General features: G+C 60.2%; 47 protein-coding genes (2 of these 47 cut by a window edge). 10 read left to right on the forward strand and 37 right to left on the reverse strand.

Annotated features, from left to right (window positions below; genetic code table 11):
• Positions 1–1199: the 3' portion of an MmgE/PrpD family protein gene (locus V6R85_RS10730; protein ID WP_112958600.1), read on the forward strand. The gene continues 148 nt to the left of window position 1, outside the view; only the last 1199 of its 1347 coding nucleotides appear in the window; its start codon lies off the left edge, out of view; the stop codon is at positions 1197–1199.
• 18 nt (positions 1200–1217) lie between these two features.
• On the forward strand, positions 1218–2537 hold the full coding sequence (locus tag V6R85_RS10735; RefSeq protein WP_060726904.1) for an LLM class flavin-dependent oxidoreductase: 1320 nt from the start codon (positions 1218–1220) through the stop codon (positions 2535–2537).
• A 78-nt stretch (positions 2538–2615) separates the two neighbouring features.
• On the opposite strand, the gene V6R85_RS10740 is transcribed toward V6R85_RS10735, so the two are convergent.
• A complete protein-coding gene (locus V6R85_RS10740) occupies positions 2616–4349 on the reverse strand; it encodes a methyl-accepting chemotaxis protein (protein ID WP_112958599.1) in 1734 nt (577 codons plus the stop codon).
• Between the two features lie 319 nt (positions 4350–4668).
• Between V6R85_RS10740 and V6R85_RS10745 the strand changes: the two genes are divergently transcribed.
• The gene (locus V6R85_RS10745) at positions 4669–5922 is read left to right on the forward strand and encodes an NAD(P)/FAD-dependent oxidoreductase (protein WP_112958598.1); all 1254 of its coding nucleotides are present in this window, start codon (positions 4669–4671) and stop codon (positions 5920–5922) included.
• 15 nt (positions 5923–5937) lie between these two features.
• On the opposite strand, the gene V6R85_RS10750 is transcribed toward V6R85_RS10745, so the two are convergent.
• Together V6R85_RS10750 and V6R85_RS10755 are read right to left on the reverse strand one after the other, a co-directional pair.
• Positions 5938–6471: a hypothetical protein gene (locus V6R85_RS10750; RefSeq protein ID WP_174054792.1), complete on the reverse strand. Its 534-nt coding sequence runs from the start codon at positions 6469–6471 to the stop codon at positions 5938–5940.
• 69 nt (positions 6472–6540) lie between these two features.
• The gene (locus V6R85_RS10755) at positions 6541–6765 is read right to left on the reverse strand and encodes an aa3-type cytochrome c oxidase subunit IV (protein ID WP_003510326.1); all 225 of its coding nucleotides are present in this window, start codon (positions 6763–6765) and stop codon (positions 6541–6543) included.
• Between the two features lie 416 nt (positions 6766–7181).
• Between V6R85_RS10755 and V6R85_RS10760 the strand changes: the two genes are divergently transcribed.
• The gene (locus V6R85_RS10760) at positions 7182–7721 is read left to right on the forward strand and encodes a TRAP transporter small permease subunit (RefSeq protein ID WP_087745654.1); all 540 of its coding nucleotides are present in this window, start codon (positions 7182–7184) and stop codon (positions 7719–7721) included.
• A 32-nt stretch (positions 7722–7753) separates the two neighbouring features.
• The gene (locus V6R85_RS10765) at positions 7754–9223 is read left to right on the forward strand and encodes a TRAP transporter large permease (RefSeq protein WP_060724802.1); all 1470 of its coding nucleotides are present in this window, start codon (positions 7754–7756) and stop codon (positions 9221–9223) included.
• Between the two features lie 386 nt (positions 9224–9609).
• Here the strand turns inward: V6R85_RS10765 and V6R85_RS10770 are convergent, their stop codons facing one another.
• Positions 9610–10707 (reverse strand): TRAP transporter substrate-binding protein, encoded by a 1098-nt coding sequence (locus V6R85_RS10770; protein ID WP_003510333.1) that lies wholly within the window; start codon positions 10705–10707, stop codon positions 9610–9612.
• Between the two features lie 304 nt (positions 10708–11011).
• Here V6R85_RS10770 and V6R85_RS10775 point away from each other — a divergent pair, with 304 nt between their 5' ends.
• Complete coding sequence (locus V6R85_RS10775) at positions 11012–11767, forward strand: gamma-glutamyl-gamma-aminobutyrate hydrolase family protein (protein WP_060724803.1); 756 nt, start codon at positions 11012–11014, stop codon at positions 11765–11767.
• Positions 11768–11847: 80 nt separating this feature from the next.
• Here the strand turns inward: V6R85_RS10775 and V6R85_RS10780 are convergent, their stop codons facing one another.
• The 3 genes from V6R85_RS10780 to V6R85_RS10790 form a co-directional block, all read right to left on the reverse strand.
• Positions 11848–12879: an ABC transporter permease gene (locus V6R85_RS10780; RefSeq protein WP_003510336.1), complete on the reverse strand. Its 1032-nt coding sequence runs from the start codon at positions 12877–12879 to the stop codon at positions 11848–11850.
• 32 nt (positions 12880–12911) lie between these two features.
• Positions 12912–14453 carry a sugar ABC transporter ATP-binding protein gene (locus V6R85_RS10785; RefSeq protein ID WP_111817678.1) on the reverse strand — a complete coding sequence of 514 codons (1542 nt, stop codon included), beginning with the start codon at positions 14451–14453 and terminating at the stop codon, positions 12912–12914.
• Positions 14454–14692: 239 nt separating this feature from the next.
• The gene (locus V6R85_RS10790; RefSeq protein ID WP_060726909.1) at positions 14693–15622 is read right to left on the reverse strand and encodes a sugar ABC transporter substrate-binding protein; all 930 of its coding nucleotides are present in this window, start codon (positions 15620–15622) and stop codon (positions 14693–14695) included.
• Between V6R85_RS10790 and V6R85_RS10795 the strand changes: the two genes are divergently transcribed.
• Positions 15594–15905: a hypothetical protein gene (locus tag V6R85_RS10795; RefSeq protein WP_087745769.1), complete on the forward strand. Its 312-nt coding sequence runs from the start codon at positions 15594–15596 to the stop codon at positions 15903–15905. The genes V6R85_RS10790 and V6R85_RS10795 overlap by 29 nt on opposite strands.
• A gap of 223 nt (positions 15906–16128) precedes the next feature.
• Here the strand turns inward: V6R85_RS10795 and V6R85_RS10800 are convergent, their stop codons facing one another.
• The 16 genes from V6R85_RS10800 to V6R85_RS10875 all read right to left on the reverse strand — a co-directional run bounded on the left by V6R85_RS10800 (position 16129) and on the right by V6R85_RS10875 (position 36341).
• Positions 16129–17571, reverse strand: coding sequence for a M20 family metallopeptidase (locus V6R85_RS10800; protein WP_112958596.1), 1443 nt, complete (start codon positions 17569–17571; stop codon positions 16129–16131).
• A gap of 127 nt (positions 17572–17698) precedes the next feature.
• Positions 17699–19243, reverse strand: coding sequence for an ABC transporter substrate-binding protein (locus V6R85_RS10805; protein ID WP_112958595.1), 1545 nt, complete (start codon positions 19241–19243; stop codon positions 17699–17701).
• A gap of 36 nt (positions 19244–19279) precedes the next feature.
• Entirely contained in the window at positions 19280–20116 is an 837-nt protein-coding gene (locus V6R85_RS10810) for a serine hydrolase (protein ID WP_162724167.1), read from the reverse strand.
• Between the two features lie 13 nt (positions 20117–20129).
• A complete protein-coding gene (locus V6R85_RS10815; RefSeq protein ID WP_112958593.1) occupies positions 20130–21764 on the reverse strand; it encodes a dipeptide ABC transporter ATP-binding protein in 1635 nt (544 codons plus the stop codon).
• A complete protein-coding gene (locus tag V6R85_RS10820) occupies positions 21761–22579 on the reverse strand; it encodes an ABC transporter permease (protein WP_112958592.1) in 819 nt (272 codons plus the stop codon). The genes V6R85_RS10815 and V6R85_RS10820 overlap by 4 nt, the downstream gene beginning before the upstream one ends.
• Positions 22576–23520, reverse strand: coding sequence for an ABC transporter permease (locus tag V6R85_RS10825; protein WP_112958591.1), 945 nt, complete (start codon positions 23518–23520; stop codon positions 22576–22578). Before V6R85_RS10825 ends, V6R85_RS10820 begins: the two co-directional genes overlap by 4 nt.
• A gap of 180 nt (positions 23521–23700) precedes the next feature.
• On the reverse strand, positions 23701–24606 hold the full coding sequence (locus V6R85_RS10830; protein WP_112958590.1) for a LysR family transcriptional regulator: 906 nt from the start codon (positions 24604–24606) through the stop codon (positions 23701–23703).
• A 117-nt stretch (positions 24607–24723) separates the two neighbouring features.
• Positions 24724–25668: an isoaspartyl peptidase/L-asparaginase family protein gene (locus tag V6R85_RS10835; RefSeq protein ID WP_112958589.1), complete on the reverse strand. Its 945-nt coding sequence runs from the start codon at positions 25666–25668 to the stop codon at positions 24724–24726.
• A 45-nt stretch (positions 25669–25713) separates the two neighbouring features.
• Positions 25714–27252, reverse strand: a complete 1539-nt coding sequence (locus tag V6R85_RS10840; protein ID WP_112958588.1) for a hydantoinase/oxoprolinase N-terminal domain-containing protein — start codon at positions 27250–27252, stop codon at positions 25714–25716.
• Positions 27249–28325 (reverse strand): S-methyl thiohydantoin desulfurase domain-containing protein, encoded by a 1077-nt coding sequence (locus V6R85_RS10845; RefSeq protein WP_112958587.1) that lies wholly within the window; start codon positions 28323–28325, stop codon positions 27249–27251. Before V6R85_RS10845 ends, V6R85_RS10840 begins: the two co-directional genes overlap by 4 nt.
• A 115-nt stretch (positions 28326–28440) precedes the next feature.
• Entirely contained in the window at positions 28441–30036 is a 1596-nt protein-coding gene (locus tag V6R85_RS10850) for an ABC transporter substrate-binding protein (RefSeq protein ID WP_112958586.1), read from the reverse strand.
• Between the two features lie 44 nt (positions 30037–30080).
• Positions 30081–31214 (reverse strand): DUF917 domain-containing protein, encoded by a 1134-nt coding sequence (locus V6R85_RS10855; protein ID WP_112346558.1) that lies wholly within the window; start codon positions 31212–31214, stop codon positions 30081–30083.
• The gene (locus V6R85_RS10860; protein ID WP_112958585.1) at positions 31207–32763 is read right to left on the reverse strand and encodes a hydantoinase/oxoprolinase N-terminal domain-containing protein; all 1557 of its coding nucleotides are present in this window, start codon (positions 32761–32763) and stop codon (positions 31207–31209) included. Before V6R85_RS10860 ends, V6R85_RS10855 begins: the two co-directional genes overlap by 8 nt.
• A 17-nt stretch (positions 32764–32780) precedes the next feature.
• Positions 32781–34427: an ATP-binding cassette domain-containing protein gene (locus tag V6R85_RS10865; RefSeq protein WP_112958584.1), complete on the reverse strand. Its 1647-nt coding sequence runs from the start codon at positions 34425–34427 to the stop codon at positions 32781–32783.
• A 4-nt stretch (positions 34428–34431) separates the two neighbouring features.
• Entirely contained in the window at positions 34432–35313 is an 882-nt protein-coding gene (locus V6R85_RS10870) for an ABC transporter permease (RefSeq protein ID WP_019564714.1), read from the reverse strand.
• The gene (locus V6R85_RS10875) at positions 35313–36341 is read right to left on the reverse strand and encodes an ABC transporter permease (protein ID WP_111797146.1); all 1029 of its coding nucleotides are present in this window, start codon (positions 36339–36341) and stop codon (positions 35313–35315) included. The genes V6R85_RS10870 and V6R85_RS10875 overlap by 1 nt, the downstream gene beginning before the upstream one ends.
• A gap of 136 nt (positions 36342–36477) precedes the next feature.
• On the opposite strand from V6R85_RS10875, the gene V6R85_RS10880 reads away from it, so the two are divergent.
• A complete protein-coding gene (locus V6R85_RS10880; protein WP_162724166.1) occupies positions 36478–38829 on the forward strand; it encodes a helix-turn-helix transcriptional regulator in 2352 nt (783 codons plus the stop codon).
• A 3-nt stretch (positions 38830–38832) separates the two neighbouring features.
• Here V6R85_RS10880 and V6R85_RS10885 read toward each other — a convergent pair whose 3' ends face one another.
• From V6R85_RS10885 to V6R85_RS10930, 10 genes are read right to left on the reverse strand one after another with little or no spacing between them, the layout of a single operon-like run.
• Positions 38833–39543 (reverse strand): ribonuclease activity regulator RraA, encoded by a 711-nt coding sequence (locus V6R85_RS10885; RefSeq protein ID WP_003506768.1) that lies wholly within the window; start codon positions 39541–39543, stop codon positions 38833–38835.
• A gap of 34 nt (positions 39544–39577) precedes the next feature.
• A complete protein-coding gene (locus V6R85_RS10890; RefSeq protein WP_111780369.1) occupies positions 39578–40375 on the reverse strand; it encodes an NAD-dependent epimerase/dehydratase family protein in 798 nt (265 codons plus the stop codon).
• An 11-nt stretch (positions 40376–40386) separates the two neighbouring features.
• The gene (gene araD / locus V6R85_RS10895; RefSeq protein WP_060724821.1) at positions 40387–42111 is read right to left on the reverse strand and encodes an L-arabinonate dehydratase; all 1725 of its coding nucleotides are present in this window, start codon (positions 42109–42111) and stop codon (positions 40387–40389) included.
• A 37-nt stretch (positions 42112–42148) separates the two neighbouring features.
• On the reverse strand, positions 42149–43228 hold the full coding sequence (locus tag V6R85_RS10900; protein ID WP_112952805.1) for an ABC transporter ATP-binding protein: 1080 nt from the start codon (positions 43226–43228) through the stop codon (positions 42149–42151).
• Positions 43229–43250: 22 nt separating this feature from the next.
• Positions 43251–44294 carry a carbohydrate ABC transporter permease gene (locus V6R85_RS10905; RefSeq protein ID WP_060724823.1) on the reverse strand — a complete coding sequence of 348 codons (1044 nt, stop codon included), beginning with the start codon at positions 44292–44294 and terminating at the stop codon, positions 43251–43253.
• Positions 44287–45255 carry a carbohydrate ABC transporter permease gene (locus tag V6R85_RS10910; protein WP_003506778.1) on the reverse strand — a complete coding sequence of 323 codons (969 nt, stop codon included), beginning with the start codon at positions 45253–45255 and terminating at the stop codon, positions 44287–44289. The genes V6R85_RS10905 and V6R85_RS10910 overlap by 8 nt, the downstream gene beginning before the upstream one ends.
• 57 nt (positions 45256–45312) lie before the next feature.
• Complete coding sequence (locus V6R85_RS10915) at positions 45313–46584, reverse strand: ABC transporter substrate-binding protein (RefSeq protein ID WP_020808679.1); 1272 nt, start codon at positions 46582–46584, stop codon at positions 45313–45315.
• 22 nt (positions 46585–46606) lie between these two features.
• The gene (locus tag V6R85_RS10920) at positions 46607–47680 is read right to left on the reverse strand and encodes a Gfo/Idh/MocA family protein (protein WP_003506782.1); all 1074 of its coding nucleotides are present in this window, start codon (positions 47678–47680) and stop codon (positions 46607–46609) included.
• Positions 47677–48693 (reverse strand): Gfo/Idh/MocA family protein, encoded by a 1017-nt coding sequence (locus V6R85_RS10925; protein ID WP_020808678.1) that lies wholly within the window; start codon positions 48691–48693, stop codon positions 47677–47679. The genes V6R85_RS10920 and V6R85_RS10925 overlap by 4 nt, the downstream gene beginning before the upstream one ends.
• Positions 48686–49738, reverse strand: coding sequence for a Gfo/Idh/MocA family protein (locus V6R85_RS10930; RefSeq protein ID WP_111791754.1), 1053 nt, complete (start codon positions 49736–49738; stop codon positions 48686–48688). Before V6R85_RS10930 ends, V6R85_RS10925 begins: the two co-directional genes overlap by 8 nt.
• Before the next feature lie 103 nt (positions 49739–49841).
• On the opposite strand from V6R85_RS10930, the gene V6R85_RS10935 reads away from it, so the two are divergent.
• Both V6R85_RS10935 and V6R85_RS10940 read left to right on the forward strand, forming a co-directional pair.
• Positions 49842–50555, forward strand: a complete 714-nt coding sequence (locus tag V6R85_RS10935; protein ID WP_020808676.1) for a GntR family transcriptional regulator — start codon at positions 49842–49844, stop codon at positions 50553–50555.
• Positions 50556–50588: 33 nt separating this feature from the next.
• Positions 50589–51509, forward strand: coding sequence for an SMP-30/gluconolactonase/LRE family protein (locus tag V6R85_RS10940; protein ID WP_162691101.1), 921 nt, complete (start codon positions 50589–50591; stop codon positions 51507–51509).
• Between the two features lie 24 nt (positions 51510–51533).
• Here V6R85_RS10940 and V6R85_RS10945 read toward each other — a convergent pair whose 3' ends face one another.
• The 4 genes from V6R85_RS10945 to V6R85_RS10960 form a co-directional block, all read right to left on the reverse strand.
• Entirely contained in the window at positions 51534–52847 is a 1314-nt protein-coding gene (locus V6R85_RS10945) for an HlyD family type I secretion periplasmic adaptor subunit (RefSeq protein WP_003506792.1), read from the reverse strand.
• Positions 52834–54681 (reverse strand): type I secretion system permease/ATPase, encoded by a 1848-nt coding sequence (locus tag V6R85_RS10950; RefSeq protein WP_111797143.1) that lies wholly within the window; start codon positions 54679–54681, stop codon positions 52834–52836. The genes V6R85_RS10945 and V6R85_RS10950 overlap by 14 nt, the downstream gene beginning before the upstream one ends.
• Before the next feature lie 14 nt (positions 54682–54695).
• Positions 54696–55451: a hypothetical protein gene (locus tag V6R85_RS10955; protein WP_003506796.1), complete on the reverse strand. Its 756-nt coding sequence runs from the start codon at positions 55449–55451 to the stop codon at positions 54696–54698.
• A gap of 104 nt (positions 55452–55555) precedes the next feature.
• Positions 55556–57671 carry the 3' portion of a TonB-dependent receptor gene (locus tag V6R85_RS10960; RefSeq protein WP_112958583.1) on the reverse strand. It continues 677 nt past the right edge of the window, so the window shows 2116 of its 2793 coding nt (coding positions 678–2793); the start codon falls outside the window, past its right edge; its stop codon occupies positions 55556–55558.

The raw sequence follows: 57671 nt of genomic DNA on the forward strand, positions 1-57671 counted from the left end.
CGAAAATCCTGATCGACAGCTTTACACCGGGCGCGTCAGGCACGTCGGGCATTATCGGCCATGATCTGCGCACGGATGCCTTTACCGCAGCCCTCATCAACGGCCACGCCGGGCATGTGCTTGACTATGACGACGTCCATGGCAGCGTGCGCGGCCACCCGACCGTCGCCATCATTCCCGCTTTGCTGGCTATCGCGGTCGAGGAAGGATCAACGGCGGATGCCTTCATCGCGGCCTATATCGTCGGGCTGGAAACCATGGCGCGTCTCGGCCTGTCGCTCGGGACCAAACACTACGAAAACGGCTTCCACGCCACCGCCACACTCGGCCCCATCGGCGCTGCGGCAGCAATTGCGCATATCCTGAAATTCGATCCTCAGACCACGGCCGTGGCGCTCGGCCTTGCCGCCACGCAATCGGCCGGACTTCGCCTGCAATTCGGTTATGACGCCAAGCCGCTGCATGCCGGGCTTGCCACGCGCGCCGGCCTCACCGCCGCGCGGCTGGCGCGATCCGGTTTTCAGGGCGCGCCGGATTTTCTGGAAAATCCCATCGGCTTTTATTCCGCTTTCGCCTTCGGTGCAGAACAGCCGAAACGCGTTCTCTCCGGCTGGGGCGCACCCTGGCAGATCGTCTCGCCCGGCCTCACCCTCAAGGCCTTTCCCTGCTGCACCGCGAGCCATCCCGTTGCCGTCGGTGCGCTGGCGCTCCGCAACAGCAATGGTCTGACACCGGATGAGGTCGAGGCGGTCACCATCACCTTCCCGCCCGGCGGTGATGCCGCGCTCGTTGGACCGGCCACGCCCACCACCGGCATCGATGCGCGCTTCAGCGCCGAATATGTCTTTGCCGCAGCACTGACGGATGGAGCACTCGGGATCGGCCATTTCGACGAGCACCCGACACGCGCCGACCTGCTTGCCCTTTCCGCCAAGATCTCACGCCGGCATGATGAGACCGCCCGCCGCCTCTCGCCCGATCCCACCACCCGTTTCGTGGTCGTCGACGTAACGAAGAAGGACGGCACGGTGCTCTCGCGCCGTGTCGACGGCCTCCCCGGCATTGATGACCCGACCGAAAAATTTGCCGACGCGACCGGCGGCAATGAAAAATTCGCCAGCATTCCGGCACTGGTGCGGTCCATGAAAACCGCAGCCGACCTCAGAAAGCTTGAAACGCTTCTGGTATCGCAAATATAACTCGACTGACATGAAGGCATGATCCCCATGACCACCACGACACGCAAAAGACAGATGCATCTCGGCCTTTTCCTGCAGGGCGCCGGGCACCACGTTTCCGGCTGGCGTCACCCCGACGCGGAGGCCGGCAGCGAGAATTTCGATCTGCTCACCCGTGTTACGAAAATGGCCGAGGCGGCGAAATTCGACATGGTATTCCTCGCCGACGGCCTCACCAGCGGCGTCGACGCCCATCCGTCAATGATCGCGCGTTTCGAGCCGCTGACCCTGCTTGCCGCGCTTGCCATGGTCACCGACAAGATCGGGCTGGCCGCCACAGCCTCCACCACCTATGGCGAGCCGTACCACACCGCCCGCGCCTTCGCTTCCATCGACCATCTGAGCCACGGCCGCGCGGCGTGGAACATCGTCACCACCTCATACGCCCGCACGGCGGCGAATTTTTCCAAGGACCATCCTGAGCATGACGAGCGTTATGCCGTGGCGGAAGAATATGTGAATGTGGTGCGCGGCCTCTGGGACAGCTGGGATGACGATGCTTTCGTCAAGGACAAGCAGGCAGGCCGTTACGTCGATCCGGAAAAGGTCCATATCCTCAACCACGAAGGCAAATATTTCACGGTCAAAGGGCCGCTCAATATTCCGCGTTCGCCGCAAGGCCACCCGGTTCTCATTCAGGCCGGCTCCTCCGGCCCGGGACAGGACCTCGCCGCCCGCACCGCCGACATCGTCTTCACCGCCCAGCAGGCTATTTCCGAAGCGCAGGCCTTCTACACCAGCCTCAAGGCGCGCGTGGAAAAATTCGGCCGCGATCCGGCCAGCGTCGCCGTGATGCCCGGCTTCATGCCGATCATCGGCAGAAGCTTTGAAGAGGCCGGTGAAAAGCTGAAGGAACTGAACCGGTGGACGGATATCAAAAGCGCCATGCCGCTGCTTGAAGAACGCATCGGCCACAGCCTTGCCGATTACGATCTCGATGGCCCGCTGCCGGATCTTCCGATTTCCGACCAGCTGCGCAGCCGCGCCGAACTTCTGACGGAACTGGCGCGCCGCGAAAAGCTGACGATCCGGGAACTGGCGCTGCGTGTCGCCGCCGGCCGCGGCCACCACATCGTCATGGGCACGGCGAAAGACGTGGCCGACCGCATGCAGCAATGGTTCGAAAACGGCGCCGCCGACGGTTTCAACGTCATGCCGCCCTTCTTCCCCGGCGGGCTGGAGGAATTCAACCGCGAGGTCGTGCCGCTCCTGCAGGAACGCGGCCTGTTCCGCAAGGACTACGAAGGCTTGACCCTGCGCGACCATCTCGGTATCACACGACCGGTTCTGCGGGGATAACCTTTGCGGATGCCCGATCAAAGGCATCCGCATCCACCAAATCTGGTTAGTGCCCCTAAGAGGACCTGGGCCCGATCTTTATGCCGCCCGCGCCGACGTCCGATCCCGCCGGGCGGTATTCGGAGACTCCGACCGGACGGAAGATCCGTCTTCGCGCTGCGTCGTGCGGCGGTTCAACTTGAACAGGCTGACAAGCTGCGCCAGCGCATCGGCACCCTGCGCCAGCGTGGTGCTGATCACGGTGGTGCGGGCGCTCATCGCCGCATTCTCCTGCGTCATCCGATCCAGCCGATTGACCGCCTTGTTAATCTCACTGATGCCGACAGCCTGTTCGTCCGCCGCCTTGGCGATCATGTCGACGTTGCCGTCAATGTGCCTGACCAGCGCGTCGATCTGCTTCAGCGCCGTGCCAGTCTCGCCCACCAACCGGACGCCTTCAAGAACCTCGGTGCCGGAATTGTTGATCAGCGCCTTGATTTCCTTTGCGGCATTGGCGGAACGTTGCGCCAGTTCGCGCACTTCCTGCGCCACCACGGCAAAACCTTTGCCCGCGTCGCCCGCACGCGCAGCTTCCACGCCGGCATTCAGTGCCAGCAGGTTGGTCTGGAAGGCGATTTCGTCAATCACGCCGATGATCTGGCTGATTTCACGCGATGCCGTCTCGATACGCTGCATCGCATCGACTGTCCGCTCCACGACCTCGGTGGAGGCCACGGTGGATGCCCGCGCGCTCTGAACAAGCTTGCGCGTCTCTTTCATATTCTCAGTCGAAGATCGGACCGTCGCGGTGATTTCTTCGAGCGCTGCCGACGTTTCCTCAAGCGCCACCGCCTGCTCGCGCGAGCGTTCGGCAAGATTGACGGAGGCTTCACTGACCTCCTGGCTGCTGCGGGTCAGGTCTCCGGTCTGGCCGAGAACATTTTCCAGCGTCTTCTGGAATTCCGCAATGGATTTATTGAAATCGCAACGCAGCCTTTCGAACTCGCCGACAAAAGGTTTGTCCAGCGTAATGCGGATATTGCATTGAGAAAGCCGCTCAAGCGCAGCACCAAGTTCTTCGACTGCGCGCATCCGGTCCGTCACATCGAAAGCAAATTTCACCACCTTGAAGACGCGGCCCCGATCATCAATGATCGGATTATAGGAAGCCTGAATGAAAACGCGTTTGCCATCCTTGCCAAGGCGCATGAACTGCCCGGTCGAGAAGTGGCCCTTTCCGAGTTCCTTCCAGAAATCCCGATAGTCCTGAGACTGGGCATAGGCCGGCTCGCAGAACATCTGATGATGCTTACCGATCAACTCTTCCGCCGTGTAACCGAGCGTCGCGAGGAAATTCTCGTTGGCGCTGAGGATTTTCCCGTCGGGCGTAAATTCGATCATGGCCTGCGCGCGGGAAAGCGCTGCCAGCTTGCCGTCATCCTCGGCGCTCTTGCGCTTGATCGCGGTGATGTCCGTTGCAATCTTGACCACCTTGTAAGGCTTACCGAAACGAAACACCGGATTGTAAGAGGCCTCAATCCAGATTTCGTCGCCATTCTTGGCCTGACGCCGGTACTGGCCCTGATCGTATTCGCCGCGCGACAACTTTGCCCAGAAGGCCTTGTATTCAGGCGAGGCCGCATCCTCGGAAGAAAGGAACATGCTGTGGGAGCGCCCAACGATTTCAGACTGCTGATAACCCACAGCCTTGCAGAAATTATCGTTCGCTTTCAAAATCTTGCCGGTCAGATCGAACTCGATGATGGCCTGCGAGCGGCTGAGCGCATCAAGCACCGCATAAGCGTCCAGACCGAGTTTAGAAAGGTGAGACATCTTTTTTGAACCCCCAACAGTAATCCATGTGCAGACCTCCTCCATCCCCGAGATATAAAGATGAAAAACGGTCGGTCCGCCTGCACGCGAAACTAGCCGGACACCGTTAAATAGCGATTAATGATGTTCCATAACTATCGATCCGGAGCCTGAATCGACTGCCGATATGCTTCACGGCGACTATATTCTCCTTGTCTATTTGGGACCGCTTATTTGCCACAGTGCTGATATTTCTGCGCCAGCGACACGATGCGGCCTTTCATCCGGGCGGCATTCATTGTTATGGCGGGGTTGAAAGATTTGTGTTGCAGGAGCGCCGATGACCAAAACCCTGAAATGCGATGTGCTGGTGATCGGCACCGGCATTATCGGTTCCATGGCGGCGCTTTATCTGCAGAATGCCGGACGCGAGGTCGTGCTTCTGGAGCGCGGCGAGGTTGCCCGGGGGGCGAGTTCCGGCAATGCCGGCATTCTGGCTTTCCCCGAAATCATACCCATTCCCGCTCCCGGCATCATAAAAAAAGCACCGCGCTGGTTGTTCGATCCGCTCGGCCCGCTCAGCGTGCCGCCTGCCTATGCGGCGAAGATCGCACCCTGGCTGTGGCGTTTCTGGCGCGCCAGCGCCGAGCGCAACTTCCGCCACGGGCTGAAATCGCTGACGGAAATCAACCGACTGGCGGCCATGGAAATGGCCCATATCGCCGCCATGCCGGAACTATCGCACCTCGTTTCAAAAACCGGGACGCTCGATCTTTACGACAGTGAGGCAAGCCTCAACGCCGCCCGCAAGGCCTGGGACGAAAAGGAAAACGCGGGCTTCACCTTTGAGCGCGTCGGCCGCAACGAAATCGAAGAGCTGCAACCGGGTCTCGCGCCGCAGTTCCGCCACGCCATATTCTCTACCGATGGCCTGCAGGTCTCCGACCCCTATGATTTCACCCGCGCTATTTTCGATCTGGTGATTGCCCGTGGCGCGAGCCTGCGCAAGGGTGAAGCCGAACGCATCGATGCCGTTGGCGAAAGCACGATCTTGACGCTCGAAAACGGCGACAAGATCGATGCCGACAAGGTGGTGATTGCCTGCGGCGCCTGGTCGAAAAAGCTTGCCGCGACGCTCGGCAACATCGTGCCGCTGGAAACCGAACGTGGCTACAACACCACCCTTCCCGCCAGCGCTTTCAACCTGACGCGGCAGCTTTACTTCAACGATCATGGCTTTGTCGTCACCCCGCTCGCGACGGGCATCCGTGTCGGCGGCGCGGTCGAACTTGGCGGGCTGGAACTGAAGCCGAATTTCCGCCGTGCAGAGGCGATGCTGAAGAAGGCTGGGCGTTTCCTGCCCGGACTGAAGCTGGAGGATGGAAAACAATGGATGGGTTTCCGCCCGTCGATGCCGGACTGTCTTCCCGTCATCGGCACGGCCCGTGCCACGCCCTCCGTCATCTATGCTTTCGGCCATGGCCATCTGGGGCTGACACAATCCGCAGCCACCGCCCGTCTGGTGACGCAGCTGGCCAGCGGCGAGGAAACGGCAATTTCGGTCGACCCATTCCGTCCGGGACGCTTCTCCTGAACGAAAGAGGCCGGTCTATTTTACCGGCTGCATGGAATCATCAGGAAATTCCACCTCGGCAAAGGACGGGTAGACCTTGCGCAGGATAGTCACCTGCTGCTGGTCGCTGACCCTCAACAGGTACCAGTCCGCACCATCCATCAGCGCCAGCGTGTGGGATTTCGCCTCGATCGTCTGGCCGCCGGTTTCCATCACCGTCTTCGTCCGAACGAGCGCATAGGGCGTTCCATCAGGCGTCTGCGCAAGAGTGATTGCCTGCGTATCCATGGTGAATTCGGTTATCTTGACCGCCGCAAGCGCCATCTGCATCTGCGTGGTCAAGGCGCCGCGCAATTGTTCCACGCTAACACCCGCGTCGCGTGCGATGAATTCAAAGATTTTCGGCGGCACGGTCCTGCCGACAAGCTCGAAATCCTGTGCATTCAAAGCCGTGCTGAACCGCTCAATCCGTGTGCGCAGGCTATCCTGCTCGGCAGGCGAAAGATCGCGCGACAATGCGGGATGCGCAATCGCCACCAGCAGAAACAGACAATAAAACAGACGCTTCATGGCTTGGCCTCTCCGGTTATCCGGCATCGCCCGGTTTCCGGGACGGAAACCGCTCATGAACGGGATTGTTCAGCGCAGCAGAAAGAAACCCGCGGCCGACAGCACCGCAAAGACGACCACACCGCCAAGGAAGCCGGCGGCGGTGAAGAAACCCGCGACCATGGCCAGCATCAGCACGCACAGCAACATGGTGCCATACTTCGTCAGGGCCAGAAAACCGTTATAGGTCTTTTCGTGCTCGGCGTAATTCATCTCGGCGCCAACTTCGACCGGACCCGTGTGGTGTTCGCTCATTCCGCTTCCCCTTTGCTCCATCCGTCATGCCCGTCGTACGGGGAAATCTGCCCGCGGACGATCACGGACCCATGCCGGATTCTCCGTAGCCAGAGGTAACATGAAGTCGCCGAAAAGCGCAATGCGTTCTGCGTGAAAGAGCGGCAACGGCATGCAGCACGACCGCTCAACCGGGCGAAACATGCCATAGGGCAACATTCTTTCGCAAACGGTTGAAAAGGGCACTCGGTCGAGCTGTTTCATGGCGGTTTTGGTTGCTTTTCGAACCGCCTGACCATACACGGGATTCTGTGGGGAGGAACTCTGGAGCCTGTGGCAGCGGAAGCACGTGGAGGCGTGGCTGCAGCAGGGATACCGGGCTTTGCTCTCCGCCATAAACCCGCAAAGGGCCCGAAAAGGGAAGAGGGGAAAGTTATATGAAGTCGCTTTTAAAATTAAGTGCGCTGATAGACCTTGCAAGCGAAGCGCTGGGCAAGGTCGCCGGTTATCTCGTGCTCATCTGCTGCCTCGTCAGCGCCGGCAACGCCATGGTCCGCTACGCCCTGAACTACAGTTCAAACGGCTGGCTGGAAATCCAGTGGTACATGTTCGCCTTCATCGTGCTGATCGGCGCATCCTATACGCTGCGCATGAACGAACATGTGCGAGTGGACATCATTTATGGCGCGATTTCGCCGCGCAGCCGCATCTGGGTGGATATTATCGGCATCGTGCTGTTCCTGTTGCCCGGCTGCTTTTACCTCGCCTGGCTTTCCTGGCCCATGTTCGCCCTGTCCTGGCATCAGAACGAAATGTCCTCCAATGCCGGCGGTCTTATCCGCTGGCCGGTGAAATTCATCATTTTCGCCGGTTTCGCTCTTCTGGTTCTTCAGGGTTTTTCCGAACTCATCAAGCGCATAGGGGCCCTTAACGGGCTTTATGCGCTCGATACGAAGTACGAAAAACCCCTGCAATGATCACACCGATCTGAACCTTCAGGATATTTCCCATGTTCGAATATGGTATTCTTCCGCCACTGATGTTCCTCGGCATGATCATCTTCATGCTTTACGGATTTCCGGTTGCTTTCTCGCTCGCCACCGTCGGTCTCGTTTTCGGCATCATCGGCATCTTCACCGAGCATTTTTCACCGGCTTTTCTTCAGGCGCTGCCGCTGCGCATCTTCGGCATCGTCTCGAACGACCTTCTGCTGGCCATCCCCTTCTTCACCTTCATGGGCGCGATCCTCGAGCGATGTGGGCTTGCGGAAGATCTGCTTGAAGGGACCGGCAAACTGTTCGGCGCCATTCCCGGCGGTCTCGCCTATGCCGTCATCATCGTCGGCGCAATTCTCGGCGCGATTACCGGCACGGTTGCCGCCTCGGTCATCACCATGGGCGTCATCTCCCTGCCGATCATGCTGAAATACGGCTACAATCCGCGGCTTGCCACCGGCGTCATCGCCGCATCGGGAACAATCACGCAGGTCATCCCGCCTTCGCTGGTTCTGATCGTTCTTGCCGACCAGCTCGGCAAGTCCGTGGGCGACATGTATCTCGGCGCCATCGGCCCGTCGATCCTGCAAGTCGCCATCTTCATGCTCTTCATCCTGTTCATGTCGATCGTACGGCCGAAGGACCTGCCGGCGCTGCCGCCGGAAGCGCGCGGCGAACTCGACCGCAAGCTGGTGTTCCGCGTGCTGGCGGGCATGGTCCCTTCCATCGTGCTGATCTTCCTCGTGCTCGGCACCATCTTCCTCGGCCTCGCAACGCCCACCGAAGCCGGTGCGCTCGGCGTCGTCGGTGCAATGGCCTTGGCAGCCGCGCACCGCCGCCTCAGCTGGGATCTCGTCAAGCAGGGCATGCATTCCACCATGCATATCACCTCCATGGTGGTGTTCATTCTGGTCGGCGCCACCTGCTTTTCGCTCGTTTTCCAGGGCATGGACGGCTCGCTGTGGATCGAACATATGCTGTCGGGCATTCCGGGCGGCCCCATCGGCTTCCTGATCTTCGTCAACATCTTCATCTTCTTCCTCGCCTTCTTCCTCGATTTCTTCGAGATCGCCTTCATCGTCATCCCGATGCTGGCCCCGATCGCACAGGCGCTCGGTATCGACCTGATCTGGTTCGGCGTGCTGATCTGCATCAACATGCAGACGAGCTTCATGCATCCACCCTTCGGATTTGCGCTGTTCTACCTGCGCTCCATCGCACCGCGCACGGTCAAGACGTCGGATATCTACATGGGTGCCATTCCATGGCTCGGCATGCAGCTCATCCTCGTCGCCATCGTGATCTTCTGGCCGGAATCCGTTACCTACTGGCTGGACAAGGCACCCGAAGTCGATCTGAATTCCATCAAGATCGAGATACCCTCATTTGGCAATCAGGGCGGCAACACCATGCCTAATTTCGGTCAGCCGGGTGGATTGCCAGGCATGCCTAATCTCGGCGAACCACCGAAGATCGGACCGTAAGAGCTGTCTTGTAAGGACCTGGCGAAACGCTTATGATTGCGGAGTGGAAGACAGGGTTGCAGCCCTGCCTTCCGTTTTGCTTATCGTTTGAAATGAAGCCGGACAGTCAGTGACCAGCCTGTCCGGTTTTTTCTAACGACAAACGCAATGCTCAGTGGTTTCCACATCGCATCACCTCCACAGTTGAGAGCAGGGTCTTTGCCGAGGTCGGCGTGGCAAATCCCCGCCGACACTCCGGCTGGTCGCGGAGCCTGCTGCTTTTGCTCACAACGGATTTGATCGTAAATCATCCTTTGTTGTCGGACACGTGAAGGCATGCGCGCACAACAAAAACCCCGGAGATCGAAATCCCCAGGGCCTTTGCTCGGTCCGCCGTCACCGAATAATCAGAGCTTGCCGTTACGCTGCTGGATCATCATGAAAGTATCGAAAGTGTATTCCGCAAGCTGCATCCACAAATAACCTTCGCGCTTGAAGGCAACCTGGTCCTCGTAGATCTTCTTGAAGTCCGGATTGGACGCCGAAATATTGGCATACACTTCCAGTGCGGCCTTGTAGCAGGCCTCGAGGATTTCCTGGCTGAACGGCCGCAGTACCGCACCTTCCGACACCAACTGCTTGATGGCGATCGGGTTTTTCGCGTCGTATTTCGCCATCATACTGGTGTTGGCGAAAGCGCAGGCATCCTGCAGCGCCGTCTGGTAGTTTTTCGGCAGGCTGTTCCACTTGTCCAGATTGACGAAGGAATGGATGACCGGGCCACCTTCCCAGAAAGCGGGATAATAGTAATATTTGGCCACCTTCTGGAAGCCGAGCTTGTGGTCGTCGTAAGGACCGACCCACTCCGCCGCGTCGATGGTGCCTTTTTCCAGCGCCGGATAGATGTCGCCGCCGGCGATCTGCTGCGGTACAACGCCGAGCTTTTCCACTACCTTGCCGGCGAGACCGGCAATGCGCATCTTCACGCCCTTGAAATCGTCGACGGTATTGATTTCCTTGCGGAACCAGCCGCCCATCTGCGCGCCGGTATTGCCCGAAATCATGCCGTAGAGATTGTGTTTGGCGTAAAACTCATTGAGTAGCTTGTTGCCGTTGCCTTCATAGAACCATGAGTTCGTCAGACGGGCGTTGAGGCCGAAGGGTATCGCCGTGCCGATGGCGAAGGTCGGATCCTTGCCGACGTAATAATAGGAGCAGGTGTGGCACATTTCCACCGTGCCTGATGACACGGCATCGGCCGCCTGCAGGCCGGGCACGATCTCGCCCGCAGCAAAGGGCTGAATGGTGAAATTGCCGTCGGTGGCAGCGGCGACGTGTTTGGCGATATCCTCGGCGCCGCCATAGATCGTGTCGAGCGATTTCGGAAACGACGACGTCAGGCGCCAGTTGATCTTGGTATTCTGCTGTGCAATGGCGGGCGCAGCCAGAGCTGCAGTGGCAGCTCCCGCAAGCGCACCTTTTTTCATAAAGGAACGGCGATCCATCTATATCCTCCCAGATATGAACGCTGCCCGCAGCTTTGAATTCCCCTCGTTGCTGTTCAGGCATCACAGCAAAGTAAGCACGGTTACCGCCCGGCTGACAAGCACCCGCGCCAAGAATTAATCACGGAAAAACCGGCCTTTCCGGGAATTTTCCGAAACTCTGCTTCGCATTTTATTTGCAACTGAAATATCCCGGCACCGCCTTATACTTTAGGCGCATACAGGATCGTCAGAACGCAAAACGCGTGCTTGACTTGGCCAGCCGGCAGTCGCACAAATTTCGAAGATTCGTCCCGGAGCCACCATGCCAAAACCAATTATCGCCGTACCCGCCGACATAAGGCATTTCACCGGGGCCGACTGGCACGCCGCGCAGAACCAGTATGTTTCCGCCGCATTGAAAGTGGCTGGTGTCATGTCCTTCATCATCCCGGCCTTCGAGGACGGAAACGAGGTTGACGCCATTCTCGACCGGGTGGACGGCCTGCTCGTGTCCGGCTCCGCCACCAATGTGCACCCTTCCCTTTACGGAAAAGAAGCGCAGGAGAGCGACGGCCCGTTCGATCAGGCTCGCGACGCCACCAGCCTGCCGCTCATCCGCCGCGCCATCGAGCGCGGTATTCCGATGCTGGCCATCTGCCGCGGCATTCAGGAACTGAACGTCGCACTGGGCGGTACGCTTGCTTCGGAAATTCAGGAGCAGCCCGGCATATGGGACCACCGCAAGCCGGAACATGACGACCGCGACGTGGCCTTCGCCATCCGCCAGCCGGTACATGTGCGCGAAGGCTCCTGCATTGCGCAGCATCTTGGCATATCAGGCGAAATCCAGATCAATTCGCTGCACCGGCAGGCGATTGCCGAGACCGCACCACGCCTGCAGGTGGAAGCAACGGCGGCGGACGGCACGATCGAGGCCGTTTCCGTCATCGACGCCAAGGGCTTCGCCGTTGGTGTGCAGTGGCATCCGGAATATTGGGCCGAGACAGACGCACCCTCACGGGCATTGTTCGAGGCCTTCGGCAAGGCCGTCCACGACTATCGAAACAGCAAGGTCTGAACCGCCGCTGATCCCCTCGGCCCACAAGAACACAAAAAAGGGGCAAGCCTGAAGGCCTGCCCCAAGTCTGGGAGGAGGATTTAGCGCTTTGCGCGTTTCTTCTGCCGGTAGACGTCAGCAACGACCGCGGCCACGATGATGAGGCCTTTGACGATTTCCTGGTAATAGGCATCCACCCTGAGGAAGGTGAAGCCCGACGTCATGACACCGAGAATGATGGTGCCGATCACCGTTCCGGTGATGCGCCCGGCACCGCCGGCGAGCGACGTGCCGCCGATAACGGCCGCGGCGATGGCGTCCAGTTCATACATCACGCCCATGCCGGCCTGCGCCGTCTGCGCGCGGGCAGCGGTGACGACGCCGGCGAGACCGGCCAGCATGCCGGCAATCGCATAGACCTTGATCAGATGCGCCTCGATATTGATACCGGAAACGCGGGCCGCCTGCTGGTTGGCGCCGATGGCATAGGTGAACTTGCCGTAACGCGTATAACGCAGCGCCACATGGAAAATGACGGCGACGACGAGGAAAACCACGACCGGCCAGATACCCGTGCCGATGAAGTTGAAACCGTCGGTGAGCCCCGAGATCGGCTGGCCCTTCGTATACCATTTGGAAAGACCGCGCGCCGTCACCATCATGCCGAGTGTTGCGATGAAGGGCGGAATTTTGGTACGCGCGATGAGCTGTCCGTTGATGAAACCCGCCAGGGTACCGGCCAATATGCCGACCGCGAGCGGTATGAAGAAAGGCAGATCGGTCAGCCCCGGATAGAGAGCTCGCGGCCATGTGGAGGATTGCGCCACGCTGGCGGACAACATCGCCGTCAGGCCTACGACGGAGCCGGAGGAGAGATCGATACCGCCGGTGATGATGACCTGGGTCACGCCAACCGCGATGATGCCGATGACAGAAACCTGCAGGATCATGATCGTCAGGCGCTGCTGGTTCATGAGGAAGCTCTGGCCGATGAAAATCCAGCCGAGAATTTCATAAACCAGCGCGATGCCGATCAGCACGAAAAATATATTGGCCTCGGGCGGGATGCGCCGGTGCGGCTTGCGTCCGGATTTTGCATCCAACTCCGTGTTGGCGGCGGCGTTCGTATTCATAATCGTTCCTCCTCGAGAAATCCCGGCGCGCCTCACCGCGATGCGAGATCCATCACTTTCACCTGCGTGGCTTCACTTCTATCAAGGAAGCCCGTCACCCGACCTTCATGCATGACCATGACACGGTCGCTCATACCCAGAACCTCCGGCATTTCGGAGGAAATCATGATGACGGCGACGCCCTGGCGCGCCATCTCGCAAACCAGCTTGTGAATTTCGGCCTTCGCCCCGACATCGATGCCGCGCGTCGGCTCATCCAGAATGAGAATGCGCGGTTGGGTCAGCATCCAGCGACCGATCAGAACCTTTTGCTGGTTGCCGCCGGACAGGTTTTCGATACGTTCGTAAAGATGCGGCGTCTTGACCCGGAGCTTGCGGCACATCTCCTCGCAGGCTTCCGAAAGCGCGTTTTCCTGCACGAAACCATTGGCGACATATTTGTCCTGCAGGACGGCGATCTGCATGTTCTCAAGAATATTGAGGATCAGCAGGCACCCCGTATCCTTGCGGTCCTCCGTCAGAAACGCCATGCGGTGACTGATAGCCTTCGTCGGGCTGTCGATCGAAACCGGCTTGCCGTTGATCGTTATCGTTCCTGAGGAAGCGGGTGTCACACCGAACACGGTTTCCGCCACATTGGAGCGGCCCGAGCCGACAAGACCTGCAACGCCGAGAATTTCACCGGCGCGGACATCAAAGGAGACGTCATGGAACACGCCATCAAGGTTCAGGTTCTTGACCGACAGAACGACGTCGCCGATCGGAACCTCTTCCTTGGGGAACATCTGGGTGATTTCCCGGCCCACCATCATGCGGATGATGTCATCACGCGTCACATCGGTGGAAGCGTGAGTGCCGATATATTTGCCGTCGCGGAAAACCGAGAACTCGTCGGCGATCTCGAACAGCTCGTTCATCTTATGGGTGATGTAGACGATGCCGATGCCGCGCTCCCTGAGATCACGAATGATGCGGAAGAGATGCTCGACCTCGCGCTCCGTCAGCGCAGATGTCGGCTCGTCCATGATGAGAACGTCAGAATCGTAGGAAACCGCCTTGGCGATCTCGACCATCTGACGGCTTGCCACCGAAAGCTCACCAACACGGGTTTCCGGATCGAGATCAATACCCAGCCTCTCAAGCAGGGTCTGGGTGCGGCGATACATTTCGCCATGATCAATGAAGCCCAGCCGGTTTTTCGGCTCGCGGCGGATCCAGATGTTTTCCGCAACCGTCATGTAAGCCATCAGGTTCAGTTCCTGATGGATCATGGCGATGCCGTTCTCCAGCGCATCGAGCGGGGAATCGAGACGGATCGGCGCGCCTTTCAGGCGGATTTCGCCTTTGTCCGGCTGGTAGATGCCGGCGAGAATCTTCATCAGCGTCGATTTGCCGGCGCCATTCTCGCCCATCAGCGCATGCACGGTGCCGCGCTTGAGGTGGAACTGCACATCATCGAGCGCCACGACGCCGGGAAATTCCTTGCGTACGCCATCCGCTGCGAGAAGAAACTCCGCATTCGGCACGGCTCCGCTGGCGCGCACGGCGGCCATTGTCGATGGACTGACGACCATCTCACCCTCCACAATAGACAAAAATGACCGGAGATAGGGTTTTGCCAGAGGGCGCACCTTGCCTCCGGGGAGGCTTACAGCGCCGTGCCGATCACGACACAAGGGCGCTGTAACACTTTGAATTCACTGAAATCCAATCGCAATCCGCTCACACACCGAAGCTTGCTCCCCAGTGCTGACGGGAACCGGCATCTGCCTCCGGGATCACCTGAAACAGACGCAGATGCCGGAAGGGGCCGTTAGTTCTTGGCCACGTAGTCCTTGACGTTTTCAGGCGTGACGAGCTGGAAAGGAATGTAGACCTTCTTCTCGACCTTGTCGCCCTTGACGAGCTTCAGCGCAGCATCGAGAGCACCCTTGCCCTGCCCCGCCGCATCCTGAAAGACCGTGACGTCGAGATCGCCCGCCTGCATGGCCGCGAGCGCATCCTGCGTGGCGTCAACACCGGCGACGACATAGCCTTTCATATCCTTGCCCGCGGCCTTCAGCGCCTGGAGAGCACCAATCGCCATTTCATCGTTGTTGGCGATGACGGCGTTGAACTCGATGCCGCTGGAGAGCCAGTTGGTCACGAGGTCGGAACCCTGCGTACGCTGCCAGTTCGCGGTCTGCTCTTCAACCACGGAAATGCCCTTGCACTCGTCGGTCTTCAAAACATCTTTCGCAGACTGTGTGCGCATGCGCGCAGCCTGGTTGGAAAGCTCGCCCATCATGATGACCGCATTGCCCTTGCCACCGAGAAGGCGGCAAACCTCTTTGGCCTCAAGCGTGCCGGCAACCGTTTCGTCGGAGGCGACGAATGCCTGGCCATCAGGCAGGCTGTCGACGTTCACCGGCTGGCGGTTGACGTAAACAAGCGGAATTTTGGCATCGGCGGCAAGCTTCGACATGGCCGCCGTCGCATCCGTGTCAACCGGGTTGACGATGATCGCATCGACCTTGGACGCGATGAAATTCTGAATCTGGCTCTGCTGCTTGGCGACGTCGTTCTGCGCGTCCTCGACCTGCAGGGTGACGCCCTTCAGTTCCTTGGAATAATCCTGCATGCCGTTGCGCAGCACTGTCAGGAAGTTGTCGTCGAACAACGCCATCGAGACACCGACTGTCTCCGCATGTGCCGCTGTGCCGAGAAGCGCAGACATGGCTGCGCCGATGATAAATTTCCTCATTGTTTTTCTCCTCCATGGCGTCCGGCGCCGCCTCTCCCAGCCGGAGGCGAACCCGAAAGCCCGCCGCAACCTCCTCACATTCAGAAAACGGAATAATGAAACCGATTTTCTGCCTGTTCGATATATTTATTCCATTTTTGGTTCGAACGTCAATGCTTTCTTCGCAGCCCAGCTGTGGAGCGGCGCACAAGGCCGTGATGATTGGACATTCAAGCGGACGAGCGTTCCAGACGGGATTGCCGATGAAGGTGCTGAAGCTCCGTTTGCCTCGTCCTGCCCTTGAGGCAGGGAAGCCATAAGCCGTTGAAATTACGGCTCCCGGTTCGGAGCCAGGATGAACTCGGCTGAGATGGAAGATTTATTCCAAACCGGAATCCGCCGGCCCTCTCTTCAGAAGGCCGGCGGAGCATCGGATTTATTCACCTTGGAACGTTCATGCGATTCACCATGCCGCCTGTGGAAATCTGGCGGCAGACGGACGGCGGCAAATGGAAGTGCGTAGCGCCTTACGGGTGGGAGCCAGGCATGACATCGGCGGGAATCGGGCAGACATAGTTGCTGCCTTCGGTCTTTTCCTGCCACTCCTTCCTGGCATTGGCGAGCAGTTCCGGCGAGGTCATCAGCGCAAGGCCTGTCGACGCCATTGCCTTGGCGGCATGCGCCATGGCTTTGTGGGCGGCAGGGCTTTTGCCCTGCGCCACCACCTGCCAGGTATGCGGATTGGTCCCAATCGCCCAGGCCGGCGTCCAGCACTGCGCCGTTGGCGTGACCCAGCTAACGTCACCGACATCGGTGGAACCCGCCCGGAAATGCGACTGGCCCTCAAAATCCCGCAGGCCGAGATGCAGCGGCGTCGAACCGTCGATCTTCCGGTTGGAAAAAACATCGCCCTTTATCTGGTAGAGCCGGATGCTGCTTTTGATCGCCTCGTCGGTGAAAGTATCCTGAATGCGTTTGGCGAAATCGATATCCGCCTCGTCGAAGGCGACAGGGCCAAGCGCAACCATGTTTTCATGCATCGCCGTTTCCAGCGTGATGTTGGGCAGAAGGTTGGTGGAAGCGGTATCGAAGACGATCTCCACTTCCGTTTCGGTCATCATCGCCGCGCCGCGCGCCACCTTGTCCACCCGTGCGGCAAGATCGAGCGCCTGGCGCATTTCCGGGGCGCGGATCAGGTAAAGTACTTCGGCCTTCGCCTGCACCACATTCGCCGCCTTGCCGCCGGTATCGGTGATCGCATAATGCACCCGGCAATCCTGCGGCATATGTTCGCGCAGGAAGTTGACACCGACATTCATGAGTTCGACGGCATCGAGCGCCGAACGCCCTAGATGGGCGGCGTTGGAGGCGTGGGCTGCAACACCCTTGAAACGGTAGAAATATTCCAGCACGGCAAGATTATTGGTGGAACGTACGCCATTGAAGGGTGCCGGGTGCCAGGTCAGCGCCGCATCGACATCATCGAACAGGCCGGCGCGCACCATGAAGGTCTTGCCGGAACCGCCCTCTTCGCCCGGGCAACCGTAATAACGCACGGTGCCGGGAAGATTATTGGCTTTCAGATGCCGGGCGAGCGCAATAGCGGCCATCAATGAGCCGACGCCAAGCAGGTTATGGCCGCAGCCATGGCCGGTGGCGCCTGCCTCGCGCGGCTGCACCTGCGCCACATCGGCCAACTGACTCATGCCGGCCAGCGCATCGAATTCACCGAGGAAGGCGATAACTGGCTTGCCGCTGCCGAATTCGCCGATAAAGGCCGTTTCCATGCCTGCAACGCCGCGGTGAACATCAAAGCCATTTTCCTCGAGCGCGGCAGCCAGGACACCGGCAGATTGCCGTTCTTCGAATTTCAGCTCGGCAAAATCCCAGATATTGTCACTTAGGGTAGTGAAATCGGGCTTCATTGCCTCGACTGCAGCGGCAATCGACATCACGGCATCACGGTTCATGGCTTGTCCTCGCATTTCCGCCCTTTGCGGGCACGCGCAAGCGCTTCGGTGGAAACTCCGCCAAATCCTTACGCTCTATGATGGAAAGCCCGCGCCGGGGTCCGCCTCCGGCGCGGGCGATAGTGGATCAGTTGTCGACCGAGACTTCCCAAAGACGGGCGTTCGACTGCCAGACCGGCTGGCCCTTCAGCTTTTTCGTCGCGCCCCAGACATCGACCATGTCGTAAAGGAAGATGCCCGGCATTTCCTTCAGCATCAATTCGTGAAACTCGTCGAAAATCTTCTGGCGCTTGGTCTGATCGGCCTCGACATAGGCCGCCTTCATCAGTTCGATCGCCTTCGGATCATCCCACATCAGCGATGCGTTCTTATCCTTGTTGCCGACATAGAAGGCGTACATCAGTGCCGGGTCGAGACGCGGAGCGACCGACTGCGAGATCACCTGATAATTGCCGGAACGGCGGCGATCCACCTGCGTCGCATAATCCAGCACCTCGATCTGCACGTTGAGACCCGCCTGCTGCATCATCGCCTGCGCCATGACGGCGGCCGGGAAACTCGGCACGTTGCCGCGCTTGTTGGCGATGATCGAGATCGGCTCGCCCTTGTAACCGGCGGCGGCCAGCTCCTTCTTGGCCGCTTCGATGTCATAGGCCGGACGCTTCTTCTGGGCCTCGTCGTAATAGACCGAATCCTGCGAGACCATCGAACCGTTGGCTTCACCCGTACCGTTCGATGCAGCCGCGACCAGTTCGTCGAGATCGAGCGCCATCGCCATGGCGCGGCGCACACCGGGATTGCTCAGCACCTTGTCGCGGGTCTGGATGTAGAACAGGTTCTTGCCGTTGTTGCGGGAGACGATGAGCTGCATCTTCTCATTGGTCTTGAACTCCGGAATGAGATCGGGAGAAATCTCGGCCGTATCGAGCACGCCGGATTCAAGCCCGGCCTTCACGGTCGAGGCATCGGGAATGACCATGAACTTGATGCCATCGGCGAGCGGCCGCTTGGAGCCAACCATGCCATCCGGCTTACCGTCATTTGCCGGCGAAACATAATCGGCAAATTTGGCAAGACGGATATATTCGCCCTTCTTCCACTCATCCCACTGGAACGGCCCGGTGCCGATCGGCTTGGCGAAGCTGCCATCGGCAGCAACCGATTCCGGCGAGATCATGCCGGTATAACCGCATTCCGGCCGCGACATGAGGCCGAGGAAGACGCCTGACGGCTTTTCAAGCGTGATCTCGACCGTGGATGCATCCGTGGCCTTGACGCCGGTGACGTGTGCTGCGCCGCCTTCCGCGAAATCGTTGAGGCAGGTCCATTTGGTTTCCGGCTTCAGATAACGTGTCCAGTTCCAGACGACATCCTCTGCGGTGAGCGGCTTGCCATTGTGGAATTTCACGTCCTTGCGAAGCTTGAAAGTATAGATCAGGCCGTCAGAAGAGACATCGACGGTTTCGGCGAGAAGCGGCTTCACCTCGCCGGCATTGTTATAACCGACGAGGCCTTCGACGATGTGCAGGATAACCCCGTCCGTATTGCCGTCGCGGTTCACGCCCGGATTGTTGCTGCGCAGATCGGAGCTTTGCGCGATGGTGATATCGCGTGCTGCGGCGATATTGGCGGTCACGAGCAGGGCAACGCCTGCAAGAAGAAGTTTTTTCACTGTTCTACCCTCTTTGTTGTCATTGATTGTGAGTGATTAAAACCCGTCCCAGCAGGCCTGTGCCAGCCGGCCGATCGTTTCGAGCGCGATGGTGTATCCCGGCGTGCCGTCCGGCAGGGTGTGCGGCACTTCATCGGTATAGGCGGTGATGATGAAAGACGGCGCGCCGTTCCTGTAGACGATGCCGGCATCCATGCGGCCGCGCTTGCCGCGTCCGCTCTTACTCGCCACCGTGGCCTCGAAAGGCAGACGGGAGCGGATTCCATAACGCAAAATCTGGTTCTTCAGCGTCTGCATGGCCCACTCGCACAATTGCGGGCTGCAACCGAGTTTTGCCTGTGCCTCCGGCGAGGATTGCGCATCGAGAATAGTCTGAAGCAGCAGCACCTGATCCGCCGCCGAGGTGGTGGTGACGGTCTTCAGCGGATGATCGGCCGCCAGCGCCAGCGGCGGAATGAGGAAACGATGATGGGTATTGGCCATGCCGAGTGATTTGCAATAACCATCCACCTCTTCCAGCGTCAGCCTCTCCAGCACCATCTTGGTGCAGACATTGTCGCTCAGCACCATCATGCCGGCGAGCGCATCGCGCAGGGAAATGACAATGCCCGGCGTCAGATAGCGGAACATGCCGCTCGCCACTTCTTCCGCCAGCCTCTTTTCATAGGTGACGGGCTGGTCGAGATCGATCCGCCCTTCGCTGGCGGCCTTGAGCACGGCCATCATGATCGACGTCTTGCGGGTGCTGCCCGATGGCGTTTCCTCGTTTTCTCCCCGCCCGATCTCTTCGCCGGTCAGGAGATTGCGCACCATGAAGCGCGTCACGAAAGGCTGTGCATCGCAGATAGCATTCAGTTGGGCAGCCACAGTCATTGTCATGTTCCTGTTAAACTTCATCTTCCAGACGCCATTTGAGTGTCACACCGCCCTTTTCATTCTGGTCGAGGGCGGGAATGGCCGAGAGCAGCCGGCGCGTATAGGCTTCTCTCGGACTGTCGAAAATCGTGTCGCGGTCGCCCTCTTCGATGATGCGGCCGTCCTGCATGACGACGACACGGTCGGCCACCTGCTCGACCACACCGAGATCGTGGCTGATGAACAGGCAGGAAAAACCGTAACGTTTCTGCAGATCGGAAAAGAGATCGAGCACCTGCGCCCTCACCGTCACGTCGAGCGCGGAGACAGGTTCGTCAGCGATCAGGAAACGCGGACGGCGGGCAATGGCGCGTGCAATCGCCACACGCTGGCGCTGGCCGCCGGAAAGCTCGTGCGGGTAACGGGTGGCATAATCAGCGCCAAGTCCCACCTCTTCCAGCGTTTCCAGCGCGCGTTTGCGCTTGGCGGCCTGGTCGAGACCGGGCACGAGGCGCAGAGCCTCCTCCACGAGCGCCTGAATGGTCATGCGCGGATCGAGAGAGGAATAGGGATCTTGAAACACCATCTGGCAATTCAGACGGTAGTCTTTCCAGTCCTCGTTGCGCTCCCGGCCCTGAAAGCGGATTTGCCCTTCGCTTTCCTTGACGAGACCGGCGATGGTGCGGCCAAGCGTGGTCTTGCCAGAACCGGAGCCACCGACCAGCGCCACGACCTCGCCTTCGTGAATATCGATGCTGACGCCATGCAGCGCCCGCTTCGATTTGGCTTTCTTGAGCAGCGACTTGCGACCGGCATAATCGACGACGATATCGCGAGCCGAAACCATCGGCGCCTTGGAGGTGTCGATGTTGCGCGGCTCGCCACGAAATGGCAGGGAGGAAAGCAGCTTTTTCGTATAGGGGTGCTGCGGCGCATCCAGCAGGTCCTCGGTGCGGCCCTGCTCGACGATCGCGCCTTTTTCCATCACCACGATGCGGCTGGTATAACGCGCCACCATGGGCAGGTCGTGGCTGATGAGGAGAACGGCAGTGCCTTCCGCCCGCGTCAGCTCGACCATCAGTTCCATGACATCGCGCTGGATGACCGCATCAAGCGCCGTCGTCGGTTCATCGGCGATCAGCAAAGCGGGTTTCAACAGCATGACCGAGGCCAGCATGATGCGCTGGCGCATGCCGCCGGAAAACTCGTGCGGATAGGCCGCCAGCGCACCTTCGGGGTCGCGGATGCCCACCCGTCGCAGCATGTCGAGAATTTTCTCGCGACGCTCTTCGGGCGACAACTTCGTGTGAAGGATCAGCCCCTCCTCCAGCTGCCGGCCAATCGTCATCGATGGGTTGAGGGAGGTCATCGGCTCCTGAAAAACCACGCCGATCTCCGCGCCGCGGAGACGCCGAAGCTCCTTCACCGGCAAGGACATGACATCCTGCCCCTTGTAGATGATCGACCCGCCGGTGACGGCGATGGCCGGCGGCAAAAGCGAGATAAGCGCGCGGGTTGCGAGCGTCTTTCCCGAGCCGCTTTCGCCGACGATGCCGAAGATTTCGCCCGCGGCAATATCGAATGAGACATCCTTGACGACTGGGTGGCCGGTTCTGGCGACCTCCAGCGAAAGGCCGCGAACGGTGAGAAGCGTACTATCAGTCATTTGAGACCTCTCATGCGCGGGTCAAGCCTGTCGCGAAGGGCGTCGCCCAGAAGATTGATGCCAAGCAGCGTCAGCGCGATGCAGAGACCGGGGAAAAGCCCGAGCCACACGGCCTGCTGGATGAAGGGCCGGCCGGCGGCCAGCATGTTGCCCCAGGTCGGAGCCGGCGGCGGCACACCAAGACCGAGGAAGGACAGCGCGCTTTCCGACAGGATGGCCCAGCCGAACATGGAGGTGGCAAGAACCGTGATCGGCGCAATGCAATTGGGCAGGATGTGGCAGAACATGGTGTAAATCTCGCCATTGCCCATTACCAGCGACGCCTCGATGAATTCCCGCTCACGCAGAGAAAGCACGGCACCGCGCACCACGCGGGCCATGGATGGCGTGTAGGCGATGCCGAGTGCGAAGATGATGCCATACTGATTAGCGCCGAAAACCGCGAGCAGCCCGAGTGCGAGTAGAATACCCGGAAAGGCCAGGAGCGCATTGTTGATGGCCATGATAACGCCATCCACCCAGCCGCGTGCATAACCGCTGACAAGGCCGATCAGGGTGCCGCAGATCGTTGCGAAGCTGACCGTCAGAAAGCCGATCCAGACACTGGCGCGCGCGCCGACCATCAGACGGCTGAGAACATCGCGCCCGAATTCGTCGGTGCCGAGAAGATGGCTCGGACCGGGTGCAGCCAGACGCGAAGCGAAGCCGAGCTTCATCGGGTCATAGGGCGTCCAGAACAGGCCGGTCACGGCAGTGATGAGCAGGAGGGCGATGAGAAAGCCGCCGATAAGCCCGTTAAGTGTGAACTTTTTCATTCGGCAACCACACGCGGATCGAAGAGGGGATAAAGAAGGTCGACGAACAGGTTGACCAGCACATAGGACAGCGAGACGAACAACAGGCAGCCCTGTATGACCGGATAGTCGCGGGCAAAAATACTGTCGACCATCAGCCGTCCGAGGCCGGGAATGGTGAACACCGTCTCGATGACGGCGATGCCGCCAAGAAGATTGCCGAGAATGAGGCCGATCATCGTCCAGGTCGGGCCGAAGGCGTTCTTGAACGCGTGCCGCCAGAGAACCGCACTTTCCGAAAGCCCCTTGGCGCGGGCATGGGTGATGTAATCCAGCCGCAGCACTTCCAGCGTCGAGGCGCGCGCCATGCGGATCAGAACACCCATTTCATGGATCACCAGCGTCATGACAGGCAGGACCAGATAAACCATGCCGCCGACCAGATTGTCGCCGATCGACACATATCCCAGCACCGGCAGCCAGCCGAGCTTGAGGCCGAAAAACAGAAGAAGCAGAAGACCCAGCCAGAATGTCGGAATGGACAGCAGCAGGGTTGCCGTTCCCACCAGCGCAAGATCGGTCAGGCTGTTCTGTTTCCAGGCGGCGATCACGCCTGCCGGAACCGCAATCAGGCTGGCGAGCAGCACGGCGACCACGACGATCTCGGCGCTGACGAGAAAGCGCGAGACGACCAATGGCAGCACCGCCTCGTCATTGACGATGGAGCGGCCAAAATCGCCCTGCACCACATTGCCGGCCCAGATGAGGAACTGTTGCGGCATGGACTTGTCGAAGCCGAGTTCGGTCCTCATCGCTTCGATCTGTTCCGGTTGCGCCATGTCACCCAGCATCAGGGCAGCCGGATCACCCGGAATAAAGCGGATGAGCGCGAAGACCGTGATCGACACGAATGCGATCGTCGGCAGCGCCATCAAAAGACGGCTCAGTATGAATCTTATCATCGGTTCCCCACGATTGATGGCGGGGAATGGTATCCCGCCTCTATCGGTTTCGTTGCTGGCGACTATGACGGATTGATAAATAAGGCGCAATATTATGCATAAATGTCATATATCTATGCAGAATGACGGCGCGTTTGATCCTGATGAGGACAATGAGATTTTCCGCCCAAAATCCCGTTTTCAGTCGATTTTTTGCGAAAGCTGGATTTCCCGCTTCAAGGCATCACTCAGCGCCTGCGCAGCGATGGACAAAGGTGCGCCGGAAGCGCGGGCAAGACCGAACTCCTGCGCCGCCTGGGGAACGAATGGTCGGGCAACAACGGGAAGATGCCGGTAGAGGTTAGCATAAAAACTGCTGATGATCGTTACTCCCAACCCATGCGCCACATAGGCGCAGGCGGAACTGTTGGTGTGGGTCTCGATCTTCACCATCGGCTTGACGCCGGCCTTTTTGAAAACCTGATCGAGCGCCATGCGGTTCGGCCGCTGGCGGCCGATCAGAATGAGTGGAACATTGCGCAGGTCCTTGACTGTGATTTCGTCAAGCTTGGCCAGCGGATGATCCTCACGGACCACGCAGACGCTTTTGCCGGTCGCGACACGCTCGACATCGATGCCCGGGCCAATCTCGCCCTCCATCCGCAGGAAACCAAGATCGATCACCCGCTCGCCAACGAGCTTGTTGATGGCGGTCGTCGTTTCGAAAAAGGTCTCGATACGGACGCCGGGAAAATCCCTGACATAATCGATCAGCATGGCGGGCGCGAAATTTTCCCACATGCTGCTTGGCAGGCCGATGCGGACGATTTCCGGGCCAGCCGCACCATTGCGCAGATCCTCGGCGTGGCCGGACATGCGATCGACCGCAAGCAGCACATTCTCCGCATCCCGCGCAAGAAGCACCGCCTCCGGTGTCGGGATCAGCCGCCCCTTGTCGCGGGCAAACAGCGTCAGCGACAGGTCCGCCTCGAGCTGAGCCAGAAGCCGGCTGATACCGGACTGGCTTAGCCCCATGGCCTTGGCGGTGGCGATGGTCGAGCCGGTGGAAAGAAGCGTGCGAAGGACTTCGAGCTGCTTGATATTCATGAGGCCAGCACCATGGGATGAAATGACGAGCCGGTTTCGGTTCAGACCTTTTGCCGCCGATAGGCCTTCATGTCACCGGTTTTTTTCGCTTTGTCATGCGGTCCGCTCGGTCGCCGGTTACAATTCCACGTCGTAGACCCTGTCGTGGGTGGCAACACGGGCCTCTCCTGATGGGGTCACCCACCCCCGGAACATGCCGGGCGTATTATAGGGTGCGGCAATGCCGCCTTCGGCATCGATGGCGACAAGACCCGCACCGATATCGTAGGGCGCCAGATCCTTGTGGACGAGGTTGCCGGCGGCGGTTTCCAGATCCTGCCCGAGATAGGCGACACGGGACGCGATCTCATGGCCGACGACGTAACGGATGAAAAATTCACCCTTGCCGGTGCCGGAAACGGCGCAGGCGCCGTCGCGTGCATAGGTGCCCGCCCCGATCACCGGGCTGTCACCCACCCGGCCGTCAGGCTTGTTGGTGTAGCCGCCGGTGGATGTCGCGGCTGCGAGATGCCCCGCCGCATCGAGCGCCACCGCGCCGACGGTTCCGTGTTTTTCGTTTTCCGTCGCTTCCGTACCGGCGGCGGCATGGACCTTCATGGCCGCCAGCGCCTCAAGGCGCTTTTGCGTGGTGAAATAGGATTGAGGTTCGGTAACAAGCCCCTTTTCCCTGGCAAAGCGATCGGCCGCCTCCCCCGTCAGATAGACGGCACGCTCATCCGCCATCAGCGCGCGGGCCGCCTTGACCGGATTGCGGATGGCGCGGGATGCGCTGATCGCACCCGCTGCCAGCGTTTCACCATCCATGATCGAGGCGTCGAGTTCGTGGATGCCATTCTCGTTGAGCGCCGCCCCATGACCTGCGTTGAAATGCGGGCTGTCCTCCATGACGACGACCGCCGCCTCAACCGCTTCCAGCGCAGTGCCGCCAGCCTTCAGCACGCCATAACCCGCGCGCAGTGCCGCCGCCAGATCGTGGCGAGCCGCCTCCCATTCCTCCGGCGTCATGCTGTCTTCCGGCATCACCCCGCAACCACCGTGAATGGCCAATGCGATCTTCGTCATGTCCTCACTCCACTGTCGCCCCGCCGCCGGCAGGGCCTCTTACCATCAATGAAAGGCGATATCGCCGATAACACGCACCCGTACCCGCCGCGCGCCGCCGGGCAGATAGGCGATGGGAATATCCTCCACCTCAAGCGTCTTGAGGCTCGCGCGCTCCGCTCCCGAAGCAACCGCCGCGTTCTGCGCTTCGGTCTCGGCTTTCGCAAGCGCCTCGTCGCGGCTCAACCCGGAAAAGACCTGATCCACCTCGCCGGAAACCTGCGCCATTGCCGCACCGAGCGCATTGGCAACCCCTGCATTTTCCACACGCAGCACCTCGGAAGCGCCCGGAACCCGTTCAGGTATCAGGAACGCCCCACCGCCGACCGCGACCAGCGGCACGTCTTCCGCAGAAGTCTTCATCTGGTCGAAACTGTCGGCCACCATGTCGCGAATGCGTTGAAGTGTCGCCTGCACGAATGCCGGATCGAGGTCTTTTACACGGTCCCTGTCGCCCATCTCGATCAGGCCTGCGGCAACGGCGATATCCGATGTCGTCAGTGTCTCGCCGCCGAAAACGCGGGCTTCGGTCAGGATGCGATACCCCACCGAGCGCGGGCCGATCTTGCCTGTCTGCGGGTCGACAATCGTCCCGCCGCCAAGTGCGATCGGTAGAAGATCGGGCATGCGGAACAGGGTGCGGACCCCACCAATATGGACAATGTTGTTCGCCTCACGCGGAAAACCGCCGACAAGGCAACCGATATCGGAGGTAGTGCCGCCAACATCCACCACCATGGCATCGGAAAGCCCGGTGAGGAAGGCGGCACCACGCATCGAATTGGTCGGGCCGGAAGCGAAGCTGTGCACGGGGTTTGCGGCGGCCACATCCGCCAGCGCCACGGTGCCATCGTTCTGGGTCAGATAGAACGGCGCTTTCACGCCAGCCTCCCGTAGCGCATCGGAAAATGCCTGTACCGTGGTCTTGCCCAATGTCTGAAGGGCGGCATTCAGAAGTGCGACGTTCTCGCGCTCCAGGAGCCCGATACGTCCGAGCGTGTGGGAGAGCGTGATGCGCGCATCGGGGATCACCGAACGGACGATCTCCGCCGCCCTCACCTCGCACTCCGTGGTCAGCGGCGAGAAGGTTGCGGAAATGGCGATGGAGGTGATGCCCGCATCGCGGATTTTCATCGCCGCTTCACGGATTTCATCCGGGATCATCGGCACCAGCGGGCTGCCGTCATATTCATGACCGCCGTGGACCATGAAGATCAGCGGATCGACGGCCTCGTGGAGGTCTTTCGGCCAGTCGCACATGGGCGGCAACGAAGAACCTGTTGGTAGCGCGATGCGGATGGCGGCAACCCGCTCCAACCGGGCGCGCTCCACAACCGCATTGGTGAAATGGGTCGTGCCGATCATCACCGCGTCGATCGGGCGATCCGCCGCGCCGACATGACCCGCCACATGGGCAAGCGCCGCCTTCACGCCGGAAAGGACATCCTGCGTGGTCGGAACCTTGATGGAGGCGACAATCGTGTCGCCATCTATGAGAACGGCATCCGTATTGGTGCCGCCAACGTCAATACCGATGCGTTTCATGGGAATACCGATTTAAAGTCAATGTCATAACCGAAGGCACGCGGGCCGACGGCGGCGATGCCGGCAGGCGTCGTCAAGAGTTCCGGCGCCGGCAGGGCGACAACCGTTACACGCTGGCCATAACGCACCGATTCCGTGCCGATGGCACTGCCCGAAACGGTGTCGAGAAGGCAAAGCAGGTCCGGCGTCATGGCAACCGGCTGGCCATCGCGGAAGGCGACCGCCCATTCATTCTGGAAGGCGAGTTCCAGACGCGAGCCCCTGTCGGCGTCGATACCTTCAATGGTGGTGCTGCCGCGCAGGAAGCCGCCGGTGGTCTCGCGGGCCACATCCACCACCTTGCCGCGGAACAGCTGCTTGCCACCCTCATGGTTGAGAACCGCCTGAACCGGGTCATCATGGCGTGCACGCGCCTCCATCACCGCGCGCCCGAGTTCGGTCGCCTTTGTGACGGTGTAATGAATGCCCCATTCCTTCACTTCCTTGCCGGTGCGCGGCGCCTTGCAGGTGGCGGCGGTAGAGCCGACTTCGGTGCAGACCTTGCGCGAGATGCGCTCCATCCATTTCCACGATGCAGCGCGCGTCACGATCACCTCATTGTCTCGCACATCGACCAGCGACAGCGGAAACATCGGCAGATTGCCAATGGCGAATGAGGTCATCTGCGCTTCGGGATAAGCACGTCCCATGGCATCGGCATTGACGACGGGCCGGTCGAGCATGGCGGCGGCGAGAAAAGAAGACAGCGCATTCGAGCCGCCGATTTCCACGCTCATGATCGCCCGGAAAGGCTTGCCGAGATAATCCTCCATGACCTCGACCGCGCGGGCAAGATGAACGGGGTCTCCCAGCCGTTCCTGACCAACAAGCGGTGCACCCATCTTGGAGACGACCGCAACCATGTCTTCATCAGCAAGCGCCATGGGGTCCATGACCTTCACCCGTCTGCCTTCGGCATAAAGACGGCGCAGATTGAGCGTCGAGATATAGGGATTGCCTCCACCGCCCGTTCCCAGAATCCAGGCGCCGGTGGCAAGAGGTTCGATATCGTCTTCGGAAAATTCCTGGATCATGCGTCATCCTCGGGCATGCCGCAGCCTTTCCGGCGCAAGCGATGCTCCTTCCCTTTATCGTTCCAAGTCTCATCGGCCCCGCCCTGCGGCGGGACCGCTTTTCATGGGACGGAGATCACTCCGCCTTGCAGTCCCAATGGAAGTTGGAGAAGTTCAGGTCCCAGCTCTGCATGGGAATGAACTCGTAACCCTGAAGGCACTTGTTCGCCGCATAACGGCGGTTCGGCGCAACCGCCCAGACATCCGGTTGAAGATCGGCGATCTTGGTCTGCAGTTCCTTGTAGGTTGCGTTCTGTTCGCTGGTATCGGTCGTGGCACGGACCTTGTCGATCAACCCGTCGATTTCCGCGTTCTGCAGCCATTCCATCGACATCCATGTGCCTGATGCCTTGGAGTGATACTGGTTGTAGAACATCGCATCCGGAGACGGATAGGTCGGCGAGATATTCACCTGCGTCGACGCAGGCGTCGTTTCAGGCTTGGAGGAAAGCTCGACGATACGGTTCCACGGCTCTGGCTTGATATCGAGCGTAATACCGATTTGCTCGAGGCTGGATTGCAAAAGCAGTGCCACTTCCGCCTCGAAGGCCAGCGAAGCGACATAGCTGTTGACCAGCGTGATCTTCTGGCCGGCATATTTCGACTTCGCCAGTTCTTCCTTCGCCTTTTCCAGATCGTAGACGCCGGGCGGAATATCGCCGTTATGCGCGTCCTTGAAAGCGTCGGATAGCGGCCCCTGCATGTCGAAACCGGGATAGATCACTTCCTGGATCGTCTTGTAATCCGTCGCATAGGCAATGGCGCGACGAACGTGAACGTCGTCTGTCGGGTAAACCTTGGTGTTGAGCTTGATGACGAAACCGCCGGCGGTGCGGGTCTGGATGAGCTTGTAATCCTTCATCCGGCCGATGGATTCATAGGTGTCGTTGCCAAGGCCGTGCGAGGAAAGGCCAAGTTCGCCCTTTTCAGCCAGCGCCTTGACGGTAGCGTCGTCGCTCGTCTGGACGAAGCGTACTTCGTCGATCGGCTTGCCCTTGGTCCAGCCAAGGAAATAGTCCGCATTGCGGGCAATGACCATATCGGCAGAACGGTTGTAGCTGACGAGCTTGTATGGGCCGGAACCGGCGGAATGTTCGCCCACATAGGCCTCGCCCCACTTGTCTTCGGGCTTGGCATTGGCTTCGATCAACGTCTTGTTCAACGCCATCATCAGCGGCGTGGAGGCCATGAAGGGCGAAAACTGACGCTCGATCTTCATGACGAGCGTCGCATCGTCAGGCGCGGTGACGTTTTCGGGCTTCAGGACGCCGACGATGAGGTTCGACGGGCCCTTGTTGATGCCGAGCAGGCGCTGGATCGACCAGACGAGATCGGCAGCCTTTACCGCCGTGCCGTCCTGAAACTTCGCATCGTCGCGCAGGTGGAAGGTGTAGGTCAGGCCGTCTTCCGAAATATCCCAGGACTTCGCCAGATGCGGCACGATTTCGCCCTTGGCGTTCACCGTCGTCAGGCCGTCATACATGTTCACGATGGCCATGTAGCCGGTATAATCAGTCACTTTCGCCGGGTCGAGCGAGCTGAATATCTGCATGGTATTGACCGCGACCGACACCTTGTCTTCCGCAAAGGCAGCAGAAGGACCAAGCGGCAACGCGATTGCCGTGCCGAGCGCAAGCACGGCACGGCGGGAAGAAAGTCCTGGCATTTTCATTTTTCGTTCTCCTCTTTATTGCGGGTCATTTGCCCCGCTTATGGTTAGGCAGCCTTGCTGACCGGGACGGGCAGCGGTGAGAAGGGAATGTCGGGGTAACCGAAGGCCGCCGGCCCGACGACCTCAAGCGCGCGTGCGCTGCGCAACAGATCGTGGCAGGGGATGGCGATGACGGCCACGCGCTGGCCGTAGCGCAGCACTTCAGTGGTGATCGGATAACCGGTGTCGACATCGAGCAGGACGATCAGGTCGGGGACCGTCACTTCCACCTTGCCGTCACGGGTAAACAGCAGGAACTCGTTCTGGATGGCGACGCCCGCCGTCTGGCCCGCGCAATCATCAAAGCCGGACAGCGTGAGATCGCCGACCGCGAAACCGCCGCGCAGATGGCGCTTCAGATCGGTGATCTTGCCGTTGAAGATGCGCCGTCCGCCTTCGAGCGCGCAGACAGCCGCAATCGGGTCTTCCTGCTGCTTGCGGGCGCGGATAACCGCCTCCCCGATGGCAATCGCCTTGGTATAGGTTTTCGGAATGCCGTATTGATGCACGTAATGCGCCTGCATCGGCGCGGTCGCCAGCATCGCGCCGCCGCCCTGCGAAACGACGCAGGCACGCGCCATACGCTCGTGCCAGACCTCGGAAACGGCGTGGCTGAAGATCACGGCATTGCCGTGAAGGTCGCACATCACCGATGGCGTGGAACTGTGACCGTAGATGGAGAAGGTCGTCATCTGCATCTCAGGGAAGGCCCGGCCCATGCCGTCGCAATCGAGGATCGGCAGGCCGCCGAGCGCAGCCGTCACCAGCGGGTTCATGGAGTTGGAACCGCCGATTTCCTCGCAGACGATCGCGTCTACTGGCGTGCGGATCAGCTCTTCCATGGCGCGCAGGCAGCGCAGGCCTTCACGGCCTTCGCGGATGCGCTCGACACCAACCACCGGTGCGCCGATGCCGCCGATGGACATGCAAAGCGCGTCCGGCTCAATGGCGTCAGTCGCAAGGATCTTCATCTCGTAACCGGCCTTCATGGCCTCCAGCGCCAGAAGCTTGCCCAGATAGGGATTGCCGCCGCCGCCCGTGCCGAGAATGCCCGCACCGATTTCCAGCGCGTCGAGATCTTCCCGCGTCAGCGTACGCAATGCCGCCTCGTCATATTTCAGCTTGCGCGTCTCAGCCATGATTGGCTCCCATTTCTCCAACGACTTTCACATGAATGCGGGTGGCATTGCCGGGCAGATAGGCAAGCGGCATGTCCTCGCGCTCGATCACTTCCAGCGTTTCGGCAAGCGCGCCTGCCGCAATCGCCTTCTCGCGCGCCTCGGCCTCGGCTTCGGCAAGCGCGCTTTCACGCGTGCGCCCCTCGATCAGCGAGAAGACGCGGTCCGTCTCGCCGCTGATCTGCGCGATTGCCGCACCGACGGCATTCGCCACCGCGAAATTTTCGGGGCGGATGACTTCCAGTTCACCGATACGGTCCGGCATGAGAATGGAGCCGCCGCCAACCGCGATGACAGGCACCGGCGAGGACGAGATGCGGCTGCGTTCCACACAGGACTCGAGCATGGCGTTGATCTTTTCGACCGCAGCATCCACAAGCCGCTTGTCGAGAGTGGAAACCAGCGCCTTTTCGCCCACATCCGCCTTGCCGGACGCGACCGCGATATCCGTCGCGGTCAGGGTCGTGCCACCGAAGCAGAGCGCCTCACGGCGGACCCGGTAACCGACTGATTTCGGGCCGACGGTCAGGCCATGGTCGCCATTGACCACCAGCGAGCCGCCGCCGAGACCGATGGAAAACACATCCGGCATGCGGAAATTGGTGCGCACGCCGCCAATATCCACCGTCGTGGAAGCCTGTCGTGGAAAGCCGTGCGACAGCGAACCGACATCGGAGGTGGTGCCGCCGACATCGACCACAACGGCATCCTTGAGGCCGGTGAGGAAGGCCGCACCACGCATGGAATTCGTCGGGCCGGAGGCGAAGGTGAGCACAGGGAAGCCGCGCACCACATCCGCCGCCATCAGCGTGCCGTCGTTCTGGGTGATGTAGAACGGGCAGGTTATGCCCGCTGCCTTCAGCGCCTCGCCGAAAGCGGCAACGGTGCGGTCCGCAAGCGAAAGAAGGCTGGCATTCATGATCGCAGCACTTTCGCGGGCGAGCAGACCATGCCGTCCGATATCCTTGGACATAACCACCGGCAGGCCGGGGCAGCGCTCCTGCAGGATATCCTTCGCCCGCACTTCCATCGCATCATTGATGCCGCTGAAGACGCAGGTGACGGCCGCGGCCTTCAGGCCCTTTGCGCGGATATCGGCGGCGATGCGGACGATTTCGTCCTCATCGAGGGCTGAGATTTCGCGACCGTCGAATTCATATCCGCCGCGGACCTGATAACCGTGGTTACCAACGATTTCCCGGAGGTCATCCGGCCAGTCGACCATCGGCGGCAGGCCGGCGCCGGAAGGCAGGCCGAGCCGGATGGCGGCGACCTCGTCCATATGCCGCCGCTCGATCACCGCATTGGTGAAATGCGTGGTGCCGATCATCACGGCACCGATGTGTGCCCTGTCGATGCCCGACGCCTCGATTACCTTTTCAAGGGCTTCGATGACACCTGATGTCACATCCTCGGTGGTGGAGGCTTTCACCCCCGCCAGAACGGTTTTATCCTGTAACACAACGGCATCGGTATTTGTGCCGCCGACGTCAATTCCAACGCGATACACGTCAGGCTCCTCTTTTATCAATCGGTCGTTTTTACGAGGAAGCGCATACGCTCTTCCTCTGTCACGGTGGGTTTCAGGCGCTCTTCCTCGTCGGTGACGACGGGGATCGCCGCGATAAGGGCGCGGGTGTAGGGATGCTTCGGCTCGGCGAAAACCGCAGACGTCACCCCTTCCTCGACGATCTCGCCACGCAGCATGATGGCGATGCGCGAACAGAAATTGCGCATCAGCGACAGGTCGTGCGAGATCATCAGATAGGTCAGGCCAAGCTCTTCCCGCAGCTGCAGCAGAAGGTCGATAACGGTCTTCTGCACGGAGACATCAAGCGCCGCCGTCGGCTCGTCGAGGATGAGGATCTTCGGTTCAGCCGCGAGTGCACGGGCAATGGCGACACGCTGCTTCTGTCCGCCGGAAAGTTCATGCGGATATTTACCGAGATAGGATTGCGGCAATCGCACCAGCCCCATCAGTTCCTGCATCCGGCGTTCGCGCGCCTCACCGTCCATACCGATGGATTTCAACGGTAGGGTAAGCGTCTGCCTGACCGTGCGCTTCGGATTTAGGGAAGTGCCCGGATTTTGATAGACGATCTGCGTCAGCCGCTTGCCACGGCCGGGAGACGGGGCGTCGATGACAAGATTGCCGGAGGTCGGGCGAGAAAGTCCCATGATCATCCGGGCGACCGAGGTTTTTCCAGAACCGGACTCGCCCGCAAGACCGAAAATTTCGCCGTCCTTCAGCGTCAGGTTCACATCGCGCACGGCGTGGTAACCGTTGCGTCTGCCATAAATCTTGTTCAGGCCCTCGATGGTAACGATCGGCGAGCGTGTGCTCTGCGCCAGATCGGCGACACGGGGACCGTAGAGCGGCGGCACCGCATCCAGCAGCGAATGCGTGTAGTCCGCAGCGGGAGCGTGCAGGATTTGCGTGCAGGGACCGGTCTCGACGATGTCGCCATGGTGCATAACCACGACCCGATCCGCCACCTTACGTACGACACCGAGATTATGGGTGATCATCAGCAGCGCCATATTTTCTTCGGCAACCAGCTGGTTGATGAGATTGAGAATTTCATCCTGCGTGGTGACGTCGAGCGCGGTGCCGGGCTCATCCGCGATGAGGAGCTTCGGCTGATGCAGCAACGCAAGCCCGATCAACACGCGCTGGCGCATGCCGCCCGAAAGCTCGGACGGATAGGCATTCATGACCCGCTCGGTATCGCCAAGCTGCACGCGGCGCAGAACCGCTGCGATACGGGTGCGGCGCTCTGCCTTGGACGAGTTGATGCCGTTGCGCTTGTCGGCAAAGCGCATGACATCATCGAGATGCGTGCCGATCTTGAAGACCGGATTGAAGGAAGACAGCGGGTCCTGCATGATCAGCGAAAACGCCGTTCCCTTAAGCGCCTCGCGTTCCCTTCGCGGCATGGCGAGCACATCCCGCCCGTCGATGACAATGGCGCCGGAGGCAATAGTGGCATTCTTCGGCAAAGTGCCGATGATCGCCTTGGCGGTGACCGATTTACCCGATCCGGTTTCGCCGATCAGCGCCACCCGCTCGCCGGCTGAGACTGTGAAGGCGACATCGCGCAGCACCTGGCGCGTGCGACCGTAGTTGGTGAAGGTGACGTTGAGGTTTTCGACTTTGAGAAGCGGTTCAGTCATGGCTTTAGCTTTCCACGTCGAACATGTCACGCAGGCCGTCGCCCAGCAGATTGAAACCCAGCGTCACGTAAAGCACGGCCGCGCCGGGGCAGAGGACTTCCCACCAGAAATCCGGCATGAACTGGCGCCCATCGGCAACCATCGAGCCGAGATCGGGAGTTGGCGGCTTGACGCCGAAACCGAGGAAACTCAGCGTCGCGCCAAAGAGGATGACGAATGCCGCATCCAGCGTCGTCTTGACTGATATGACCGAGACGCAATTGGGCAGAATTTCGCGAAAGAGAATGTGCAGCGGACCCGCACCTGCAAGACGTGCCGCTTCGATATAGTCCTCGGATGCGATGGATTTCGACACCGAATAGATCAGCCGCGCATGCCAGGTCCACCATAGAAGCGTGATCGCGATCATGGCGTTCATCAAGGTGGGTTCCAGCAGGTTGGAGACCGCCAGCGCCATGACGAGGGGCGGCATGGCCAGCATCACATTCGTCAGGCCACTGATGATTTTCTCGGTCCAGCCGCCGAAATAACCGGCGACCAGGCCAAGCACAGTGCCGACCGGGACCGAGATGCCGAGCACGCCGATAACGAGAAGAAGCGAGACCCTGAGCCCGAAGACAGTGCGGGAAAAGATGTCGCGTCCGGCCTTGTCGGTTCCGAACCAGTGCTCCAGATCCGGCGGCATGTGGCGGGCACGGAAATCGACGACCGCGCCGATATGTTTGGGATAGGGTGTAAGCCAGGGCGCAAAGATCGCCAGAACCAGCACCGACAACAGGATCAGCGAACCGATGACCGCTGCCGGATTGCGGCTGAAGCGGTACCACATCATGTAACCGGCGCTTAAGCCCCGATCGGTGGGTTCGAGCATTTTCATGTCAGCCATCAGCGAGCCTCCTTGCGGCGCAGGCGCGGGTCGATGATCGAGATCAGGACATCAACGATCAGGTTCGCAACGATGAAGAACAGGCCGGCCACGAGCACCACGGCAGTCACGGCATTGAGGTCTTTCTGAAGGATGGCGTTCAGCCCGTAGGATGCGAATCCGCCCCAGGCGAAGACCATTTCGATCACGAAGGCATTGCCGATCAGCGAGGCGAATTCGAGCCCCATGATCGTCAGCGGCGCGATGGAGGAAAGCTTCAGCAGATAACGGAAGATGATGACCCGCTCCGGCACGCCGAAGCTTTGCAGGGTGAGCACGTGATCCTTGCGCTGGTTCTCGATCATCGAGGAACGCGTGATGCGGGTGATCTGGCCGATACCGGCCATGGAGAGCGCAAAGGCCGGCAGCGCAAGGTGCTTCAGCGCATCCAGCACTACATCGAACCGTCCGGCAAGCGTACCGTCGATCAGGATGAAGCCCGTCGGGCCACCCTGCCAGCCAAGTGAGTGATCGATCCTACCGATGATCGGCCAGCCGGAGAGAAAGCGAGCGGCCAGCAATTGCAGCGTGATGGCAAACAAAAAGCTCGGGATCGTCACGCCGGTGAGCGAGAGGATACGGCCGATATGGTCGAGCGGACGGTCGCGGTAATGCGCCGTGATGACGCCGAGCGGGATGGCGACGGCAAACATGAAGATGACCGAGACCAGAACCAGTTCGACGGTCGCAGGAACAGTCTGCGCGAGATCGGTGGTGACGGGGCGCTGGGAAACCAGCGAGAAACCGAGATCGCCGTGCAGGGCATTGCCGATATAGTCGAGATATTGGGCGGCGAGCGGTTTATCGAGACCCATCTCGCCGCGCAGCGCGTCCACCTGTTCCTGTGTTGCCGCGGGGCCGAGCGCCATGCGGGCGGGATCACCCGGCACCACGCGGGCGAGAACGAAAATCATGATGGACAGGGCGATCATGACCAGCACGAAAGCGCCGAGCCTGTTCAAAATCGCGACCAGCGGATGTTGCTGCATCGGTGGAACGTTCCTTGTGCATCAGTTGCCTGAGCACAAGTTTTCACCACCATCCCTTTTGAACAATCTCTGAAAGGTATAGTTTTTTGAAAGATGAGTATAGGTTTTTATGCTTAAACGCCCTATCCCTTTGTGAATGACACTCCTGCCCCGCACCCGCCTCTGCCGCCGAATCGCCAGCGAAACCGCCGGCATAATCTTTCTGCGCGCCCCGGCGGGCGCGGGAAAAAGCGTGCTGCTGGAAATGCTGGCAAAGGAGTTGGGAACGCAGATATGCCGCACGCACCAGCCGCGAAGCGATGATGCAGCAAATGACTGCCTTCTATGGGACGTGCCGGTTTTCGCACGGGCAGTGCGCATGCCCGCCGCCATTCTGGAAACGGTGCGTTTTATGGTCATTGCCTGCCGCCCGGATCAACGGATAAGCGGACTGGCCCGGCAGATCCTGCATCGCGGTTCGCTTACCATCGGACCGGATGAACTGGCGCTAGGGCAAGATGAGACCGAAAGCCTCCCCCCTCAACAGCGGCGTCTGGTACTGCAGGATTATGCAGGATGGCCGGCCTTTCTGTCGCTTGCCCGGCATCCGGATGAAAAGCTGTGTGCCGACTATCTTCGGGAAAACTACCTGCCGCATCTTTCACCCGCCCAGACGGTTGAGCTTTCATTCTGGCTCGAAAACCCCTCCGCAGAACCCGAGGCGGAATGGACAGAACTGCTGCCGCCCTTCCTGACTGGAACCCCCGAAAATCACCCCACCCTGATACGGCTTCTCACCCTGGCTGCGCGAGAACGTCTCGCCAGCTTGCAGGCCGGCAGCGCCGTGGTGGAGGTCGCATCGGCTTTTGAAAAGGCTGGACATGCGCTCGCGGCCATGGCGATGCTGCTCGACCGCGGTTATGAGACCCATGCCGCGCAAATTCTTGAACGCGCCCATGGCCGCGAACTGATCTACCGAAGCAGCGTCGACAGGTTTCGCGAGATCATCATGCGGTTTTCGCAGGATATGATCGCAACGAATGAAACCGTGCTCTTTGCCGTTACCCGCGCATTGCTGAAACAGGGTGAATTGCAGCGCGTGCGCCACCTGCTCGGCAAAAGCCTCGGATCGGATTATCTCGATCCGCTGAAGGTGCTTGCCCGGAGTTCACGTTTTTCCTTCGCCGCCCGCACCTTCCGGCTGAACCTGATGATTGCCGAGGATCTGACGCCCAATGACGCGGTGATAACGCGTCTCGCCGAGTTCATGGCCGATTATCCCATGGACGACCACGGCAAGTGGGCGGCCTATTACAATGCGCTGCTGGAGTTCGAAATTCGCCGCCGCAATTTCCGCGAGGCGGAGGCGGCTGCCGCCCGTGCGCTGATCTATCTGCGCAAGATGGGCGGGCAGCCCTTGCTCGAATTCTTCATCCACCTGCACCAGATCGTGTTGCGGCTGATGAGCGGTGATGTGCTTCTGGCGCGTCACGCAGCACAGGAGGCCCGCGCGCGGCTGGAACAGGTGCCGCATGATGCGGTGCAGGAGTTCCGGATGCTGCGGCTGGCGGAAGCCTGCCTTGCCTATGAGGCCGGAAAGCCCCGCGATCTCCTGCATTTCGTCGAACATGAATTCGATCATTTTGCTGCGGCCGAGATATGGCCGAGCCTCATGCAGTTCGCACTGCACTATGCTTCGCAGGTACTGATCGACCATTTTCCGATGACCGTTCGCCCGGGTTTTCTAGACGGTCTGTGGATTCATCTGTCGGAAGGGCTGCAATTCCATGCGATGATGGAAATCAGGACGGCCATCGCCTATCAGAACGCCAACCGCTGGGCGGATGCCGCTGCAACCCTTTCCGCGATCCGCATGCCGATGGGCCGCAACTGGGTGGAAAGTGCGCATGAGGACCTTTCCCGGCTGACGCGGCGCGATGAAATCGCCTATGTCATGGCCTGGCTGCGCGATGCGGTGCATCTTTTCACGCCGCGCGCCTATCTCTCCCGCCAGATCGACGCGATGATCGCCAACCCCAAGGTCACCAACCGCGAGAAAGTCGCGCTCAGAATATGGCAGAGCTATGCCGCGCACCAGCGTCGCGACAATGCCGCCGCCCGTGCCCATATTCTGACCGCGCTTGAATCGGCAACCCGCCTTGGCTGCAGCGGGGTTCTGTCGGAAGAGCGCGTCTTCCTGTCGCCGCTTCTCAACAATCGCCGCATCCGCAGTTTCATCGAAACCTCTTCCGATGTCCGCACCGCGCTGTCGATTTTCGCCACCTCGGTGAATTCACCGCAAGCGCGCGCCCTGCATGGCGGGCTTTCGCAGCGGGAAGCGCAGATGCTGCAACTTCTGGCCAGCGGCATGTCGAACAAGAAGATCGCCCAGACGCTTAACATTTCCGAAGTGACGGTGAAGTTTCACCTCGGCAACCTGTTCCGCAAGCTGGATTGCAAACGCCGCGCGGAGGCGATCCGCGCGGCGAAAGCACTGGGCTGGCTATAAGGTTCAGCGGTTGTTCTTCTTGCGCCATTCGGCAAAAGCCGTCTGGTGTTCTTCCTTGGTGCAGGGGTAAAGCCCGATGATCGTCTGGCCGGCCTTGACCTGCTCCACCACGAAATCTTCGTAAGCCGTCATTTCCACCGCCTCGGTCGCAACTTCGTCGGCAATGCCCGCGGGGATGACGATGACGCAATCCGCGTCACCAACGATGATGTCGCCGGGAAAGACCGGCGCATCGCCGCAGCCGATCGGGCCGTTGATTTCGATCGCCTCGTGTTTGGTCAGGTTGGTGGGGCTGGAAGGACGGGTGTGGTAAGCCGGAATATCCAGCTCGGCTATGGTGGCCGCATCACGGAAACCGCCATCGGAAACGATGCCCGCACCGCCGCGAACCATCAGGCGGGTCACCAGAATATCGCCGGCCGAGGCGGCGCTGGCATCCTTGCGGCTGTCCATGACAAGCACGTGGCCCGGCGGGCAGGTTTCGATGGCGACGCGCTGCGGATGGGCGGGATTGCGGAATTCGACGAGCTGGTTACGGTCTTCGCGGGCCGGCATGTAGCGCAGGGTGAAGGCCGGGCCGACCATGTTCTTGCCCTTGTAGCCCAGCGGGCGCACGCCCTGGATGACCTGGTTGCGCAGGCCGCGCTTGTAAAGCGCCGTCGCCAGGGTGGCGACGGAAATCGTCATCAGTTTTTCGCGCGTTTCATTGTTCATGTCTGTCTCCTCGCAATGGGCGGATGGATGTGTTTCAAGTTCTGTGAATGGGCTCGTCTATGAAGACGCCGCCCTGATATTTTGCGATCGCAGCCTCGGGATCGGGGCGCGGCACATCGCGTTCGATTTCCGCGCGGTAGCGCGCGGCATTATCGCGCCGCTGCCAGCCGAGAAAATCGACATGGGAATTATCCCACCAGCTGTCATCATTGGCGGATACGCCCCAGATGACCGGGCATCCAAGCTTCGGCACGCAGAAGGTGGCCTCGATCAGCGAAACGAAGTCGCCGTAGCTCAGCCAGGTCGACAGCATCCGCCAGTTGGAGGGCTTTTCTTCGCAAGAGCCAATCCGGACGATAGCAGTCTCCTGGCCGAATTTGGAATGGTAGAGGCTCGCCATCGCCTCGCCGAAAATCTTCGAGACGCCGTAGAGACCATCAGGCAGAAAGGGAGAATCGGGGGCAAGCTGTTTGCCCTGCGGGTAATAACCGATCGTGTGATTGCTGGAGGCGAAAAGAATGCGCGGCAGGCCGTTCAGCCGTGCCGCCTCGTAGAGATTGTAGACCCCGCGCAAATTGGCAGACTCAATCGGGTCGAAGGCCCTCTCGACGGAAACTCCGCCGAGATGAACGATGCCGTCGCAGCCCCTCACGAGATCATGGACCGCCTGCTCGTCCTCAAGCGCGCAACGAACGAGCTCTTCGTGAGGTGCTGGCGAACCGAGATCAACGACGTCAGAAAGACGAATGATTTCGGCGACATGGCCAAGCCGCCCGCGCAGCATGCTGCCCAGCTTGCCGCCGGCACCGGTGATGAGCAATCGCTTCAACATGATGGTGCCCCTTAGAAAATATCGGGCTCGCCGGCGGTGCGGCCGAAATCCGTCTGCAGGAAGTCGAAATCGCAACCTTGATCGGCCTGCGTGACATGCTTGGAGAAGAGATAACCATAACCGCGCTCATAACGCGGCGCAGGTGCCTGCCAGGCGGCACGGCGGCTGGCGATTTCCTCTTCGCTGACCAGCATGTCGAGGCGTCGCTGCGGCAGGTCGAGGCGCACGATATCGCCTGTTTTCAGGAGCGCGAGCGGGCCGCCGACGAAGCTTTCCGGCGCGACATGGAGAACGCAGGCGCCATAGGACGTGCCGGACATGCGCGCATCGGAAATGCGCACCATGTCGCGGTGGCCCTTCTTGATCAACGCCTTCGGGATGGGCAGCATACCCCATTCGGGAAAGCCGGGACCGCCGAGCGGACCGGCATTGCGCAGCACCAGAACATGATCCGGCGTGACATCAAGGTTCTCGTCGTCGATCGCCTTCTTCATCTCCGGATAGCTGTCGAAGACCAGCGCCGGGCCTTCGTGCACATGATATTTCGGATCGCAGGCAGCGGGCTTGATGACGGCGCCGTCAGGGCAAAGATTGCCGCGCAACACCGCAAGCGAGCCTTCCGCATAAACCGGATTGTCGAGCGAGCGAATGACGTCGTCGTTGTAGACCTTCGCGCCTTCGAGATTTTCACCCATGCTGCGGCCGGTTACGGTCAGCGCCGAACAGTCGAGGCGGCTTTCCAGCTGCTTCATCAGCGCGCGCAGACCGCCGGCATAATAAAAATCCTCCATCAGATAGTCTTTGCCGGAGGGGCGGACATTGGCGATGAGCGGCGTGACCCGGCCAAGTTCGTCCAGCTCGTCCAGCGTCATCGGCACGCCGGCGCGGCGCGCCATGGCGATCAGATGCACGACGGCATTGGTGGAGCAACCGGTCGCCATGGCGACGATGGCGGCATTGCGAAACGCCGTCGCGGTCAGAATACGGTCCGGCGTCAGCTCCTCGCCCACCATCTCCACGATACGCCGGCCGCAACCTGCCGACATGCGCTGGTGTTCGGCATCTACCGCCGGAATGGAGGAAGCTCCCGGCAGGGTGAGGCCAAGCGCATCGGTGATGGCGGTCATGGTCGAAGCGGTGCCCATGGTCATGCAGACACCGGCGGAGCGGGCGATGCCACCCTGCACGCCCCGCCATTCCTCATCCGTAACATTGCCGGCACGCCGCTCGTCCCAATATTTCCAGGCGTCCGAACCGGAACCGAGCACCTTGCCGGCATAATTGCCACGCAACATCGGGCCTGCAGGCAGATAGATCATCGGCACGCCGGCCGAAATCGCGCCCATGACGAGGCCGGGTGTCGTCTTGTCGCAACCGCCCATCAGCACCACGCCGTCAAGCGGATGCGAGCGGATCATTTCTTCCGTCTCCATCGCCAGCATGTTGCGGTAGAGCATGGATGTCGGCTTGGTGAAGCTCTCATCGACGGAGAGCGATGGCATTTCGACGGGGAAGCCGCCCGCTTGCAGGACACCACGCTTCACATCCTTCACCCGCTCTGGGAAATGCGAATGACAGGTGTTGAGCTCCGACCATGTATTCAGGATGCCGATGACGGGTTTGCCGACGAAATCCTCCTCCGCATAACCAAGCTGCATCATGCGCGAGCGGTGGCCGAAGCTGCGCAGGTCGTCGGGCGCGAACCAGCGGTCGGAACGGAGTTTTTTATCGGTCATGTCAATGGTCCTGCGTTGCGGGTTGCGCCTGGAGCTGTCAGTCCTGCCGGAGCGTCAGCCCGCTCGTCGTATCGAAAAGATGGATGTATTCCAGCGGCGCCGACAGACGGATGACTTCGTCAGCCGATGTCGAGGTCTGGCCGGAAAGATGCAGCGTCACCCGGGTGCCATCACCGAGAGTGCCGTAAAGATAGGACTCTCCGCCCAGCTGTTCGGCGGTGCGCACAGACATGGTCAGTGCGCCTTCGCCACCCGCCTGCACATGGTTCGGACGGACACCGAGCGTCACTTTCTGACCGGGCTTGTAGGCAAAACCGGTCTGCGGCAGGGGGATCAGTTCGCCGGTGGCGATCTTCAGGGACGGGGTTGCATCCGAAGTCACTTCGCCGGCGAAGAAGTTCATCTTCGGCGAGCCGATGAAGCCCGCCACGAAGAGATTGGCCGGGCGGTTATAGAGATCGAGCGGCACGCCGAACTGTTCGAGCTTGCCGGCGCGCAGAACGGCGATCTTGTCGGCCATGGTCATGGCTTCCACCTGATCATGCGTCACATAGATCATGGTATTGCCGAGACGCCGGTGCAGGCTGGAAATCTCGCCGCGCATGTCGACGCGCAGTTCCGCATCGAGGTTGGAAAGCGGCTCATCGAAAAGGAACACGCGCGGCTCGCGCACGACGGCGCGGCCAATGGCGACGCGCTGGCGCTGACCGCCGGACAGATCCTTCGGACGACGCTCCAGAAGCTGGTCGATCTGCAGCATCTTGGCCACCTGGTTGACCTTTTCAACGATGTCCTTCTTGGGTGTGCCGATATTCTCAAGCCCGAAGGACAGGTTTTCGCGAACCGTCATATGCGGATAAAGGGCGTAGGACTGGAACACCATGGCAAGGCCGCGATCTGCGGCCGGCACCGCGTTGACCACATCGCCGCCGATGACGATATCGCCGCCGCTCAATTCCTCAAGGCCCGAGATCATGCGCAGCAGGGTCGACTTGCCGCAGCCGGAAGGGCCAACGAAAACACAGAATTCGCCGTGCTTGATATCGAGATCGACACCCTTGATCACATCGAGGGCACCATATGTCTTTTTGACCTGACGAAGCTGAATACTTGCCATTGTCGTATTTCCTCCCTGAGGATTATTTGCCGCCCGTCGATGCAATGCCGGTGGCGATGTATTTTTGCAGGAACATGAAGACCAGCGCGATCGGCGCAAGCGTCAGCACCGTCATGGCCAGAAGATTGCTCCATTCCGTCGTCATCTCCCCCTGGAAGGAGTTGAGCGCCAGCTGCAGGGTGAAGTTGTCATTGCGGGTCAGCACGATCAGCGGCCAGAGGAAATCGTTCCAGCGCCACATGATCGCAAGGATCGCCAGAACGGCAAGCGCCGGCGCCGAGAGCGGCAGGATGATGCGCCAGTAGATCTTCCATTCGCTCGCCTTGTCCATGCGGGCGGCATCGAGGATTTCATCCGGGATCGTCAGCATATATTGCCGCAGCAGAAAGACACCGGTCGGGGTGGCGGCACCGGGAATGATGACGCCCCAGAGACTGTTGATCATGCCCAGCTGGCTGGTGATGAGAAACAGCGGCACCAGCACGACGGTCTGCGGGATCATCAGCGTGCCGACAACCAGCGCCAGCACCACGCCCCTGCCCTTGAACTGGTATTTCGAGAGCGCAAAGGCCGCCATGGAATTGACGATTAGCATGATGAGGGTTGACGTCACCGTGATGAAGGTCGAGTTCCAGAAATAAAGCGGAAAATTGAAGCGCTGGAAAAGCTCGGTGTAGTTTTCCGTGGCGAGCGCCACCTTTTCAGCAGGCTTCAGCTCGTTGAACTGCATCTTCAGGACTTCAGTGGGCTTTGCCGGGTCAACCACCTGGGCAACGAGGCCGATGCGCCTGATCATGCCGAACTTGCGGCCATCCTTGTCGACATAGGCCGGCAGCGGCGCTGCCTGCCCGTCCACCACCACGGTTTCCTGCGTATAGGGCAGGAGGCGCGGCGGGAAACGCTGCAGATCGGCTTCCGTCTTGAACGAGGAGAGCACCAGCCAGACGACGGGGCCGAACATCATCAGCACGGCCACGCCGAGATAGGCGTAGGACAGCCAGTCGGTCCAGTGCAGCTTGCCGTTGCGGCCGCGGGTACGGGTCAGAAATGCGCCAATCCTAGCCATCGACCTTGCTCCTGTTTGCCCGGAATTGCAGGGCGGTCAGCACCACGAGCACCACGGCGAGCAGCAGCGAAGCGGCAGCCGCAAGGCCGAAATTGCGGGGCGTCCCGGCAAAGCCGGTCTGATAGATAAACTGAATGATGAAGGTGGTCGCCGAACCCGGGCCGCCACCCGTGAAGGCAAAGACTTCATCGAAGGTCTGCACGCCCTTGATGAGCGACAGGACGAGAACGACGAGCATGGTGGGTGCAAGCAGCGGCAGCGTAATGCGCCGGAAGATGCGCCAAGGGCTTGCCTTGTCGAGCTGCGCCGCCTCATAGACATCGCGCGGGATCGCCTGCAGGCCGGCCAGAAGAATGAGCGTGTAGAAGCCCATATGCGCCCAGACTGAGAGGAAGACCGACCAGCCGAAGGCAAGATTGGCTTCGAGCAACCAGTCGACCGAACCGAGACCGAGGCCCTCCATCGCGGCGTTGAGAACGCCGAAACGCTGGAGAATCCACTTCCAGATCAAGGCCACAACGACGGGCGACAACAGCACGGGGAAGAAGAAGACGGCACGGAAGAACCCCCGCGCCCGGATATCGCGGTTGAGCACGATGGCCGTGATCAGCGAAAAGCCGACCATAAAACCCACCTGCAGCACCACGAAGAAAACCGTGTTCCAGACGGAGCGCCAGAACAGGTCACGCTCACAGGAATTGGGGTCGAGGTAGTTCTGACAGGAAAGAAGGACCGAGAAATTTTCGCCGCCCACGGCAGGGCGTTCGGAAAGCAATATGTGTTCGCTGCCGGTCACGGAATAGGCCATGTTCAGCACGATCGGCAGAAAGGCGAAGACCGCGAACAGGATCAGGTTTGGTGTGAGAAATACCCACGCGATCCGCCGATGGCCGAGAACCTTCTGCAGGAAGGCAAAGGGCAGTTCGACGATGCCCATGACGGGCGCAAGAAATTTATACATGAGGGTCCTCCTTCGATCCGGCGCGGCGCGGCATGCACCGCGCCGGAAGGCGATGGATCACTTTGCCTGTTTCAACGCTTCCTCGAGGTCCGTCTTCGCGCGGGCCATGGCCTCATCAACGGTGCTTTCACCGACGATGGCCTGCGTGATGCGCTGGACGGAGATGTTGAACATGGCGCGATTGTTCTTGTAACCCTGATAGGTGTAGGCAATCGGGCTGAGGCCGGGGATCTGGTCCAGCCAGGCGTTCATGGCCTTCTGCGTCGCAGGCGTCGCACCGGTATAGGTCACGCCCTTGTCGGCCACGGCCTTGTGGGCCGGAACGTTGCGGGTGCGAACGGTGAAGTCGAGATAATTCTCGTCCTGAGCGAGGAAGTTCAGGATGTCGGCAACGATTTTCGGGTTCTTGGTCTGCTTGAAGCCGACAACGCCGGTACCACCAGGCATGCCGGTGCAGGCAGCGCCACCACAGGGCTGCGGCACGACTTCCCAGTCAAACGCATCGCCGACCTGGCTGTCGAAACGCGCGGTCTGCCAGCTGCCGGAATAATAATAGACCAGCTGGCCGTTGATGAATTCCTGTGCGGCGTCACGATAGGTATTGCCGCCCTGTCCGGCCCAGACGTCGCGCGCCATGGTGCCGTCCTTGTTCCATTCGACGAATTTCTTCACGAAGGTCGTGAAGCCTTCATCGACGAGAATGGGCTTACCATCGGCGTCGAAAATCTTTGCGCCATAGGAAATGGCCGGACCGGCAATGCGGTGGCCGGAACGGTCGATGGCCATCGGATAGGGCGTACCGGTTGCCTTGGCGACGGCACTAGCAGCCTTCGCCCAATCGTCCAGCGTTGCATCCTTGCCGGGTACGGCCACATTGGCCTGATCGAACAGGGTGCGGTTGATGAAAGCGCCGGTGATGGTGAGCTGGGTGTGCATGCCGTAGATGCCCTTGTCGTCAGGGCCGCTGCGGTACCATTTCAGCACGTTCGAGAAATTGTCTTCCCAATATTTCGCGTCCACATAGGGCGTGAGATCGAGATAATAGCGGTTGAGACCGCCAAGGTCGGTTACGGTTGCGAAATCCGGGCCGCTGCCACCGGCGAGTTGCACGGGCAGGCCTTCCAGAAGCGCCTTGTAAGGCACGACGTCAGTGACGATCTTGACGTCCGTATGCTGCTTTTCGTAACGGGCGAGAATGTCCTTGAGGATCTCACAGCCGTTTCCGTCATAAGCGCAGGTGAAGCGCACTTCCTGCGCCGCCTGGGCGGCGCCAGCAAAGGACGCTGCGCCAATGGCGAGCGCCAGTGCCATGCTGTATTTTCTGGTCATCTGGTTTCCTCCCTTTAGATGATTATGCGTTGGCGGATGCGCGCGGTGCCCAGCCCTTGATCCACTCGCCTTCAGCGGCGTCGGACAGGCGAACCGGCTTTCCTTCCCTGACCGAGCGATAGATGGCGGTGACGAGTTCGATGGACTGCAAGCCGTCATGAACCGTCACTTCCTTGCCGCCGCGTCCTTCCATCGCGTCGGCAATGGCTTCGACAAAACCGGCAAAGCCGTTTTCGCCATCGGCCACCGTTGCCAGAACGGCGTCGATCTGATCCTGCGTCGTCGGTGCACGGGCGATGAAACGCCATGTGTCTTCAGCCGGGCGGTAGGGCAGCGTGCCGCTCTCGGCAGTGAACCCTTCAAAGCAGAAGCGCAGACGCGAGGTATCTTCGGCCGCACCGAGCGTGACCGAGCTCGTCGCCAGCGCACCGCTTTTCATGCGGAAGCTGAGCGCCGCGCAATCTTCGGTTTCGATCTTGTTGACGCGCGTGTCGGCCATGGCGAAAACTTCGTCGACCGGGCCGAGAACGTGGCAGAGAAGATCATGGGCGTGAATGGCGTGGCCGAGGATCGCGCCGCCGCACTCGCCCTTCCACGTACCGCGCCACGGAATGTCGTAATAGCTGGCGCCCCGGTTCCAATGGACTTCCGAGCTTGCGACAAAGGCCTTGCCCGCAAGACCGGCATCGATCAGCGCGCGCAGCTGCCGCATGGCGTGTCCGAAACGGTACTGGAAGACCGGAAACACACCGCGACCGGTCTTCTTGACGGAGTCGATCAGCGCGTTGGCCTCTTCCAGCGAGCGGACCAGCGGCTTTTCGCAGACCACATCCTTGCCCGCAGCATGCGCCTTCAGCGTGACAGGGAAATGCAGGTGCGGCGGCAGGCAGACGTCGATGAGCTGGATGCTCTCGTCGGCCAGAACCTCATCGAGATCGGTGGTCAGACGAATGGAGGTATCATCGCCGGCGACGGAGCGGGCGCGCTCCAGATCGAGATCGCAGATCGCCTTGACGACAAAGCGTTTGGGCAGTGCGCGATAGCCGCTCAGATGCTGGGCGCCGATGCCGGCGCCAATGATGGCAACACCGATCATTTCGAGACTCCCTCAGCCTTGGCCTGTGCCTGAAGCGAGAGGTCGCAGACCTTGAAGACGTGTTCCTGCGTCATTGCCGTTTCCGTGCGGTTGCGGATATCGTCGCAGATACGGGCGAAATAGGGCAAACCAGCATCGGAAGCATCAATATACTCGCAGCGGTCGCCATTCACGAGAACGAGGCGGTCGGTGCCTTCCGTATTGCCGACATCGACATATTTGCGCAGCTCGATGTAACCCTCGGTGCCGAGGATCGTCAGGCGGCCGTCACCCCAGGTCGGCAGCGCATCGGGCGTGTACCAGTCGACGCGGATATAACCGTGGCCCTTGTCACCGCGCAGCACGACTTCGCCGAAATCCTGCAGGCCCGGATCATCAGGGTTGGCATAATTGGCAACGGTGGCAGCCACGATCTCCACTTCGGTCGAGCCGGTGAAGAACATGAACTGGTCGATCTGATGGCTGGCGATATCGGTGATGATGCCGCCGTAAGCTTCACGCTCGAAGAACCACTTCGGACGGATCTGGCGGTTCAGACGATGCGGGCCGAGGCCGACAGTCTGAATGACGCGGCCGATGGCGCCCTGCGCGACGAGTTCAGCCGCCTTGGTCACGCTCGGAACTTCAAAACGCTCGGAGAAATCGACGGTCCAGATGCGTTTGGTCTTGGCCACGGTCTGGCGAAGGCGATCGAGCTGTTCGAAGGTGGTGCAGCCTGGCTTGTCGGACATGACATCCTTGCCGGCTTCCATGGCGGCGATGGCGAGGTCGGCACGCTTGGAGGGGATATCGGCAATCACCACGAGGTCGATGGTGCCATCCGCAAGCAGGGCTTCCTTCGATGCCGCACGCGGCACATTCGGGAAGCGTTTGACGAAACCTTCCACGACATCGGGTTCGCCTTCGGTCCACCAGCCGGCAAATTCCGCGCCAGCGTCCAGCAGATTCTGGGCCATGCCGAAAATATGCCGGTGCTCTATGCCAAGAGCGACGAACTTGATTGCTTTAGTCATCCTGCAGTTCCACTTCCTTGCCGGTGTCGGCCGAGTTGATGATCGCGTCGATCAATCTGTGAGACAAAAGAGCCGCGTCACCGGTGACGACCGGCGGGCGTCCTGAAGAGATGGCGTCTGCGAAATCCTCGAAGACGCCCTGATGCCATTCATGCGTGAAAGCCATGGGATCGGCGCCGCCGCCCGTGCCGGCGGCCGCGCCGCCGAAAGTCTCGTGCCGGCCATCACGCCAGTCGACATGCAACAGGCCGGAGGCGAGCCGCATACTGGCATTGTCGAAATGCAGGAGGATCGATTCCGCAGCACCGGGGAAACTTGCGGTGCTTGCGACGAGCGAACCGACAGCGCCGTTCTTGAAGCGCAGACCGGCAGAAACGTAATCTTCGGTTTCCATGCGATGGAAACGCGTCGTCGCCGCCATGGCCTGAACACGGGCGACCGGCCCCGTGAGGCTCAATGCCAGATCGATCGTATGAATTGCCTGGGAGATCAGAACGCCGCCGCCATCGCGCTCCAGGGTGCCGCGGCCCGGTTCATCATAATAGGATTGCGCACGCCACCACGGCACGGAAATTTCGCAGAGCCCCAGCGCTCCGAGCGTGCCGCCATCGACAAGCTCACGGGCTTTCTGCGATGCAGCCCGCATGCGGTGCTGGAAGATGATGCCGAGTGTGACGCCGGCGTCACGACAGAGAGCCACAAGACCATTGGCTTCCTGCGTATTCCGGGCGACGGGCTTTTCCATCAGGATGTGTTTGCCCGCTTTCGCGAGCTGTCCGACGATATCGATGCGGGCATTGGGCGGCGTCGCGATGATGGCGAAATCGACATCCGCATCGCGCGCCGCTTCCTCGACAGAGGAATAAACGACGACATCGTATCCGGCGTGTTTCGACGCTTCCGCGGCCAGCGCCCTGGCGCGGCCGGAACCACCATCAACGATTCCCTTCAGGCGAATTTTCTCAGGGCTTGCCGCACAGGCAAGCACATGCGTCTTCGCTACCATTCCGGCACCGACGATGACGCAGGTCTTGATATTTTGCATTTCGGGAGCCTCCTTCCCAATGCGCAATCATTTGCATACCGGTATGCCGGTTGTCAACACACTTGTGTTCCGGTATACCGGTTATGAAAACGCTGGAGGGTATATGCCGAAAATTCCCGTAACAGGTGGCACCGTGCCGACGATGGAACGACTGGACCTTCACCGTCCGGTCGTTGACCAGATCTATTCCGCGCTGAAATCGGCCATCCTTTCGCGGGAGCTTTTTCCCGGCCAGGCGGTTTCGGAAAACGAAATCGGGCAATCCTTCAGTTCCAGCCGAACGCCGGTGCGCGAAGCGCTGAGCCGCCTGCGGGATGACGGCCTGATCGTCACCCTGCCAAGCCGCGGGACCTATGTTTCGAGATTATCGGAAAAGAACATTCGCAGCGCGCAATTCATCCGCGAGGCCTTGGAGGTTGCAGCGGTTAGCAGGCTTTGCCAGATCGGCCTGACGGCGGAAGCCGAGCTGGAGATCGAACACGCCCTGAATGGCCAGCGTGCAGCCATGCGCCGCGGAGACAGAAAGGCTTTCCGCGTGCATGATGACCAGTTCCACAGCGCGCTTGCCGCTGCGACGGGTCTTGAGAGACTGGAAACGCTGCTGATCCGCGAAAAGGCGGGGCTGGATCGCCTGCGTGCACTCGCCATCACCGACGAGGCGCATATGGCACGCCTGCTCTCCGAACACGAGGCGGTTTACGACGCGATCAAGGCCGGGGACGAAGCCCGTGCGGCCGACGATTTGCGCAAGCACTTAAGGCGCGTCCTCGGCATTCTTTCGCAGGTTTTCGAGAACCATCAGGACTATTTCGAATAATTCTGCGGCATCTTTTTCAACGGTTCGAGCATCATGAATACGGCAAATCCCGGACAAACGCTTGCCATGTCACAGGCGAAACTTCTTTGCGACACGATGAGCACACTTGCGGAATCTCCTGTTTGGGACGAACGGCGACAGGTGCTTTTCTGGTGTGACATCCTCGGCAGAACGGTGCGGTCTGCAGCGCTTGAGCCGGGCTTCTATCGCGAATGGTCGTTCCCGCACACGGTATCGAGCCTCGGGCTTTGTCAGAACGGCGATCTTATCGTCGCCTGCGGCATGGATATTATCATCCTCGATCCGGATAGCGGCAAAACGCGCCTTCTCCATTCCATTCCGGCACCGGAAGGCATCCCCTGCCGGCTGAACGACGGACGGGTCGGCCCCGACGGCGCTTTCTGGGTGGGAACCATGCACAATGTGCCGCTCCCGGACATGCAGCCATATGGCGAACTTTGGCGGATCACCGAAAAGAGCGCCGAACGCATGCAGACCGGGCTGACATGCCCCAATGGGCTGGCCTTCTCCCAGGACGGATCGATCATGTGGCAGAGCGATTCCGTCCAGAAATGGATACGACGGCGAAAATTCGACAGCAGTAACGGCAGGTTCGATGAAGGCGTGCTGGTGGCCCAGATGACGGAAGAGACAGGAAGACCCGATGGCGGCTGTCTCGATAACAACGGCACTTATTACAGCGCAGGCGTTTCCGCCGGTCTGCTGAACGTTTTCACGCCCGACGGCAAGCAGGCGGAGGTCATCGCGGCCCCTGTCCCGCACCCCACCATGCCTTGCTTCGGAGGGCCCGATTTCAATATCCTGTTCCTGACATCACACCGCCACAACATGTCCGAGGACCGGCTGAACAAAGCACCATTTTCGGGCGGCGTCTGGGCGATCCCGACACAGACAAAAGGGTTCGCCGGCTTCCGTTTTGGCGACGATGGATAACGCCCGGAAGCCGGGTTCGAATTCCTATTCCTCCCGGAAGGCGCGGCTGATCTGGTCCGTCAGCGGCTTGGCGATATAGGACAGCGCCGTCCTTTCGCTGGTCTGAATGAAGGCCTCGGCCGGCATGCCCGGCACCAGCGGCGCATTGTTCAGCTTCTGCCGCTCGGAGACCGGTACGGAAATTCGTGCCAGATAATAGGAGAGGCCGCTACGCTGATCGGTGGTGATGTCAGCCGCAATGCGGCTGACATGGCCTTCCAGTTCCGGCGTGACCCGCTGGTTGAAGGCAGTCATGCGCAACATCGCCTTTTGCCCCACCTGCAGCTGATCAATATCCTTCGGAACGATCTGCACCTCCAGCGCCAGCTCGTCACCGTCAGGGACGATGAGCATGATCGGATCGGCCGGGGTCACCACGCCGCCCACGGTATGCACGGCCATTTCATGCACCATGCCGGATTGCGGCGCGACGATATCGATGCGCTTCAGCTGATCTTCGGCGGCGACCTTGCGCTCGACGAATTCCCCCATCTGGGCCTGTATCTCGCGCAGTTCCCGACCGACCTCGGTTCGTAATTCCTGATCGATCTGCAGGATTTGCAGCCTGGTTTCGGTGATGCGCCCCGCCGTCTGCGCCTGATAGGCGATTTTTTCGCCGCGCTCACCGCCGAATGTCGCGGCCTGTGTCTGCAGGCTGTTCAGCCGCTGCACGGACACGACACCCTGTTCGCGCAGGGATTTCTGCGAGGTGATTTCAGCCTCCAGCACGGCAAGGCCGTTATCATAGGCGACTTCCTGCGCCTTTAGCCCTTCGATCTCATGTTCGAATTGGGTGATGCGTTCCGAAAGCTGCGCTTTCCGCCCTTCGCGGTAAGATTTGCGGAATTCGAACAACTTGGTTTCACTGCGCATGGCGGAGGCGACATCGGGATCGTCCTTTCGCACGATGAGAGTCTGCGGAAAGACGAGTTCCGGCAGATCGTCACGCTCGGCCTCCAGCCTTGCCATCCTCGCATTCAACTCATCCAGACGTTTGGTGACGATGGCGAGATTGGCGCGGGTCTGGGTAGCGTCGAGGCGCATGACCACATCGCCGGCCTTCACCCTGTCGCCCTCGTTCACCAGAATTTCACCGACGACACCGCCGCTCGGGTGCTGCACCTTCTTGCTGTAGGAATCCACCACCAGATGGCCGGAGGCAACCACCGCGCCGGCAAGATTGGTCGTCGCGGCCCACCCGCCGACACCACCCAGCAGCACAACGCCAGTGGCAAGACCGGCAAGAAGATGTTTGCGGATGGAGTGGGACACATGGCTGCGCTGATCAATGTTTGACATCCGCATCTCCTTCCTGGCTGCTTTCTTCACGGACCTCTTCCAACACAGCAACCTGAGGCTGGGTATTGGCGACGACGCGCAGCGGCGAGACCGTCTGGGCGGATGCGGTAAATCCCTTGGCTGTCTGCGCCTGCGGAGCGCGCAGCACCTTCGACAACACCTCGTCGCGCGGGCCGAAGGCCTTCATCCGTCCCTCTTCCATCATCAGAATGAAATCGACGGCACCGATGGCGCTCGGCCGGTGGGCGACGACGACGGCGATACCGCCCCGCGCCTTGACCGAAGAAATCGACTTCACCACGGCGGCTTCGCCTTCCGCATCGAGATTGGCGTTCGGCTCGTCCAGCACGACGATGAAGGGATCACCATAAAGAGCCCGGGCAAGACCGATGCGCTGGCGCTGCCCGGCGGAAAGCGCCGAACCCGCCTCGCCGATATCGCTGTCATAACCCTTTTCGAAACGCAGGATCAGCTCATGCGCGCCGGCAGCCCTGGCCGCCGCGATGATGGCCTCGGGATCGGGATTATCCTCGAAACGGGAGATATTTTCACCGATCGTGCCGTCGAACAGTTCAACGCCCTGCGGCAGATAACCTATATGGCGGCCGAGCGTTTCCCGGTCCCACTGATCGAAACTTGCGCCGTCCAGTCGTACCTTGCCGGCAGCCGGCATCCACGCGCCGGCGAGAATGCGCGAAAGCGTGGATTTACCCGAGCCGGAGGGGCCGATAACGCCGAGCGCGTTTCCAGCGCTCACGACAAAACCGAGCCCGGTGACCGTCGGCTTTCTCTCTCCCGGCGGAACGATGGTGACGTTTTCGACCCGCAATTCCTTTTCAGGCTTCGGCAGCGCCATGGCGGCGGCATTGGCCGGCATCTGCGCGAAAAGCTCCCTCAGCCGCGCCCAGCTCTGGCGGGCGGCCACGAAGGACTTCCAGTTGGAGATGGCAAGATCAACGGGCGCCAAGGCCCGACCCATCATGATCGAACTGGCGATCATCACGCCGCCGGAGGCTTCCTGGTTGATGACAAGCCATGCCCCAACAGCAAGAATGGCCGATTGAAGCACCACCCGAAGGGATTTTGCAATATTGCCTAGACCGCCGGCCACATCACCCGCCTTGCGATTGGCGGCGAGATAGGCCTCGTTGGAATTCTGCCAACGTTTGCCAAGCCGACCACCCAGCCCCATGGCCTGCACTACTTCGGCGTTACGGCGCGAGGCCTCCAGCTGCCGGTTGCGGGCCATGTTTTCCACCATGGTGTCGCGGATCGGCTTCTGGGAGAAAATATTGGTAAGGATCGTAAGGGAGACGAGCAGTATCGCGCCGGCAAGGGCCGTAACGCCGATCCAGAAATGAAACAGAAAACATATGCCGAGATAAAGCGGCATCCACGGCAGATCAAAAAACGCCGTCGGCCCCGTGCCGGACAGAAAACCACGCACATTGTCGAGATCGCGCAACGGCTGCAGACCATCGCCCGGCATGCGATTGACGAGCGGCAGGCGCACCACCGCATCATGCACCCTGCCGGAGTGGCGCATATCAAAGTCTTCGCCGATACGGATCAGGACACGCGCGCGGATGATATCGAGCAGGCATTGAAAGCCATAAAGGCCAAGTGCGAGAAGAGCGAGCCCGACCAGTGTCGGCAGGCTACCGCTTGCCAGCACCCTGTCATAGACCTGCAGCATGAAGAGCGGCGACGTCAGCGCGAGTATGTTGACCACGCCACTGACGAGCGCGACGCCGAGAAACGTGCTTTTAAGGGGCGAAACAACCGCCGCAGTGAGGGACTGCGGCGGCGTCTGCTGGTGGTTTTGAAAGCCCACAGCCTGTTTTTCCTTTACGCGGCAAGCGCCGATGCGTTGGCAAAAATGAAGTCCGATGCATCGAGCACATTTGCATCAACGCCATTCAGCGTGATGGAGACGGAAGTGTCTGCTGCAGAAAGGATAACGGCATTTCCGTTATCATTATACCACAACAAATCGTCCACCGAAGTTGCGCCCCAGGCGGAAACATCGAGCGTATCCGTGCCATCCTGATAGCCGTAGGTTCCGGTTGGGCCGGCCTGCACGACATCATTACCGCCGGAGAATACGAAGGTATCCGCGCCGGCAAAGCCGGTCAGGGTGTTGGAGGCAGCCGTGTCCTCGATCACCGTGCCGGTGGCCGCAAAATAATCATAGAAGCCGGCCAGCGAACCGAAGCGGGCAAGCTGGTAAACCGCGAGATCGAGAAGATCGCGCGCGCCGGCGAGCGAGTAGGCGCTGTCGGGATCGATCAGCAGTTCCTGCTGGCTGACGGCGATGCCGCTGGTGGACTGGCTGTAGCCGGTGCCGAGAACGATGCTGTCGACCGAACCCGTCAGGTTGCCCTGGGAGTACTGCAGAGCGCCGCTCATGACGATGCCCTTGCCGCCGGAGCTGCCATCGCCCCACGCCTCATAGGTCGTGTTCGGATCGATGGTGGTGGTGGCGAGAGAGCTGGTCTGAGCGTCGTAGAACGCACCATAGGTCGAACCGAAACCGCTCGTCCAACCGTTGAGGTAACCGATCAGGTCGGAGGAAGACTGCGTCAGTTGAATTGTGGTAGCCATAGGTGTACTCCTTTGCTGGCCAATAGAGGTACCTTCGTCCTGTAGCGAAGGCGTTTCATCTCCGGGACGGGCTGCAACCCAGCCCGGAGAATTTCTTCCACGCTTCAGAACTTCACGTTCATCGTCGCGATAAAGATACGGCCCGGCGCCGTGTAGGCGCTGGCTGCCGGGATATATTTGCGGTCCGTCAGGTTGTTGACGGCGAAGCGAAGCGTGGCCTTGTCGTTGAAGGCATAGGAACCGTAGAGATCCACCGTCGTGTAGGGATCGGTCACCTCACGCAGATTGCCCTCCGTATCGAGCGTGCGCGACTGCGTTGGCGTGACGTGGTTGAGCCTTGCGCCCAGCGAGAATTTCTCATCGAAGAAACGCATGCCGCCATCGAGCGTCAGCTTCACCTTGGGCGCGACATCGCCGGGCCAGGCGACGATCTCACCCGTTGTCGTGGTAGTGCTGTTGGAGAAAACCTGTGTCTTTTCAGGCCATTCCGTCTTCAGAAACGTCGCCGAGCCGCCGATCCAGAAACTGCGGGCATCGTAATTGCCCTCAAATTCAAGCCCGCGCATATAGGTCGTGCCATCAAGATTGATGAAGCTGGTATAGGTGCGGTCGAGGACCTGATCCGTGACGAGATAACCGAGAGCGATGTAGTCCTTCACCTCCCGGCGAAAGGCGGCCATTTTGATGCGGATGGAATCGTCGTCCAGCAGCACGCCATCGAAGCTGATATTCGCACCGATTTCATAGGTCGTCGCTTTTTCGGCGCGCAGGGCCTGGTTCGGAGCGTATTCGTATCCGGCGCTATCGCCCGGACGCGCACCGGCGAAAAATGCCTCGAGAATTGTCGGCGGACGCAGGCTCTGGGAATAGCTCACATAGGGGCGGAACCAGTCGACGGATTTCAGTTCGATGGTGGCCGAGGGGAGCCAGTCGCTGTAGGTGCGATCGATATCGACATTGTGCTCAGGGTATTCGGTGACGGGTATCGGCGGCGTGGTTGTACCGGTTCCCGGCATGCAGCCCGCCGAGGCGTTGGGCCAGGCACGCGCGAGATAAAGCGCATAACGTGTCGCCCAGCTCGGATTTGCCGGAAGAAAGACCCGATTGAAATAGTCTAGAGCCGTATAGTGGTTACGAACGGGATCGCAAGCAACAGACGTGTCGATGAGATAGCTGCGGGTGCTGTAATAAGTCGCTGACCCTTTCAGGCGCGACCAATCATAACGCACACCGCCGCTGAGCGTGATCCAATCCGCCGGCTCCAATTCCCCGTTTAAAAACAGACTTGCGACATCGCGCCTTCCAGCGGGACTGAAAGCCGTGTAACTGCTGGCATAAGCGGGATTTTGCACGATTGTGGCACTCGTGGCCACGGAGGTAGCGATGTCCCGGAAGGCTTCCGCTCCATAATTCAGGCTGAGTGCACCCGCCACCGTGTCGAAACGACTGGTATTTTCCAGACTACCGCCGAAGCTGCGCAGGCCCATGTCGAGATTGGTTTCAGAAGCATAGCCAGCGCTTCCATCGAGTTTATTGCGCGCCGCACGAAGTTCATGCGTCATATTATCGTTCAGCCACAGCGACGATTTGAAGTCGATGAGCTCGCTCTCCGGGTCCCAGTCCAGCTTCGCAACAACGCTGTCGTTTCGCACGCTTTCCCGGTCGATCACCGTGGACGCGCCCTGAACGAAATCATTCTCCTGATGCATCCAGGAAAGCGAGGCCTTCACGTCGCCGAAGTCGCCTTCACCCTTGAAAAAGGTGGACCAGCCATCGCGGCCGAGCAGGTCTTTCATCGTCAGCGCGGTGCTTCGGGCCTCACCCTTTGTTCCGATCTTGTATTCATCCATGATCGTGCGGCTGTAGCCGGCGACGAAGGAAAGAGGACCATCCGGCGAGCGGACGGCGCCGAGAACCGAGCCCTGAAAATCATAGCCATTGGTGCCGCGGGAAACATTCACTTCCCCACCCTTGTTCTCACCTGCGGCAATCAGATCATCGGCGCTGACGGTGCGGAACTCGACCTTGCCACCCAGAGAGCCGGCATTGCCTGAGCGCGCATTGGTTATTTTCTCGATTTCGACGGCACGGATGAAAGCAACATCGACATAACCCTGCCCGGCGCTTGCGGTGTAGCTCGTCGCGCCGCCGAAAGCCGCACCACGCTGCGCATTCTGCCGCGCACCATCAATGGAGACGACCACGCGGCCGCTTTCCTGC

Origin of the sequence: Agrobacterium sp. CCNWLW32, from assembly GCF_037083425.1 — a bacterium.
GTDB classification, from domain to species: domain Bacteria; phylum Pseudomonadota; class Alphaproteobacteria; order Rhizobiales; family Rhizobiaceae; genus Agrobacterium; species Agrobacterium radiobacter.

Coding starts and splice junctions, on each gene's coding strand:
- V6R85_RS10760 (WP_087745654.1), top strand. CDS start 7,182: ATGAAGTCGCTTTTAAAATTAAGTGCGCTGATAGACCTTGCAAGCGAA.
- V6R85_RS10900 (WP_112952805.1), bottom strand. CDS start 43,228: ATGGCAAGTATTCAGCTTCGTCAGGTCAAAAAGACATATGGTGCCCTC.
- V6R85_RS10875 (WP_111797146.1), bottom strand. CDS start 36,341: ATGCAGCAACATCCGCTGGTCGCGATTTTGAACAGGCTCGGCGCTTTC.
- V6R85_RS10885 (WP_003506768.1), bottom strand. CDS start 39,543: ATGAACAATGAAACGCGCGAAAAACTGATGACGATTTCCGTCGCCACC.
- V6R85_RS10925 (WP_020808678.1), bottom strand. CDS start 48,693: ATGACTAAAGCAATCAAGTTCGTCGCTCTTGGCATAGAGCACCGGCAT.
- V6R85_RS10955 (WP_003506796.1), bottom strand. CDS start 55,451: ATGGCTACCACAATTCAACTGACGCAGTCTTCCTCCGACCTGATCGGT.
- V6R85_RS10815 (WP_112958593.1), bottom strand. CDS start 21,764: ATGACTGATAGTACGCTTCTCACCGTTCGCGGCCTTTCGCTGGAGGTC.
- V6R85_RS10750 (WP_174054792.1), bottom strand. CDS start 6,471: ATGAAGCGTCTGTTTTATTGTCTGTTTCTGCTGGTGGCGATTGCGCAT.
- V6R85_RS10745 (WP_112958598.1), top strand. CDS start 4,669: ATGACCAAAACCCTGAAATGCGATGTGCTGGTGATCGGCACCGGCATT.
- V6R85_RS10740 (WP_112958599.1), bottom strand. CDS start 4,349: ATGTCTCACCTTTCTAAACTCGGTCTGGACGCTTATGCGGTGCTTGAT.
- V6R85_RS10905 (WP_060724823.1), bottom strand. CDS start 44,294: ATGGCTAGGATTGGCGCATTTCTGACCCGTACCCGCGGCCGCAACGGC.
- V6R85_RS10930 (WP_111791754.1), bottom strand. CDS start 49,738: ATGCAAAATATCAAGACCTGCGTCATCGTCGGTGCCGGAATGGTAGCG.
- V6R85_RS10755 (WP_003510326.1), bottom strand. CDS start 6,765: ATGAGCGAACACCACACGGGTCCGGTCGAAGTTGGCGCCGAGATGAAT.
- V6R85_RS10865 (WP_112958584.1), bottom strand. CDS start 34,427: ATGACTGAACCGCTTCTCAAAGTCGAAAACCTCAACGTCACCTTCACC.
- V6R85_RS10850 (WP_112958586.1), bottom strand. CDS start 30,036: ATGAAAATGCCAGGACTTTCTTCCCGCCGTGCCGTGCTTGCGCTCGGC.
- V6R85_RS10825 (WP_112958591.1), bottom strand. CDS start 23,520: ATGATAAGATTCATACTGAGCCGTCTTTTGATGGCGCTGCCGACGATC.
- V6R85_RS10935 (WP_020808676.1), top strand. CDS start 49,842: ATGCCGAAAATTCCCGTAACAGGTGGCACCGTGCCGACGATGGAACGA.
- V6R85_RS10735 (WP_060726904.1), top strand. CDS start 1,218: ATGATCCCCATGACCACCACGACACGCAAAAGACAGATGCATCTCGGC.
- V6R85_RS10790 (WP_060726909.1), bottom strand. CDS start 15,622: ATGAGGAAATTTATCATCGGCGCAGCCATGTCTGCGCTTCTCGGCACA.
- V6R85_RS10765 (WP_060724802.1), top strand. CDS start 7,754: ATGTTCGAATATGGTATTCTTCCGCCACTGATGTTCCTCGGCATGATC.
- V6R85_RS10775 (WP_060724803.1), top strand. CDS start 11,012: ATGCCAAAACCAATTATCGCCGTACCCGCCGACATAAGGCATTTCACC.
- V6R85_RS10810 (WP_162724167.1), bottom strand. CDS start 20,116: ATGACTGTGGCTGCCCAACTGAATGCTATCTGCGATGCACAGCCTTTC.
- V6R85_RS10880 (WP_162724166.1), top strand. CDS start 36,478: ATGACACTCCTGCCCCGCACCCGCCTCTGCCGCCGAATCGCCAGCGAA.
- V6R85_RS10840 (WP_112958588.1), bottom strand. CDS start 27,252: ATGAAACGCATCGGTATTGACGTTGGCGGCACCAATACGGATGCCGTT.
- V6R85_RS10830 (WP_112958590.1), bottom strand. CDS start 24,606: ATGAATATCAAGCAGCTCGAAGTCCTTCGCACGCTTCTTTCCACCGGC.
- V6R85_RS10780 (WP_003510336.1), bottom strand. CDS start 12,879: ATGAATACGAACGCCGCCGCCAACACGGAGTTGGATGCAAAATCCGGA.
- V6R85_RS10820 (WP_112958592.1), bottom strand. CDS start 22,579: ATGAAAAAGTTCACACTTAACGGGCTTATCGGCGGCTTTCTCATCGCC.
- V6R85_RS10870 (WP_019564714.1), bottom strand. CDS start 35,313: ATGGCTGACATGAAAATGCTCGAACCCACCGATCGGGGCTTAAGCGCC.
- V6R85_RS10800 (WP_112958596.1), bottom strand. CDS start 17,571: ATGAACCGTGATGCCGTGATGTCGATTGCCGCTGCAGTCGAGGCAATG.
- V6R85_RS10835 (WP_112958589.1), bottom strand. CDS start 25,668: ATGACGAAGATCGCATTGGCCATTCACGGTGGTTGCGGGGTGATGCCG.
- V6R85_RS10845 (WP_112958587.1), bottom strand. CDS start 28,325: ATGATCCAGGAATTTTCCGAAGACGATATCGAACCTCTTGCCACCGGC.
- V6R85_RS10945 (WP_003506792.1), bottom strand. CDS start 52,847: ATGTCAAACATTGATCAGCGCAGCCATGTGTCCCACTCCATCCGCAAA.
- V6R85_RS10915 (WP_020808679.1), bottom strand. CDS start 46,584: ATGACCAGAAAATACAGCATGGCACTGGCGCTCGCCATTGGCGCAGCG.
- V6R85_RS10920 (WP_003506782.1), bottom strand. CDS start 47,680: ATGATCGGTGTTGCCATCATTGGCGCCGGCATCGGCGCCCAGCATCTG.
- V6R85_RS10890 (WP_111780369.1), bottom strand. CDS start 40,375: ATGTTGAAGCGATTGCTCATCACCGGTGCCGGCGGCAAGCTGGGCAGC.
- V6R85_RS10770 (WP_003510333.1), bottom strand. CDS start 10,707: ATGGATCGCCGTTCCTTTATGAAAAAAGGTGCGCTTGCGGGAGCTGCC.
- V6R85_RS10910 (WP_003506778.1), bottom strand. CDS start 45,255: ATGTATAAATTTCTTGCGCCCGTCATGGGCATCGTCGAACTGCCCTTT.
- V6R85_RS10940 (WP_162691101.1), top strand. CDS start 50,589: ATGAATACGGCAAATCCCGGACAAACGCTTGCCATGTCACAGGCGAAA.
- V6R85_RS10795 (WP_087745769.1), top strand. CDS start 15,594: ATGGCTGCGCCGATGATAAATTTCCTCATTGTTTTTCTCCTCCATGGC.
- araD (WP_060724821.1), bottom strand. CDS start 42,111: ATGACCGATAAAAAACTCCGTTCCGACCGCTGGTTCGCGCCCGACGAC.
- V6R85_RS10855 (WP_112346558.1), bottom strand. CDS start 31,214: ATGGCTGAGACGCGCAAGCTGAAATATGACGAGGCGGCATTGCGTACG.
- V6R85_RS10785 (WP_111817678.1), bottom strand. CDS start 14,453: ATGGTCGTCAGTCCATCGACAATGGCCGCCGTGCGCGCCAGCGGAGCC.